The sequence below is a fragment of the Deltaproteobacteria bacterium genome (assembly GCA_009692615.1).
Lineage (GTDB): Bacteria > Desulfobacterota > Binatia > UBA9968 > UBA9968 > DP-20.
The window spans coordinates 1-44,677 of record SHYW01000034.1 but is presented as its reverse complement, the minus strand read 5'-3'; the positions used below and the strand labels follow the sequence as shown (position 1 = coordinate 44,677).

General features: G+C 56.8%; 47 protein-coding genes. 45 read left to right on the top strand and 2 right to left on the bottom strand.

Going from position 1 to position 44,677, the window contains the following annotated elements:
* Window positions 1-195 precede the first annotated feature (195 nt).
* From EXR70_10505 to EXR70_10285, 45 genes are all read left to right on the top strand, one after another.
* Entirely contained in the window at window positions 196-702 is a 507-nt protein-coding gene (locus tag EXR70_10505) for an Rrf2 family transcriptional regulator (protein ID MSP38910.1), read from the top strand.
* A gap of 17 nt (window positions 703-719) precedes the next feature.
* On the top strand, window positions 720-1,478 hold the full coding sequence (sufC, locus tag EXR70_10500; protein MSP38909.1) for a Fe-S cluster assembly ATPase SufC: 759 nt from the start codon (window positions 720-722) through the stop codon (window positions 1,476-1,478).
* A gap of 24 nt (window positions 1,479-1,502) precedes the next feature.
* Window positions 1,503-2,816: a Fe-S cluster assembly protein SufD gene (gene sufD / locus EXR70_10495; GenBank protein MSP38908.1), complete on the top strand. Its 1,314-nt coding sequence runs from the start codon at window positions 1,503-1,505 to the stop codon at window positions 2,814-2,816.
* Window positions 2,810-4,087: a cysteine desulfurase gene (locus EXR70_10490; GenBank protein MSP38907.1), complete on the top strand. Its 1,278-nt coding sequence runs from the start codon at window positions 2,810-2,812 to the stop codon at window positions 4,085-4,087. The genes sufD and EXR70_10490 overlap by 7 nt, the downstream gene beginning before the upstream one ends.
* On the top strand, window positions 4,087-4,539 hold the full coding sequence (locus EXR70_10485; protein ID MSP38906.1) for an SUF system NifU family Fe-S cluster assembly protein: 453 nt from the start codon (window positions 4,087-4,089) through the stop codon (window positions 4,537-4,539). Before EXR70_10490 ends, EXR70_10485 begins: the two co-directional genes overlap by 1 nt.
* Before the next feature lie 33 nt (window positions 4,540-4,572).
* Window positions 4,573-5,124, top strand: a complete 552-nt coding sequence (locus tag EXR70_10480; GenBank protein ID MSP38905.1) for a DUF59 domain-containing protein — start codon at window positions 4,573-4,575, stop codon at window positions 5,122-5,124.
* A gap of 4 nt (window positions 5,125-5,128) precedes the next feature.
* The gene (locus EXR70_10475) at window positions 5,129-5,449 is read left to right on the top strand and encodes an SUF system Fe-S cluster assembly protein (GenBank protein ID MSP38904.1); all 321 of its coding nucleotides are present in this window, start codon (window positions 5,129-5,131) and stop codon (window positions 5,447-5,449) included.
* Window positions 5,450-5,457: 8 nt separating this feature from the next.
* The gene (locus tag EXR70_10470; protein ID MSP38903.1) at window positions 5,458-5,898 is read left to right on the top strand and encodes a group 1 truncated hemoglobin; all 441 of its coding nucleotides are present in this window, start codon (window positions 5,458-5,460) and stop codon (window positions 5,896-5,898) included.
* A gap of 90 nt (window positions 5,899-5,988) precedes the next feature.
* Window positions 5,989-6,852: a methylenetetrahydrofolate reductase [NAD(P)H] gene (gene metF, locus EXR70_10465; GenBank protein ID MSP38902.1), complete on the top strand. Its 864-nt coding sequence runs from the start codon at window positions 5,989-5,991 to the stop codon at window positions 6,850-6,852.
* A gap of 67 nt (window positions 6,853-6,919) precedes the next feature.
* Window positions 6,920-8,425: a lysine--tRNA ligase gene (lysS, locus tag EXR70_10460; GenBank protein MSP38901.1), complete on the top strand. Its 1,506-nt coding sequence runs from the start codon at window positions 6,920-6,922 to the stop codon at window positions 8,423-8,425.
* 16 nt (window positions 8,426-8,441) lie between these two features.
* Window positions 8,442-9,689 (top strand): lipoprotein-releasing ABC transporter permease subunit, encoded by a 1,248-nt coding sequence (locus EXR70_10455; GenBank protein ID MSP38900.1) that lies wholly within the window; start codon window positions 8,442-8,444, stop codon window positions 9,687-9,689.
* Window positions 9,682-10,359, top strand: coding sequence for an ABC transporter ATP-binding protein (locus EXR70_10450; GenBank protein ID MSP38899.1), 678 nt, complete (start codon window positions 9,682-9,684; stop codon window positions 10,357-10,359). Before EXR70_10455 ends, EXR70_10450 begins: the two co-directional genes overlap by 8 nt.
* An 81-nt stretch (window positions 10,360-10,440) precedes the next feature.
* On the top strand, window positions 10,441-12,846 hold the full coding sequence (bamA, locus tag EXR70_10445; GenBank protein MSP38898.1) for an outer membrane protein assembly factor BamA: 2,406 nt from the start codon (window positions 10,441-10,443) through the stop codon (window positions 12,844-12,846).
* Between the two features lie 50 nt (window positions 12,847-12,896).
* Window positions 12,897-13,400: an OmpH family outer membrane protein gene (locus EXR70_10440; protein MSP38897.1), complete on the top strand. Its 504-nt coding sequence runs from the start codon at window positions 12,897-12,899 to the stop codon at window positions 13,398-13,400.
* Window positions 13,401-14,450, top strand: a complete 1,050-nt coding sequence (gene lpxD, locus EXR70_10435; protein ID MSP38896.1) for a UDP-3-O-(3-hydroxymyristoyl)glucosamine N-acyltransferase — start codon at window positions 13,401-13,403, stop codon at window positions 14,448-14,450. It begins immediately after the preceding gene.
* A 28-nt stretch (window positions 14,451-14,478) separates the two neighbouring features.
* Window positions 14,479-14,916 (top strand): 3-hydroxyacyl-ACP dehydratase FabZ, encoded by a 438-nt coding sequence (gene fabZ / locus EXR70_10430; protein MSP38895.1) that lies wholly within the window; start codon window positions 14,479-14,481, stop codon window positions 14,914-14,916.
* Window positions 14,917-14,928: 12 nt separating this feature from the next.
* Window positions 14,929-15,705, top strand: a complete 777-nt coding sequence (locus EXR70_10425) for an acyl-ACP--UDP-N-acetylglucosamine O-acyltransferase (GenBank protein MSP38894.1) — start codon at window positions 14,929-14,931, stop codon at window positions 15,703-15,705.
* A gap of 42 nt (window positions 15,706-15,747) precedes the next feature.
* Window positions 15,748-16,554 (top strand): LpxI family protein, encoded by an 807-nt coding sequence (locus EXR70_10420; protein ID MSP38893.1) that lies wholly within the window; start codon window positions 15,748-15,750, stop codon window positions 16,552-16,554.
* A 12-nt stretch (window positions 16,555-16,566) separates the two neighbouring features.
* Window positions 16,567-17,493 (top strand): Gfo/Idh/MocA family oxidoreductase, encoded by a 927-nt coding sequence (locus EXR70_10415; GenBank protein ID MSP38892.1) that lies wholly within the window; start codon window positions 16,567-16,569, stop codon window positions 17,491-17,493.
* 27 nt (window positions 17,494-17,520) lie between these two features.
* The gene (locus tag EXR70_10410; GenBank protein MSP38891.1) at window positions 17,521-18,654 is read left to right on the top strand and encodes a lipid-A-disaccharide synthase; all 1,134 of its coding nucleotides are present in this window, start codon (window positions 17,521-17,523) and stop codon (window positions 18,652-18,654) included.
* 11 nt (window positions 18,655-18,665) lie between these two features.
* Entirely contained in the window at window positions 18,666-19,931 is a 1,266-nt protein-coding gene (locus EXR70_10405) for a 3-deoxy-D-manno-octulosonic acid transferase (protein MSP38890.1), read from the top strand.
* The gene (lpxK, locus tag EXR70_10400) at window positions 19,928-21,004 is read left to right on the top strand and encodes a tetraacyldisaccharide 4'-kinase (GenBank protein ID MSP38889.1); all 1,077 of its coding nucleotides are present in this window, start codon (window positions 19,928-19,930) and stop codon (window positions 21,002-21,004) included. The genes EXR70_10405 and lpxK overlap by 4 nt, the downstream gene beginning before the upstream one ends.
* Complete coding sequence (locus EXR70_10395; GenBank protein MSP38888.1) at window positions 21,001-21,582, top strand: HAD family hydrolase; 582 nt, start codon at window positions 21,001-21,003, stop codon at window positions 21,580-21,582. The genes lpxK and EXR70_10395 overlap by 4 nt, the downstream gene beginning before the upstream one ends.
* Complete coding sequence (locus EXR70_10390; protein ID MSP38887.1) at window positions 21,576-22,520, top strand: NAD-dependent epimerase/dehydratase family protein; 945 nt, start codon at window positions 21,576-21,578, stop codon at window positions 22,518-22,520. The genes EXR70_10395 and EXR70_10390 overlap by 7 nt, the downstream gene beginning before the upstream one ends.
* A 26-nt stretch (window positions 22,521-22,546) precedes the next feature.
* Entirely contained in the window at window positions 22,547-23,407 is an 861-nt protein-coding gene (locus tag EXR70_10385) for a hypothetical protein (protein MSP38886.1), read from the top strand.
* A gap of 26 nt (window positions 23,408-23,433) precedes the next feature.
* Window positions 23,434-23,601 carry a Trm112 family protein gene (locus EXR70_10380; GenBank protein MSP38885.1) on the top strand — a complete coding sequence of 56 codons (168 nt, stop codon included), beginning with the start codon at window positions 23,434-23,436 and terminating at the stop codon, window positions 23,599-23,601.
* Window positions 23,523-24,707 (top strand): lipopolysaccharide heptosyltransferase II, encoded by a 1,185-nt coding sequence (gene waaF, locus EXR70_10375; GenBank protein ID MSP38884.1) that lies wholly within the window; start codon window positions 23,523-23,525, stop codon window positions 24,705-24,707. The genes EXR70_10380 and waaF overlap by 79 nt, the downstream gene beginning before the upstream one ends.
* The gene (locus EXR70_10370; GenBank protein ID MSP38883.1) at window positions 24,658-25,509 is read left to right on the top strand and encodes a hypothetical protein; all 852 of its coding nucleotides are present in this window, start codon (window positions 24,658-24,660) and stop codon (window positions 25,507-25,509) included. Before waaF ends, EXR70_10370 begins: the two co-directional genes overlap by 50 nt.
* Complete coding sequence (locus tag EXR70_10365; GenBank protein ID MSP38882.1) at window positions 25,490-26,551, top strand: glycosyltransferase family 9 protein; 1,062 nt, start codon at window positions 25,490-25,492, stop codon at window positions 26,549-26,551. Before EXR70_10370 ends, EXR70_10365 begins: the two co-directional genes overlap by 20 nt.
* The gene (locus EXR70_10360; protein ID MSP38881.1) at window positions 26,535-27,389 is read left to right on the top strand and encodes a hypothetical protein; all 855 of its coding nucleotides are present in this window, start codon (window positions 26,535-26,537) and stop codon (window positions 27,387-27,389) included. The genes EXR70_10365 and EXR70_10360 overlap by 17 nt, the downstream gene beginning before the upstream one ends.
* Window positions 27,308-28,144 (top strand): class I SAM-dependent methyltransferase, encoded by an 837-nt coding sequence (locus EXR70_10355; GenBank protein MSP38880.1) that lies wholly within the window; start codon window positions 27,308-27,310, stop codon window positions 28,142-28,144. Before EXR70_10360 ends, EXR70_10355 begins: the two co-directional genes overlap by 82 nt.
* Window positions 28,122-29,273, top strand: coding sequence for a glycosyltransferase family 1 protein (locus EXR70_10350; GenBank protein MSP38879.1), 1,152 nt, complete (start codon window positions 28,122-28,124; stop codon window positions 29,271-29,273). Before EXR70_10355 ends, EXR70_10350 begins: the two co-directional genes overlap by 23 nt.
* Complete coding sequence (locus tag EXR70_10345) at window positions 29,089-30,117, top strand: hypothetical protein (GenBank protein ID MSP38878.1); 1,029 nt, start codon at window positions 29,089-29,091, stop codon at window positions 30,115-30,117. The genes EXR70_10350 and EXR70_10345 overlap by 185 nt, the downstream gene beginning before the upstream one ends.
* On the top strand, window positions 30,114-31,649 hold the full coding sequence (locus tag EXR70_10340) for a hypothetical protein (protein ID MSP38877.1): 1,536 nt from the start codon (window positions 30,114-30,116) through the stop codon (window positions 31,647-31,649). Before EXR70_10345 ends, EXR70_10340 begins: the two co-directional genes overlap by 4 nt.
* A 42-nt stretch (window positions 31,650-31,691) precedes the next feature.
* Window positions 31,692-33,449, top strand: coding sequence for an ATP-binding cassette domain-containing protein (locus EXR70_10335; GenBank protein MSP38876.1), 1,758 nt, complete (start codon window positions 31,692-31,694; stop codon window positions 33,447-33,449).
* 4 nt (window positions 33,450-33,453) lie between these two features.
* Complete coding sequence (locus EXR70_10330) at window positions 33,454-34,335, top strand: glycosyltransferase family 2 protein (protein ID MSP38875.1); 882 nt, start codon at window positions 33,454-33,456, stop codon at window positions 34,333-34,335.
* Between the two features lie 26 nt (window positions 34,336-34,361).
* The gene (locus tag EXR70_10325; GenBank protein ID MSP38874.1) at window positions 34,362-35,282 is read left to right on the top strand and encodes a class I SAM-dependent methyltransferase; all 921 of its coding nucleotides are present in this window, start codon (window positions 34,362-34,364) and stop codon (window positions 35,280-35,282) included.
* A gap of 6 nt (window positions 35,283-35,288) precedes the next feature.
* Window positions 35,289-36,197, top strand: a complete 909-nt coding sequence (locus EXR70_10320) for a glycosyltransferase family 2 protein (protein ID MSP38873.1) — start codon at window positions 35,289-35,291, stop codon at window positions 36,195-36,197.
* Between the two features lie 24 nt (window positions 36,198-36,221).
* Window positions 36,222-37,124 carry a glycosyltransferase gene (locus EXR70_10315; protein MSP38872.1) on the top strand — a complete coding sequence of 301 codons (903 nt, stop codon included), beginning with the start codon at window positions 36,222-36,224 and terminating at the stop codon, window positions 37,122-37,124.
* A 20-nt stretch (window positions 37,125-37,144) separates the two neighbouring features.
* On the top strand, window positions 37,145-37,948 hold the full coding sequence (locus EXR70_10310) for a glycosyltransferase family 2 protein (protein MSP38871.1): 804 nt from the start codon (window positions 37,145-37,147) through the stop codon (window positions 37,946-37,948).
* On the top strand, window positions 37,929-39,050 hold the full coding sequence (locus EXR70_10305) for a glycosyltransferase family 1 protein (GenBank protein ID MSP38870.1): 1,122 nt from the start codon (window positions 37,929-37,931) through the stop codon (window positions 39,048-39,050). The genes EXR70_10310 and EXR70_10305 overlap by 20 nt, the downstream gene beginning before the upstream one ends.
* Window positions 39,047-40,036, top strand: a complete 990-nt coding sequence (gene rfaE1, locus EXR70_10300) for a D-glycero-beta-D-manno-heptose-7-phosphate kinase (protein ID MSP38869.1) — start codon at window positions 39,047-39,049, stop codon at window positions 40,034-40,036. Before EXR70_10305 ends, rfaE1 begins: the two co-directional genes overlap by 4 nt.
* Window positions 40,033-40,875 carry a YicC family protein gene (locus EXR70_10295; protein MSP38868.1) on the top strand — a complete coding sequence of 281 codons (843 nt, stop codon included), beginning with the start codon at window positions 40,033-40,035 and terminating at the stop codon, window positions 40,873-40,875. Before rfaE1 ends, EXR70_10295 begins: the two co-directional genes overlap by 4 nt.
* Window positions 40,872-41,519, top strand: coding sequence for a guanylate kinase (locus EXR70_10290; protein ID MSP38867.1), 648 nt, complete (start codon window positions 40,872-40,874; stop codon window positions 41,517-41,519). Before EXR70_10295 ends, EXR70_10290 begins: the two co-directional genes overlap by 4 nt.
* 7 nt (window positions 41,520-41,526) lie before the next feature.
* Window positions 41,527-43,740 (top strand): bifunctional (p)ppGpp synthetase/guanosine-3',5'-bis(diphosphate) 3'-pyrophosphohydrolase, encoded by a 2,214-nt coding sequence (locus EXR70_10285; GenBank protein ID MSP38866.1) that lies wholly within the window; start codon window positions 41,527-41,529, stop codon window positions 43,738-43,740.
* A gap of 55 nt (window positions 43,741-43,795) precedes the next feature.
* Here EXR70_10285 and rpmB read toward each other — a convergent pair whose 3' ends face one another.
* Together rpmB and rfaE2 are read right to left on the bottom strand one after the other, a co-directional pair.
* Window positions 43,796-43,987 carry a 50S ribosomal protein L28 gene (gene rpmB, locus EXR70_10280; protein ID MSP38865.1) on the bottom strand — a complete coding sequence of 64 codons (192 nt, stop codon included), beginning with the start codon at window positions 43,985-43,987 and terminating at the stop codon, window positions 43,796-43,798.
* Complete coding sequence (rfaE2, locus tag EXR70_10275) at window positions 43,980-44,459, bottom strand: D-glycero-beta-D-manno-heptose 1-phosphate adenylyltransferase (GenBank protein ID MSP38864.1); 480 nt, start codon at window positions 44,457-44,459, stop codon at window positions 43,980-43,982. Before rfaE2 ends, rpmB begins: the two co-directional genes overlap by 8 nt.
* Window positions 44,460-44,677: the final 218 nt, after the last annotated feature.

Below are 44,677 nucleotides of genomic sequence, written 5' to 3'. Positions count from 1 at the left end.
CGGCCTCAACCACGGTGATCTCGCTGCGATATACTCGTTGAATTACGTCTAGTCGTTTCTCGTCTTTCATTGTCAGGGTTGTCATCCTTCCACCCTGACATAATTACGTTGCCGTTAACCCCTGACATAATCACTTTGCTACAACATGACAGCGTCAGTTTGTTGACATTATAGACCTAACGAGTCTATATTTCTTTGGCTATGGCGAATATCAAACGGGGAAAGGCAAAAAGCGAGCGCAGCTCGTTGATGAATGTCGGCCGGCGCGTCGATTACGCGGTGCGGGCCTTGTCTTATCTTGCCGGCCAGGCGCCCGGGCGGGTGGTCAGCCGAACCGATATCGAGTGGAGCCAAGACATTCCTTCATTTTATCTCTCCAAGATCATGAAAGATCTGGTCGGCGGCGGCTTGGTGCAATCGCACATCGGTTCCAAGGGCGGATTTACCTTGGCCAAGCCGGCAAGCGCAATCTCGATCAAAGATGTTTACGAAACCGTCGAGCGGCCTTTGGTCTTGATGGAGTGTTTGGATACCGGCGCGGATTACTGTTCTTTCTGTGCGGTTTGTTCGCAGAAGTCGATTTGGGAAGAGGCGCAAGTCGTGCTGGGAAATTTTCTCGCCGGCGTGACCATCGCCAACATCGCCGATCGCCAGGGACTCAAGGAACGTTTAGTAAAGCTGCCGATGCAGCGTGTGGGATAGTTTGAAAGGATTTGTCGATGTTGGAAATTAGCGGCCTGCGCGCGAAAGTTGGCACTAAAGAAATTCTTCGCGGCATCGATCTCAAGATCGGCGCCGGCGAGGTGCACGCGATCATGGGTCCCAACGGTTCGGGTAAGAGCACGCTGGCGCATGTGCTGTCGGGCCGCGAGAACTATGAAGTCACCGGCGGTTCGGTAACCTATTTGGGTAAAGATCTACTCGCTATGGCGCCGGAAGTGCGCGCCCGCGAGGGCGTGTTTTTGGCGTTTCAATATCCGGTGGAAATTCCCGGCGTCAGCACGACCTATTTTCTCAAAGCGGCGCTCAACGCCGTGCGCAAACATCGCGGTCTGGAAGAACTCGACGCCATGGAGTTTCTTGTGCTGATTAAAGACAAAATGAAACTAGTAGAAATGGATCAGACGCTAACCAACCGGCCGCTCAATGAGGGCTTTTCCGGCGGCGAGAAGAAGCGTAACGAAATTTTGCAGATGGCGGTGCTCGATCCAATCTTGGCAGTGTTAGACGAGACCGATTCGGGACTGGACATCGACGCATTGCGCGTGGTTGCCAACGGCGTCAATGCGCTGCGCGGTAAGGACCGCGCCATGATCGTCATCACCCACTATCAGCGCTTGTTGGACTATATTGTGCCAGACTTCGTCCACGTGCTTTCCGATGGGCGCATCGTCAAATCGGGAACCAAAGAGCTGGCCCTCGAGCTTGAGAGCAGGGGCTACGATTGGCTCAAAGGCGACGGCGTCGCCGCTCATTAACGATTTCTCAAAAACTCACGGATCATGTTAGCGACCGACAACAAAGAGCGTTATCTCGCTGCCTTCAAGCAGTGGCCGGGGCAAACTGCGGCGCCGGCGTGGCTGCGCCAACTGCGTGAAGCCGGCATCGCTAGCTTCGACGCCTTGGGTTTTCCGACGACACGCCACGAAGATTGGAAATACACCAACGTCGATCCCATCGCGTCGCAAACATTCGTGCGCGCCAACGGCGAAGCGACGAGCTTGAGTGGCGTTGAGATCGTCACGCGCTCCATGGCCGAGGCGCAGGCTTCGCGCTTAGTTTTCGTCAATGGAATTTTCTCTCCCGAGTTTTCTCAAACGTCGGAATTGCCGCACGGGCTCACGATCAAAAGGCTTAGCGAAGTTATCGGACAGAATGAGCCAACAATACTATCGCAGCTCGGCCGCAATACCGATGCCCAGCGCCAGGCTTTTGTCGCTTTGAATACGGCTTTTTTCACAGATGGTGCGGTGATTTCTGTGGAGCCCGGTTGCCGCATCGAGCAGCCGATCTATCTCGTGTTCGTATCGACGGCGAAAAGCACGCCGGTGGTGTCCCACCCTCGCGCACTGATTATGATTGGCGCCGGTAGCGAAGCGCGGATTGTCGAGAGCTATGTCGGATTGGGTAGTGGCAATTATTTTTGTAACGCGGTGAGCGAATTGGTCGGTGATGCCGACGCGGTGATTGAGCATTATCGAATTCAGCAAGAGACCGATACTGGCTTTCACGTCGGTTCATTGGAAGCAAATTTAGCGCGCGGCTGCCAGCTCACGGCTCATGCTGTGAGTTTGAGCGGGGCGCTGGTACGTAACCACGTTCACGTCGTGCTCAACGGCGAGGGCGCCGAGTGCGTGCTCAACGGTTTGTATCTAGCCGACGGCAAGCAACATATCGATAACTTTACCGAGATCGAGCACGTCGAGCCGCGGGCGCGGAGTCTGGAACTTTACAAAGGTATCCTCGGCGGCAGCGCCCACGGGGTTTTCAACGGCAAGATCATCGTTCACAAAGACGCGCAGAAGTCCGACGCGCGCCAGACCAATAAGAACTTGCTTCTATCGCCAGATGCGGTGGTCAACACCAAGCCGCAGTTGGAAATTTACGCCGACGATGTGAAATGCAGCCATGGCTCAACCATCGGCCAGCTCGACGGCGACGCGCTATTTTATCTGCGCGCCCGCGGTTTAGGCCTCGACGAGGCCAAGAGTTTGCTCAGTTTCGCCTTTGCCAGTGACTTGGTGGGACGGATAAAAATTCCCTCCTTGCGTAAGTCCTTGGACGAATATCTGGTGGGCCGATTCGGGAGATGGTAGAGCTGTCGATGAAAGCGGTTTCCCAGAAAAACGATTCAATCATGCCGGTCAACGACTTCGATGTCGCGCGCATTCGCGCCGACTTTCCAATTCTTAGCCAGAAGGTCCATGGCAAGCCGTTGGTCTATTTCGACAACGGCGCGACCAGCCAGAAGCCGCAAGCGGTGATCGATGCGCTGGCGCGTTACTACAGCGCGGAGAATTCCAACATCCATCGCGGCGTGCACTCTTTGAGCGAACAGGCGACCGCGGCCTATGAAGGGGCGCGTGGCAAGGTTCACAACTTTCTCAACGCCCGGACCGATAAAGAAATCATCTTTGTGCGCGGCACCACCGAAGCGATCAACTTAGTCGCCCAAAGTTACGGCCGCAGCTTCTTGAAAACCGGCGATGAAATCATCGTCTCGGCGATGGAGCATCATTCCAACATTGTGCCGTGGCAAATGCTCTGCGAGCAAGTCGGCGCCAAGCTGCGAGTGATTCCGATCAACCATGACGGTGAGATCGTTATGGACGAGTATCGCCGGCTGCTAAACGAAAAAACCAAATTCGTCTCGATCACCCATGTATCGAACGCGCTGGGCACGGTCGTGCCGGTCAAAGAGATGGTCGCACTAGCCCACGAGCGCGGCGTGCCGGTGCTGCTCGATGGAGCGCAGGCGGTGCCGCATTTGAAAGTCGACGTGCAGGAGCTTGACTGCGACTTCTACGCCTTCTCCGGCCACAAGATGTTCGGTCCCACCGGCGTCGGGGTTTTGTACGGGCGCGCCGAGCTGCTGGAAAAAATGCCGCCTTATCAGGGCGGCGGTGATATGATCAGTTTGGTGACCTTCGAAAAGACTCATTACAATGTTTTGCCCTATAAGTTCGAAGCCGGAACGCCGCATATCGCCGGCGGCATCGGCTTGGGCGCCGCCATCGATTATATGGCCGCACTCGATTGGGATGCGGTCGCCGCCCATGAGCAGCGCTTGCTGGCCTACGCCACCGAGGCGGTTTCAAATATCGAAAGTCTTAGAATAATCGGCACGGCGAAAGAAAAAGCCGGCGTGTTGTCGTTTGTCTTGGGTCACGTCCATGCCCACGATGTCGGAACGATTCTCGACCAAGAAGGCGTCGCGGTGCGCGCCGGTCATCACTGCGCCATGCCGGTGATGCAGCGCTTCGGCGTGCCGGCGACCACTCGTGCCTCCTTTGCATTTTACAATACGATGGAAGAAATCGACGTGATGGTGCGGGCGATTCATCGCGTCATGAAAGTGTTCGGCTAATGTCAGACCTAGACGATCTATATCAAGAGGTCATTCTCGACCACAACAAAAGCCCGCGCAACTTTCGTGATATGGCCAACGCCAATCATAAAGCCGAGGGCTACAATCCGCTGTGCGGCGATCATGTCACGGTGTTCGTGCGCTTGGAAAACGACGTAATTCAAGACATCAGCTTTCAGGGCTCGGGCTGCGCGATCTCCAAGGCGTCGGCGTCGATGATGACGGCGGAACTAAAGGGCAAGAACGAAGCAGCGGCGCAAGCTTTGTTCAACAACGTGCACAAGATGCTCACCGGCGACGAGAGCGAGGGCCACGCCGCCGACAAGGTCGGCAAGCTGCAAATTCTTTCCGGTGTCTGCAAATTCCCAGCTCGGGTAAAATGCGCTAGTCTGGCTTGGCATACGGTGATCGCCGCGCTTAAGGGAGAAGCGCAGCCGGCAAGCACTGAGTGATGGCATCGTTAGGCGTGAAAGGAGCAGGGTGTCATGACCACTGAAAAACCGATTACATTGCGGCGCGATTGTAGCGCGATCATGATTCCTAGCGGCGAAACCGTGTCGCTTTTGGCCGGAAGCTCGGTGTGGCTGACACAAACCGTCGGTAGCGGCTACACGGTCATGACCGATCACGGCTATAGTGTGCGCATTGATGGGCGCGACGGTGATGCTCTCGGGTTGGCCAACATTGAGGATGCCAAGCCTTCTAGTTCCCAAGGCGCGCAGGGCTCAATTGAGGATCAGGTTTGGCAGCAGCTGCGCTCGTGCTTCGATCCCGAGATTCCCGTCAATATCGTCGAGCTCGGTTTGGTTTACGATTGCCATGTCGAAGCGCTGCCAGGCGGCGGTCATAAAGCGCAGGTCCATTTCACTTTAACCGCTCAGGGCTGCGGCATGGGGCAGTTTATCAAAGCAGACATTCGCAAGAAATTACTCGCGCTGGCGGAGATTCGCGAGGCGGAAGTTGAATTGGTCTGGGAGCCGGCGTGGAATCAAAGCATGATCGCGTCGAGCGCCAAGCAGCAGTTGGGGATCGAGTAAAATTATGGACAGCATCAACCAAACGATCATCGAAGCCCAAGCGATCGAGGCGCTACGCACGGTGTTCGATCCGGAGATTCCGGTGAACATTTACGAGATGGGTTTGATCTATGAGGTCAAGGTCAACGAAGCGGGTGCGGTGACGATTCAGCTCACGCTGACTTCGCCGAGCTGTCCAGCGGCGCAGTCGATTCCGGCGGAAGTCGAACAAAAGATTCGCGCCGTTGACGGTGTCACCGATGTGCAAATCGACCTGGTCTGGGAACCGCCTTGGGATCAGACCAAGATGTCCGAAGCGGCGCGCTTGCAGTTGGGCATGCTCTAAATCGAGTGATGGTTATGTCGACGGTCGAGCCGACACTTTTCGCGCGCCTGGGCGGCGAAGCCAAGCTCAGGGAAATCATCGGCGCATTTATCGATCAGGTCTTCGCCGACCGCATGATCGGGTTCTTTTTTCGCCACGCCGATCCCGCCCGCATCAAAGAATTAGAATATCAGCTTGCGGCGGAATTTCTCGGCGCCGAGGTTAAATACACCGGCAGGCCGCTGGGCGAGGCCCATGCGAGCCATCCGATCATGGGCGGCCACTTCGCCCGGCGCAAACAAATTTTTAAAGAGACGTTGGAGCGCTTCGGTGTCGCCGACGAGATCAAGTCGGCGTTGCTCAATCACACCGACGTGCTTAGAAATCAAATCACCCCGGAAAGTGGTTCGGGCTGCGATCCGCTGGCCGCCCGCCAACGAGTCCTACGCGGGCAGGAAAAGTCTCAGTAAAACTGCGATTATTTAGCGGATACGAATTGTTCATGGCGAAACCATGTGCTACTAATAGTGCTACGCCGACGGTAGTCATCTAGGATTAGTGTGAAATTAGTCGACCTCTATGCCCGGCCAGAGTTGACTCTTTCGGTCGAGTTCTTTCCTCCAAAGACAGACAAAGGCGAGGAGAACCTCTTTAGCGAGATCGAAATTCTCAAGAGGCTCAATCCCGGTTTTTGTTCTGTTACGTACGGGGCGGGCGGAAGCACGCGCGACAAGACGCTCGACCTGGTCGACACGATCCATAATGGCGGCGGCCTTGAGGTCATGTGCCACTTGACCGTGATAGGTCAGTCCAAGGACGAAGCCCGCGGGGTTCTGAGAAATCTCAAAGCGAAGGGCATCGAAAATATTCTCGCTCTCGGCGGCGATCCGCCCGCGGGCGTGGCCGATTGGCGGCCCCATCCGAACGGATTTCACTACGCGATTGAATTAGTCCGGGAGGCGCTGGCGATGGGCGGTTTTTCGGTGGCGGTGGCCGGTTTTCCCGAGGTGCATCCTCGGGCAGTTAGCCGGGAAGCGGATTTGCGCTTTCTCAAAGAAAAAGTCGCTGCCGGCGCGGCGGCGATCATTACTCAACTATTTTTCGACAATGACGATTTTTTTCGCTTCGCTGACGACTTGCGTAAGCTCGGCGTCACCGTGCCGATCGTGCCGGGCATCTTGCCGATTCTTTCGGCGACGCAAGTGCGCCGTTTCACTTCGCTTTGCGGTTCGAAAATTCCTCCGGCGCTGGAACAGCGCTTGTCGACGGTGGAGGCTGACGATGACGCGGCCATCGAAGTGGGCATCGAGTATGCGGCCCGCCAGTGTGAGGCTTTGATCCGTTACGGCGTCCGCGGTTTGCATTTCTACTCTCTCAACAAAGCCTATTCGGTGCAGGCGATCTGTAAGAATCTCGGACTCTAATTCATTTCGTTTATTAATTTCGGCGCTAGATAGCGAGCGCGCCATCGGTGGCTCGGATACGGAAATCATGGCGGACAACGAGCAAAATTTACTCGACGACAGCAGCGAGCAGGTGGAAGTGCGGCGGGAAAAATTGGCCAAGCTGCGCGACGGCGGCGCCAAGGTTTATCCCAACGACTTCAAGCCCGATCGTTCGCTCACCGAGGCGATCGCCCTGGGCGCGGAGGTCAGCGACGAGGATCTTCACGCGACGCCGCGTAATGTCTTGGTCGCGGGACGGATCATGGCGCTCCGGCGCATGGGCAAAGCGGCGTTTTTTCAGCTCCAGGACCGCCGCGCGAAATTGCAAGTTTATGTCCGTAAAGACCGCTTGAGCGACGAAGCCTTCGCGCTGTTCCAGACCTTGGACCTGGGCGACATCGTCGGCGTCAACGGCCATTTATTTCGCACCAAGACCAAGGAATTGACCGTCGAAGCCAGCGAGCTGCGTTTGCTGACCAAGTGTCTGCGGCCGCTGCCGGAAAAATGGCATGGCCTCGCCGACGTCGAAGCGCGCTACCGCCAACGCTATGTCGACTTGATGGTCAATCCCGAAGTGCGCGAAGTCTTCGAAAAGCGTTCGCGCATCGTCAAACTGCTGCGGCGATTTTTCGAAGACCGCGATTTTCTCGAAGTCGAAACGCCGATGATGCAGCCGATTCCCGGCGGCGCCGCGGCCAAGCCCTTCGTCACGCATCACAATACTCTCGACATGGAACTGTATCTGCGCGTCGCGCCGGAACTGTTCCTCAAGCGTTTGCTGGTCGGCGGCTTCGAGCGAGTTTTCGAGCTCAACCGTAGCTTTCGTAACGAAGGCATCTCGGTGCGCCACAATCCGGAATTTACCATGGTCGAGTTCTACCAAGCCTATGCGACCTTCGAGGATTTAATTCACCTCACCGAAGAGCTGTTCGTGAGTTTGGCCAAGGAAGTTGCCGGCTCATTGCAATTGCCCTACGGCGACCATGTGATCGATCTCACGCCGCCCTGGCAGCGCTTGACCATCGGTGAAGCGATCGTGCGGCACGGCGGCGCGTCCCAAACGGATGTCGAAAGCATTGAGGGTTTGCAGGCATTCGCCAAAAACCATCATTTGAAAGTCGACCTGGACGCGCCCTATGGAAAATTGTTGGTGGAAGTTTTTGAAGAAACCGCCGAAGCGAAGCTGATTCAGCCGACCTTCATGACCGGTTATCCCATCGAAGTTTCACCTTTAGCGCGTAAGAACGACGAGAATCCGGCGTTGGTGGATCGCTTCGAACTATTTATCGGCGGCCGCGAGTTGGCCAACGCTTTTTCCGAGCTCAACGATCCCGCCGATCAGCGCCAACGTTTTCTCGAACAAATGGCCGCTCGCGCCGCCGGCGACGAAGAGGCCAATCCCATCGACGACGATTACGTGCGCGCCCTCGAGTACGGCATGCCGCCGGCCGCCGGCCAAGGCATCGGCATCGATCGACTGGTAATGTTTTTGACCAACTCGCCGTCGATTCGCGACGTGATTTTCTTTCCGCTGATGCGCCCCCAGCGTTAGTAGTTTCTCGCTCTCAATGAAATACGAACTGTTTATCGCGTTGCGCTATCTGCGGGCGCGCCGGCGCGAGACATTTATATCGTTGATCACCGTGATCTCAGTGCTCGGCGTCATGCTCGCGGTGATGACCTTGAATGTGGTCATGTCGGTGATGAGCGGTTTCGAAGAAACGTTGCGCGACCGCTTGCTCGGTATCAACGCCCATATCGCATTGGTGCGCTCCGGTGAACCGATGCGCGATCATGAACGGCTGCTCGCCGAACTGGTCAAGGAGCCGGGGGTGGTGGCGGCTTCGCCGACTATTTACGGCCAGGTGATGGTCACCTCCGGCTCGCGAGTGTCCGGCGTGGTGGTGCGCGGCGTCGATCCCGATCGGGTCAACGGCGTGGTCAACCTGCAAAGTTTTTTGAAAGAGGGGAGCCTGGCCGCGCTCAAAACTCCGCATGCTCTCCAGGTTGAAGATCGCCGGGTGACGCTGCCGGGAATTATCTTAGGCGAACGCTTGGCCAATCAGTTAGGCGCGTTTACCGGTTCGCCGATTCAAGTGGTGTCGCCCTTGGGCAGTCCCACCGCGATCGGTGTGATCCCCAAAGTGCGCCGTTTCATCGTCGTCGGCATACTTAAGAGCGGCATGAGCGAAATCGATTCGACGCTGGTGTTCATGGCGCTCAGCGACGCGCAAAGCTTTTTCGAAATGGCCGGCGCGGTAAGCAACATCGAAATGCGCGTCAACGACGTCGACCATTCGCGCGCCATCGCCGAGCGTATTCAGCGCCGTCTCGGCTTTCCCTATTTCGCCGAGGACTGGACCCGGCTCTGGCCCAATCTTTTCTCGGCGCTGCAACTGGAAAAGACGGTTTATTTCTTGGTCTTGCTGCTGATGGTTTTGATCGGCGCCTTCAATATCGTGTCGACGCTTGTCATGGTGGTCATGGAAAAGAAAAAAGACATCGCCATCCTGCGCTCCATGGGCGCGTCCCAGCAAAGCATTCACAAAATATTCTTGCTCATGGGCTGCATGATCGGCGTCGTCGGCACGGTATTCGGGGTCGTGCTCGGTTTGTTGGTGTGCGCTTTGATTTCCCAATACCAGTTCAAGCTTCCCGACGGCGTCTTTCTCATCTCCACGGTGCCGGTGCGTATTTATCTAAGCAATTTTGCTCTTGTGACCTCGGCGTCGTTTTTCGTCTGTTTGCTCGCCAGCATCTATCCGGCGCGCCAGGCGGCCAAGCTCGATCCGGTGGAAGTGTTGCGCTATGAGTAACAGCCTGCTGTCGGTGCGCGATCTGCGCAAATCGTTCCACGAGGGCGGCAGCGAGATTCACGTGCTGCGCGGCGTTAATTTAGAACTGGCCGAAGGCGAGCGCTTGGCCATCGTCGGCGCTTCCGGGGTCGGCAAAAGCACGCTGCTGCATATCCTCGGCACCCTCGACCGGCCGACCAGCGGAACGATTCTGTTTCAAGACCAAGAGCTGCCGATGGCTGACGAAGCCGCGCTTTGCCAGTTTCGCAATCGCCAGATCGGTTTCATCTTTCAGTTTCATTATCTCTTGCCGGATTTTACCGCCCTCGACAATGTCATGTTCCCAGCGCTGATTCAGGGCATGGGCGTGACCCAAGCCAAGGGCGAAGCGGAGCGCTTATTAGAATTGGTCGGACTCAAGGAGCGCATGAGTCATCGGCCCGGTAAACTTTCCGGTGGCGAGCAACAGCGCGTCGCGGTCGCCCGGGCGGTAATCTTGAAACCTAAAGTGGTGCTCGCCGACGAGCCCACCGGTTCCTTGGACATGCGCATCGGCCAGGAAGTGCAAGATTTACTTTTTCGTCTCAACGAAGAGCATAAAATCGCTTTGGTGGTGGCTACACACAACCGCGAGTTCGCCGATAAGATTGGCCGGCGCGCCGAGCTGCGCGCCGGTGAAATTTTTGGCTAGTTGTGATACCTTTACAAAAGTTTGCCATCTTGTTAGATTTTTACAAAGTTGAGCCACGTGACCGGTAAATTCCAAGCGCCGATGGCAATCATTTCAATTATTCGCTCGCTGCCCAAAACTATTAGCTTGATGCTAATTCTGACCCTGTGTATCGGTGCTCCGCGACCGCTCCAGAGCCAAGAAAAAGTTCGCCTCAAGGAAGTCAAAATCACCGGCAACCTTCGGGTCGAAGACGACGGCATTCGGCTGCATTTAAAAAGCCGGGCCGGCGAGAGTTTCGATCCGCTGATCGTCGAACAAGACGTCAAGGCGATTTTTCGCATGGGGTTTTTCGACGACGTCAACGCCGAGCTTTCGCCGGACGGGATACTCACCTACGCGATCAAAGAGAAACCCTACATTCGCGAGGTAAAAATCCAAGGCTCTGCGCAAGTTAGTAAAGACAAAATCGAAACCGCGCTGGGCGTCGGCGCGCGGACGATTTTAGACCGGACCAAAGTCGCCGAAGGCGTCGAGAAGGTTAGAAAACTCTACACCGAACAGGGCTACGTCAATGCCGCCATCGATCATTCGGTCGCCGTCGAATCGTCCAACCAGGCGGTGGTCACCTTCGATATCATCGAAGGCAATCGACTGTTGATCAAAAAAATCGCCTTCGAAGGCAACAAGGCTTTTGGCGATGGCGACTTGAAGGGGCTCTTGGCGACTAAGGAAGAATGGATTTTTTCTTTCATCACCAACCGCGGCGTGCTTGATCGCGACATGCTGACCAACGATGTGGCGATTCTTTCCAGTCATTACAACGACAACGGCTATGTCGAGCATAAAGTCGACGATCCCGTGATTGTGCGCGGCCGCGACGGTTTGGAAGTGATCTTTCGCATATTCGAAGGGCCGCAGTATCGGGTCGGCAAAGTCGAGATCGGCGGCGAGCTGATTCAAGACGACCAGCAGATGCTAAAATCGGTCAAGCTCACCACCGGACAAATCTTTCGCGGCAGCCGTTTGCGCGACGATATCACCACCTTGAGCGATATGTATTTAAATAAGGGCTTTGCCTTCGTCCAGGTGGATCCGGTGACGAAAATCGATCAAGTTAGCAAAAATGTTGATGTGGCCTTGGTTATCTCAAAGGGCCCCCCCGTTTATTTCAACCGCGTGCTGGTGACGGGAAATACTAAGACCCGCGACACGGTGGTGCGGCGCGAACTGCTGGCCAACGAGCAGGAACTGTATTCTGGCAACAAGGTTACCCAGAGCCGCAACGCTTTGCAGCGTACCGGCTATTTTGAAGACGCCCAGATCACCACCCAAAAAACCGATCAAGCCGATACGTTGGATTTATTGGTCGACGTCAAGGAAGGGCCCACCGGAACCTTTCAAATCGGCGGCGGTTACAGCAGCGGCGACGGATTCCTCGCCAAGGTCAACATCACCGAGAAAAACATCGCTGGCCGCGGCCAGGGAGTGAGCGGCAATTTTAGCATCGGTTCGCGTCGGCAGGATTTCATTTTGAGCGTCAACGACCCTTATTTTTTAGATAGCAAAAATGCCGTGAGTCTGGAGGCTTTCAACACCCGTCGCTCGTTCAACGATTTCAGCGAACGCAAGATCGGGTTTGGCGTAAATAATAGTTACCCGCTCAAGGAATTGGATCTGCCGTATTTCGGCCGGGTAAAAAAACAGTTGGGCTCGGATGAAGTCGATGACGGCACGCCGACGGCGTGGGATTTCATGCGCGGCGGCGTGGGCTACGATTTGACCCATGAAAATATCGGCGGCGTCAAAGAAACCGCGCCGGATTCGATCCGCGCGGAAAAGGGCAAGTCGCTGACCAGCAGCGTGACTCCTGGGCTTACCTATGACAGCCGGGATCATTTTTTTAGTCCCACGGAAGGTACCAAATCGGCGCTCTCAGTGAAGACCGCGGGCTTAGGCGGCGATGCGCGCTTCTTGAAAACCGACCTGAGTGGCCGTTGGCATTATCCCTTGCTCAAAGATCCCAATTGGGGCGGTAATTATGTCTTAGCACTGGGCGGCACCTTGGGCTATGGTATCGGTTTCGCGGAACGCCAAAATGGCAAGAAGGACTTGCCGCTGTTCGAACGTTACTTTCTCGGCGGCATCAATTCCGTGCGCGGATTTACCGAGCGCAGTTTGGGGCCGCGGGTACCATCCGGTTGCGACCCAACCACCGGCGCCTGTACCGGCACCAACGTCATCGGCGGCGATCGCGCCGCGGTGGCCAATGCCGAAGTGCTGTTTCCGATCATGGAGCAGTATGGCGTGCGCGGTCTGGCATTTTTCGACATGGGCAATGCCTTTGGCAGCGAGGGCATTAAGTTCGGCGATTTTCGCCGCTCGGTTGGCACAGGCGTGCGCTGGATGTCGCCGTTCGGTCCCTTGCGCGTAGAGCTTGGCTTCCCCTTGAACAAGCAGCATGGCGACGACACTTCGGTGCTCGGGTTTACCATCGGCGCGCAATAATTCGACCCACAGTCATTGCATTTCAATATATCCGATACCTGGAGGTTTACATGAAAGTTTGGCTCGTCATTATCATGCTGGCCCTGCCGCCTTCGTTTGGGCAGGCGCAAACGGTGAGAATCGGTTTCATCGATGTTCAGCGGGTGATCGCGGAGTCCAACGCCGGCAAGCGCGCTAAGGAACGTTTTCAAGTGCAGATCAAAAAAATTGAAGCCGACTTGCTCAAGGAACGGCAAGATCTCGAACGGCTCAAGGCCGATATCGAGAAGAAGGCCCCGCTGCTCAAGGAAGGAGAGCGGCGCAATCTTGAGGCCGATTTTCAAAAACGTTCGGTCAATTTGCAACGCTCCATGGGCGACTATCAGGAAGAGCTGCGCCAAAAAGAAGGCACCATGATGGCGGAGCTGATAAAGGAGTTGGAAGGCGTCGTGGCCGAATATGGCAAGTCGGAAAAATTTACCGTGATCTTGGAACGTTCGCAGATTCTCTACAGCGATCAGGGCACCGACGTTACCGCCAAAGTCATCGAAAGCTACAATCGGGTAAAAAAATAAGTGGCCTCTGATAAATCGTTGGCCGAGCTCGCCGCCCTTGTGGATGGCAAGGTCGTCGGCGACGGCTCTGTGCGGGTTCACAAGGTCGCCGCCTTGGATCAGGCTGGCCCCGGTGAAATCAGTTTTCTTACCAATCCGCGCTATCAAAAACATTTGTCCCAGTGCCGTGCCAGCGCAGTGATCGTCGGACTCGGCGTCGCTAGCGCCGGCGGTCAGGGCGCGAATAATTTCATCGAATGCCGCGATCCCTATGTCGGTTTCGCGAAAATTCTCCAGCTGCTGTCGCCGGCGCCGCAGTTCACCGCGGCGATCAGCAAGCAAGCCGCTATCGATCCATCCGCAGAGGTAGCGTCATCGGCGACGATTTTTGCCTTCGCGTTTGTCGGACCGAAGGCGCGCATCGGCGCGCGATCGGTGCTGATGCCGGGAGTTTTTGTCGGCGCCGAGGCGCAGATCGGCGCCGATTGTGTGCTTCAGCCAAATGTTGTCGTGCGGGAGCAGTGCCGTTTGGGCGATCGGGTTGTGTTGCACGCTGGAACCGTGATCGGCAGCGATGGATTCGGTTACGCCGGCAGCGGCGCGGCGCGAGTGAAGATTCCCCAAGTGGGCATCGTCGTGGTTGAAGACGATGTCGAGATTGGCGCCAACTCCACAGTGGACCGCGCGGTGCTCGGTCAGACCGTGATCGGCAAGGGCACCAAGATCGATAACCTGGTGCAGATCGCCCACAACGTCGTGATTGGCGAACACTCGGTGATCGCGGCGCAGGCCGGCATCTCCGGCAGCTCGCGGCTCGGCAAAAACGTCACGCTGGCGGGACAAGTCGGCGTCGTCAATCACATTCAGATCGGTGACGGCGCGACCATCGGCCCGCAGTCCGGCGTCGGTCAATCGGTAGCGCCCAATGTCGTGCTTTCCAGCGGCCTGAGCGCCGCGCCGCATCAAGTCTGGTTGAAAGTGATGGTTCTGCTGCCGCAGCTACCCAAACTGTGGAGCCAAGTGCGCGCCTTGGAAAAACAGGTGGCGCGCTTGGTCAATGGCACGAAATAAGGAGGCGCGTTAAGCCCGCGAGAAGCCCATGATGGACGCTAGAGAGATACTCAAGTTCTTACCGCACCGTTATCCGTTCCTGTTGGTCGACAGGATTATCGAGATCGAAGGCGACAACAAGATCGTCGGTATCAAAAACGTTTCTTTCAACGAGAATTTTTTCCAAGGCCACTTTCCCAACAAACCGGTGATGCCCGGTGTGCTGATTTGCGAAGCGATGGCCCAGGTCGGCGCGATCTTCGCGCATAACGCCCAGGGCGGCATGGCGGATAATAAAGTTTTCGTGCTCACGGGTCTCGACCGGGTGAAGTTCAAACGGCCCGTGGAGCCCGGCGATCAGCTGCGCATCGAGTTGACCTGCGTCAAACGGCGCGGGCCGTATTGGAAGATGGCTGGGGTCGCGTCGGTGGACGGCAAAGTAGCGGCCCAAGCGCAAATCTCCGCCATGGAAATCGAAATGTCTTGAGCGCTCGTATTCATGAATACCATTCATCACACTGCGATAATCGACGCGGCTGCTGAGTTAGCCGGCGGGGTCGAGGTCGGTCCCTATGCTGTGATCGGCGCCGGCGTGAAGATCGATAAGGGCTGTAAGATTCATGCGCATGCCGTGATCCAGGGACGGACGAGCTTAGGCGAAGGCACCGTCGTTTATCCTTTCGCCAGCGTCGGCTCGGCGCCGCAGGATTTGAAATTCAGAGGCGAACCGAGCGAATTGATCGTCGGTAAGCGCAACACCATTCGCGAGTATGTTTCGCTCAATCCCGGTACCACCGGCGGCGGTATGATCACCCGGGTCGGCGATCAAAATTTACTGATGATGCACTGCCACATTGCCCACGATTGCATCGTCGGCGATCGTAACGTGATCGCCAACGGCGCGACTCTCGGCGGCCATGTGGTGGTGGAGGACTTCGTAATCGTTGGGGGTCTGGTTGGCATTCATCAGTTCGTGCGCATTGGTAATAGCGCGATCTTGGGCGCTGGCTCCATGGTCTCCAAAGACGTGCCGCCCTATTGCAACGCCACCGGCGACCGCGCCCGACTCCATGGTCTCAACACCGAAGGGCTCAAGCGGCGCGGTTTCGATAAATCCATCATCGCGGCGATCCGTAAAGCCTATCGCATCGCCTTTCAATCCAAGCTCAAGACCGATGTAGCGTTGGCGCGGATTCGTCGGGAAGTTCCCAGCAGCGCCGAGATCGAAAAATTTATTTCATTCATTGCCAATTCCCAGCGCGGCATCTGCCGTTAATTTGTTTGCCGCATACCAGTCGATTTCTGAAATTCATCGCGTGTGAAAAAGCTCGGCCTCATCGCCGGTAACGGCAAGTTTCCGCTGCTCTTTGCCGCCGAAGCGAAGCGTGCCGGATATACCGTGATCGCCGCGGCCCATCGCGGCGAATGCGACGAGGCGATCGCTACGCTTGTCGATGAGATTACTTGGATCTATGTCGGCGAGTTGGGAAAAATCATCCGGGTATTTCAGCGCGCCGGGGTGACTCAAGCCGTAATGGCCGGCGGTATTCGCAAAGTTAAACTGCTTGGCAATTTTCGACCGGACCTGCGCGGTGCGCGCTTTCTCGCCAAGCTGCGCAGCCGGGACGACGATAAATTATTGCGCGGTATTGCCGACGAATTAGCGGCGGATGGCATTGAAATTCTTCCATCGACCCTTTGTTTGCCGGAAATTTTATGCGCTGCGGGCACGTTGACGCAACGCGAACCGAGCACCAAGGAATGGGACGATATTAAAATCGGCTTCAGCAGCGCCAAGGAGATCGGCAGGCTGGGCATCGGCCAGACGGTGGTGGTGAAGAACCGCGTGGTGGTGGCGGTTGAAGCGGTGGAAGGTACCGATGCTGCGATTGAGCGCGGCGGCGCTTTGGCAAAAAAAGGTTGCGTCGTGGTCAAGGTCAGTAAGCCGGGCCAGGATCTGCGCTTCGACGTGCCGGCGGTGGGTGTCGATACGGTGGCGCGCTTGCACGCCGCCGGCGCCACGGCGATGGCCCTGGAAGCCGGCAAAACTATTTTATTGGAAAAAGAAAGCCTGCTGCGCCAGGCGGATCAGTTAGGCATCGCCATCGTCGGCGTTAGCAGTTAAGCGATTTTACCTATGGCTGAAAAGATTCGCGTCGGCGTCATCGGCGTCGGTTACTTGGGCAAGTTCCACGCCGAAAAATACGCCGCATCGGCCAAAGCGCAGCTGGTCGCCGTGGTCGACAGCGACAAAGATCGAGCCCACGAGATCGGCGCCGCGGTGGGCGTCGAAGCTTTAAGCGATTATCGCGCGCTGTTCGGCCGCGTCCAATGCGTCAGCATCGCCGTGCCGACATGCTTTCATTATCAAGTGGCGCGCGATTGCATCGACGCCGGCATCGACTTACTGGTCGAGAAACCGTTGACCGCCGACATCGACGAGGCGCGCGAGTTGGTTGACGCGGCGCAGCGGAAAAACTTGATCCTGCAAGTCGGCCACCTCGAACGGTTCAATCCGGCGATTCGCCAGCTCGAAGGCGTGGTCAAAGATCCGAAGTTTGTCGAATGCCATCGCCTGGCGCCGTTCATCGAGCGCGGCACCGATGTCAACGTCGTTCTCGATTTAATGATCCACGACATCGATGTCATCGCCAGTTTGGTCCGTTCGCCGGTGGTGCGGGTGGAGGCGGTGGGCGTGCCGGTGCTCACCGACAAGCCCGACATCGCCAATGCGCGCATCAACTTCGCCAACGGCTGCATCGCCAACGTCACCGCCAGCCGAGTGTCGCTCAAGCGCGAACGCAAAGTGCGCTTCTTTCAGTCCGACGCCTACATCTCCATCGATTACGATCAACGCCGGGTGCAGATTTATCACAAGCCGCCGCCCGGCGCCGGTTGGCTCGATATTCGCGCCGAGAATATTGAAATCAAAGATGGCGACGCCTTGGCCGACGAGATCGATTCGTTTCTCGATTGCGTCGGCGCGCGCACAGTGCCTTTGGTTGGCGGCTTCGAAGCGCTCACCGCGCTCGAAATCGCTTCGATGATCAGCCGCCAACTGTAATGCTTTCGATCCCTACGAGTTGTAAATTTGGCCCGTGAAATCATGCTGGTGGTGGGCGAGGCTTCGGGCGACGCCCATGGCGCGCGCTTGGTCGAAGCGCTGCATCGCCGCGATGGCACGATCAAAGTGTTCGGCGTCGCCGGTGAGCAGCTGCAAGCCACTCGGTTCGAAGCGCTGTTCAGCGTCGCCCGGCTCACCGGCATGGGACTCGTCGAACTCGCCGGTAATCTTGGCAATATTTTGCGCGCCTATCGTTTGCTCAAGCAGGCGTTGAAAAAACGGCGGCCGAACTTATTAGTCTTGATCGACTTTCCCGAATTCAATCTCCGCCTAGCGCGCTTGGCAAAGTCGTTGCGCATTCCCGTGCTTTACTACATCAGTCCGCAAATCTGGGCCTGGCGCCAAGGTCGGGTCAAGCAGATCGCGAAATGGGTCGATCACATGGCCGTGGTGTTTCCCTTCGAGGTCGATTTTTACGCGCGCCATCAAGTTAAGGTGAGCTTCGTCGGCCATCCGTTGTTAGAAACTGTCCGAGCGCGCCAGGATCGCGGCACGGTTTTGCGCCGCCTCGGTTTAGATCCGGCCAAGCTAACGATCGGCCTGTTGCCCGGCAGCCGCCACGGCGAGGTGAGCAAGCATTTGTCGATCATGCGCGACGCCGCGCTGTTGTTACGCCAACAGCGCGGCGTGCAGTTTTTCTGCGTGCGGGCCAACACCATCGAGGCCTCAGCTATTGAAGCGCTGCTGCAAAACAGTACGCTAAAGATTCCCATCGTCGATCAAGAACGCTACGAAGCGATAAACGCCGCAGATTTGATTTGGACCGCGTCGGGCACGGCGACGCTGGAGGTCGCCCTGCTCGGTCGGCCGATGATTGTCGTCTATCGTATGTCGCCGTTGACCTACTGGCTCGGCCGGCGGCTCGTCCAGGTCGAACATGTGGCGATGGCGAACTTGTTGGCGGGCGAAAGATTGGTGCCCGAGCTGCTTCAGGATGAGGTCAATCCCGCGCGCCTCGTCAGCGAAACCATAAAGCTGCTCGACGATCACAAACTGCGGCTCGATATTAGCGAAAAGTTATCCAAGCTGCGCGAACGTTTGGGCACGCCCGGCGCGGCCGATCGCGTCGCCGATATCGCGCTCTCAATGATGACGGCCTAAGGGAACTACGGGTGTGGTATTTTATCTACAATGTTTTGTTCACCCTGGGCTTTATGCTCGCGTTGCCGGTTTTGCCAATTCTATTCTGCTGGGGACCGCGTTATCGCGACGGCTTGGGGCAGCGGCTGGGATTTTATCCAGAAAATGTTTTGTCTAGATTACACGGCCAGCGGCCAATCTGGATTCACGCCGCTTCGGTGGGCGAAGTACGCTCCGCCGAAGCGTTGATTGACGCGCTCAAGTCCAGCGCGGCGGCGCGGCCGGTTCTGGTTTCGACGTTTACCGCCACCGGCAATCGTTTGGCTCGGCAAATGGCTGGCGTGGACGCGGTGATATTTTTCCCCATCGATCTATTATGGCTGGCGCGTCGAGCGATCGCTAAATTCAACCCGTCACTGCTGCTGATCGTCGAAACTGAAATCTGGCCCAATTTTTTGCGCCAAACCTATCGGCGCGGTGTGCCGACGGTGTTGCTCAGCGGCCGCTTGTCAGTCAAGGCGGCATCCCGTTACCGGCTCTGCCCAAAGTTTTTTCACCGCGTGCTCGACTGCTTTAGCGCTTTCGGCATGCAGACCAGCGAAGATGGCGGGCGGATTATCGACCTCGGTGCGGCAAAAAATAAAGTTTCCGTGGTGGGCAGTTTGAAATACGGCGCGCCGCGACCTTCAGCTACGATGGAAAATCTCGCCGCCGCGCTCAACGGCAGACAGCTCTGGGTCGCCGGTAGCACCCATGCCGGCGAAGAGGAAATACTACTTGAAGCGCTACGGTTAATCCGCGCGAAGTTCCCGACCCTGTCGCTGGTGTTGGCGCCGCGCCACCCTGAGCGTTTTAACGAAGTCGAGAAGTTGCTCAAGAATAGTTCTGTCGATTTTCAGAGAAGGAGCCAAGTGCAAGCGCCGCACTGGTTCGCCAAAGATGTTCTGTTGCTCGATAGTGTCGGCGAATTGGTCGAATTCTTTGCCGCGGCGGATGTCGCTTTCGTCGGCGGCAGTTTGGTTGCGGCGGGCGGCCACAATATTTTGGAACCGGCGCGCTTTGGCAAACCGATCTTGTTCGGGCCGCATATGGAAAACTCACTCGGTCTGGCCCAAGAGATGATCCGTCAAGAGGCGGCGCTCGAAGTCCACGATGCTCAAGCGCTTGCCGTCGCGGTGAGCGATCTGCTGACCGATGCGCACAAGCGCCAAGCCATGGGCCGGCGCGCCGCGACCATCGCCGCGGCGGATAACCAGCCATTGGCCGCGAATCTGCGGTTGGCGCAAAGTTATCTATGAATGAGCTGACCATTCGCGCCGCCTGGGAGCGCAAAGGCGTCAAAGGTAAGTTGCTGTGGCTTTTGTTAGTTCCGGCGTCATTGCTCTACCGTGTCGGCGTTCAGTTACGTAATTTTTGTTTTGCCCATCGCTTGCTGGGTTCGGTGCGCTTACCGCGGCCGGTGGTTAGCGTCGGCAATCTTACGGTCGGTGGGACGGGAAAGACGCCGACCTGTTTATGGTTGTCCCATGAATTGAACCGGCGGGGATTGACGGTCGGCATTCTCAGCCGCGGTTATCGGCGCGGCGAGAAAAAGCCGCTGATTATGCGCGTCGACGACAACAATGTCGCCAGCTTGGAGCAAGCCGGCGACGAGCCGTTTATGATGGCGCGTATTTACGGGCAAACCGTGGGCGTCGGCGCGGATCGGATAGAAAGCGCCACGGAAATGCTGCGCGGCCATGACGACATTGACGTATTTGTTCTGGACGACGGCTTTCAACACCGCCGGGTGCGTCGGGATGTCGACTTGTTGCTGCTCGGACAAGACGCCAGCGGTTCGCTGTTGCCGGCGGGACCGTTTCGCGAGCCCAAGAGCAATTTGCGCCGTGCCGATTTTCTGCTCGCCACCGGCGGCAACGGCTCTTGGAATTCGGCAATTCCTAAAGAATTGGCTGGCGCCGCATTCAAGGCGTCGCTGCGCGGCGTGTCGTTGATCGGTTTTAGCCGCGAGGGTTCGCGGCAGTTTCCCTTGACGCTGCTCTATCGCAGTAAAATTCTCACGGTCACCGGCATTGCCGATCCGCGCGGCCTCTATAGCCAGATCCACGAATGGGAAGGGGAGATCGTCGAGACTTTGGAATTTCCCGATCATCATTCCTATACGGCGCGTGATTGGCAGCAGATCAGCCGCATGGGGCGCTTGGTCGATTTGATCATTACCACCGAGAAGGATATTCTTAAATTAACGCCGTTCCCGTTCGCGAGAGACAAATTGTTGGCGTTGCGGGTGGCGCTGGAAGTGGAAAACGGCGACGCTCTGGTCGACGGTATTGTCGAGAAAATAAATGCCGCGCGGGTGTCCGAGCGATGAACGCGGCGGTCTTTCTCGATCGCGACGGCACTCTGATCCGCGAGGTCAATTATTTATGTACCGTCGAGCAAATCGAAATTCTTCCCGGCGTCTGCCTCGGCCTCAGCCTTTTGCGCGAGGGTGGTTTTAAACGGGTCATGGTAACCAATCAATCGGTCATTGCCCGCGGCGGTTTGAGCGAAGCGGGTTTGCAGGAAATTCACGCCGTATTGACGGCGAAGCTGGGCGCCGAGGGCGCGACGTTGGATGGCATTTATTACTGTCCGCATCATCCAACCGAAGGCATCGGGGAATATCGGATCGCGTGCGACTGCCGCAAACCCAATCGTGGCCTGATCGAACGCGCCGCCAAGGATTTGCAACTCGATGTCGCACGCTCCTATGTCGTCGGCGATCAAATGACCGATGTGGAACTGGCGCAGCGGGTTGGCGCGGTGGCGATTTTGATCGGCCGCGACGATGATGCGGTGGCCACGGCACGAGCCTTAAACATTCCCGTCGTCGACGATTTGTTGCAAGCGGCGCACTGGATTATCGCCCACGCGGAAAATTCTCAATCAGGAGCGGGATTATCGTGAAAACCTTGGTCACCGGCGCCGCCGGATTTATCGCTTCCCATCTGGTGCAAAAACTGTTGGCCGGTGGGCATCAAGTGGTCGGTGTCGATAATTTTCTCGATAACTATCCGCGTCGGTTCAAGGACAGCAACTTGGCGTTATACGCCGGCGAGAAAAACTTTAGGTTTGTTTCAGGCGACTTGCTGCACTTGGATTTGAAAGCGCTTCTAGACGGTGTCGATCAGGTTTTTCACTTAGCCGGACAGCCCGGCGTGCGCTCGAGCTGGGGTAAAGAGTTCAACCGTTACACCGAGAACAACATCATGGCGACTCAGCTTTTGCTCGAAGCCGCCAAGGAGACTAAACCGCACAAGTTCGTCTACGCGTCGACGTCGTCGGTTTACGGCGACACCGATGACTTGCCCATGCGTGAAGACGGCGGTACCCGGCCGGTGTCGCCCTACGGCGCGACCAAGCTGGCCGCCGAACATCTTTGCCATCTCTATTGCATAGCCTTCGGCGTGCCGACGGTGGCGCTGCGCTTTTTTACCGTCTACGGGCCGCGCCAACGGCCGGACATGTTTTTTCACATCTTCATGCGCGCGCTTTTGCGCGATGAGGAAGTGCCGCTTTACGACGACGGCGAACAGACCCGCGATTTTACTTTTTGCACGGATATCGTCGACGGTTTGCTTGGCGCGGCGGCCTACGGTGGGCAGGGGGAAGTTTTCAATCTCGGTGGCGGCTCGCAAGTGTCGTTGCTCCACGCCATCGCTTTGGCCGAGAAAGTTTCCGGGCGCAAGGCCAAGCTCAAACGCTTCGACGGCCAAAAGGGCGACGTGCGCCACACCGCTGCGCGCCTCGATTTGGCGCGCAGCAAACTTGGCTACGCTCCCAAGATTGGACTTGAGGCGGGATTGGCCGCCGAATGGCAATGGATCTGTTCGCTCAAGGATTAATCGCGCATTTACAGACGAGGTGGATCATGGTCGAATATAGCGAAGAAGATGTCGGCAATATTATTTCCCTCGAACATGTCAACGTGCAGATCGCCGATCAAGCGTTGGCGACGTTGTTCTACGTCGTCGGCCTCGGCGGTACGCGGGATCCCTATCTCAACGTCGGCTTGAACAACATGTGGGTGAACCTTGGCGAGCAGCAGTTTCATCTCCCGACTCGCACACCGCAGGTGATCGACGGCTACATCGGTCTGGTCGTGCCAGATCTCGGCGCCCTGGAAAAACGCTTGGAGAGCGTCGCCGCGTCATTGGCGGCCACCCAGTTCGCCTTGGCGCGCGAGGGTGAGCAATTGCTGGTGACCTGCCCTTGGGGTAATCGCTATCGCTGCCACGCTAGCCAGCCCGGTTTCGGTGATATGACGATCGGCGTGCCCTACGTCGAGTTTCTGGTTCCGAGCGGCACCGCGGCGGCGATCCTCAGATTTTATCAAAACGCCTTCGGCGCGCCGGTGGCGATGGAGACCGATAGCCAAGGGGAATTTGGCCGGGTCAAGATCGGCCGTCATCAGTCGCTGCTGTTTCGCGACACGAAGAAAAACTTGGCGCCCTATGACGGACATCATGTGGCGGTCTATGTGGCGAATTTTTCCGGACCGTACAATTATCTCAAAAGCCGTGGGCTGATATCCGAAGAGGCGCGCAATCATCAGTTTCGTTTCAAAAATATCGTCGATCCGCAAAACGACCGTCCGGCATTTGTGTTGGAACACGAAGTGCGCAGCCTGCGCCATCCGATGTATCATCGGCCTTTCGTCAATCGCGACGCGGCGCAGTCCCAGCGCGACTACCGGCGCGGCTGGGATGCTTTGACGCCGTATCAGCGCTAAGCGAATTTCTACGAGGAGATTAAACTATGGCTATCAGCAAGGAACTTTTGGATATCCTCGCCTGTCCGAAATGCAAGGGCGATATCCATCTCAATCAAAATAGCGACGGGTTGGTGTGCGACGCTTGCCGGCTCAGCTATCCAATCAAAGACGATATTCCAGTCATGCTGATCGACGAGGCGGTGCGTTTATAGCTTCATTGCCTGCGGCGAACTGGGAAAACGTTTTGGTTTTGCAGACCAGTTTTCTCGGTGACACGGTTTTGACTTTGCCGTTGATCGGCGAACTGCGGCGCCGCTTCGCAGTGGGGAAGCTGACACTACTCTGCCAGCCGGCGAGCCGCGAACTGTTGCAGGATCATCCGGCCATCGATGCGATCATCGTCGACGATAAAAAAAAGCTCCATCGCGGCTTTGTCGGTTTACGCCGCCAAGCCGCGGCACTTGCCGGGCATCAATTCACAATTGCCCTGACACCGCACAAATCTTGGCGTAGTGCGTTGATGCTTAGCTTGGCGAGAATTCCTCTCCGCATCGGCTTTCAACAAAGCCGTGGGTCGTGGCTGTTTCATCGCACCGTCAATCGCGACCCCACGCGGCACGATGTCGAGCGCAATCTGTCGCTGCTTGAAGCTTTCGATATTGCGCCCGAAGAATGCCAGCGAGAAATTTCTTTGCCAGTGAGTGCCGCGCTGCAAGCGACGGTGGATGAAAAACTCGCCGCTCTTGGTTTAGATCTCAACCATCCGATTGTCGGTATCCATCCCGGTTCGGTGTGGCCGACCAAGCGCTGGTCGGCTGCCGGCTTTGCTCAATTGATTTCCGATCTGCGTCGCAATGCTGACTGCCAGGTGGCGCTCTTCGGCGGCGCCGAGGATGCGGCTGTTGTCGGCGATGTGCTGAATCGCTGCGGCCAAGGTGCCGTCAATCTCGCCGGACAGATCAGCTTGCGCGAATTGCCGGCAGCGATCGCTCGCTGTCGGGTGTTCGTTACCAATGACAGCGGCCCGATGCATATCGCGGTGGCCGAGCGCGTGGCGACGGTGGCGCTGTTTTGCGCTACGACACCGGCGTTGGGTTTCTATCCGTATAGCGGCATGGCAACGGTGTTGCAGAAAGATTTAAATTGCCGTCCGTGCACGACCCACGGCGGCAGCCGCTGTCCGTTGGGACACCAAGCGTGTAGTGAACTCATTCAACCCGCAAGTGTTTTGAGCGGGGTGGAGAAATTTATTCACGCTGATTTTTCCTATGGCCCGGCGCCGCTCACTTCGTTTCAACCGGAATTCATCTCCGTTTAGTCCGCTGCCAATTCCTAACTCGTATCAAATGTTGTCGGACCAGTTGACTTGGGGCGCGGTGCCAGAGGGTTTTGTCCGATGGAGCGATGGCAAAGGCGGGCGCATGATTGTGCGCCGTGGGCGCGAGCGGCAGATCAAGATCGATAGTTGCTTTGCCGAGGATGGTCGAAGCGAGCCGTCAGAATATCAAGGACGTAGCCATCTACGCCGAATTCATTTGCCAGACCGGGCCAACGCGCTGGTGCGCCGATGCCAGCACGGCGGCCTGCTTCGCGGTTTGACCGGGCAATGGTATTTCACTTGGCCGCCGCGGCCCTTTCGCGAATTGGTGGTCACCGAAGAACTGCGCCGCCGCGGCGTGCCCACCGTGGAGGTGCTTGCCGCTTGTGTCATTCGCAGTGCCGGTCCATTCTATCGCGGCTGTTTGGTGACCCGTGAATTGGTGGACAGCGAAGACTTATGGTCGGCGCTGCAAAGCGGCCTGGTGGCGCGGCTTGGCTTGGAGACGACACTGCGAGCGGTGGCGGCGAGCGTCCGCGCCATGCATCGCGAAGGCGTATTTCACAGCGATCTCAATCTCAAAAATATTTTGCTGCGGCCGGAAAAAAACCGCGTGGCGAGTTATCTCATCGACTTCGACAAGGCTAAATTATCTCTCGGCCAGCTGCCCACCGAGTTGGCGGCCAGAAATCTCGACCGGCTGCTGCGCTCGACGCGCAAACTCGATCCTACCGGAAACTATTTGTCTGCAGCCGCGTGGGAAGAGTTCGTAAGCTACTATTATGACCGCGATGCCGGCTAACTTTGCGCCGAAAAAGATTCTCCTGGTGCTGCACGGCTCCATCGGCGATGTCACGCGGGCATTGCCGTTGGCCGGACTGCTACGGCGAGGATTTCCCCACGCAACCTTGGCCTGGTCGGTGGAACCGGCGGCGGCGCCGCTGCTTGAGGGCAATCCATTCATCAATGAGATCATTGTCTTCGATCACCGTCATTGGTGGAAAACTTTCGCGCCGTTTTTGGCAACGATACACGCGAATAAATTCGACCTCATACTCGATCTTCAGCGTCATCTAAAAAGCGGCATCATCAGCTGGGCGAGCGGCGCGCCGGTGCGCCTCGGTTTTCATCGGGCCGATAGCAAAGAGGGTAATTGGTTTTTCAATAATCGTTACATCGAAGCGTACGGCGACGAAATACCTAAATTAGACCACTATCTGAAATTCGTCGAATATCTTGGCATCTCCGCGGCGCCCCTCGGATGGTCGTTTAATTTATCTGCGGCGGAACGGGCCGGCGCTGCTAAGTATTTAGACCGCGTGAAAGGCGGTTACGCCGGTTTGTTCGTCGGCAGCCGCTGGCAGAGCAAGCAATGGTTTCCCAAACAAATCGCCGATTGCGCGAAAAGTTTGCAACGGGATTTTGCTCTGAATGTCGTCTTACTCGGTGGGTCGGAAGATCGCGAACTGGCGCGCCGGACGATGGCCGGCGAAGGACGGATAATCGACCTCGTCGGTCGCACTAGTTTGCGCGAAGCGATCGCGATCATCGAAGGCGCTAAAGTTGCCGTCGGCCCTGACACCGGATTGATGCATATCGCCGCGGCGCTGGGAACGCCGGTGATTTCTCTGTGGGGCGCCACCGAACCGCGCCGCACCGGGCCCTACGGCTTTGGCGATCTGGCGATTCGCGGTGAAGCGCCTTGCTCACCCTGTTATCGAAAAACTTGTCCCATCGGCCGGGTCTGTATGCAATCGATTTCGACGGCGATGATCGCTAAAAAACTCGCCATCGTGCTCGGCCCGCAAAGCGCCTCTCGTGTTAGTCATGGCTACGTTGTTTGAGTATCGCAGCATCGCCGTTGAGGAATGGCGTTTGCTGGCGTTGAGCGCCCAATGGAACGACGACGTGCAACGCCAGGTGCTCGACATCGTTAAAGCGCAAAGTCCGGCGCACCATCCGCAGACCGTTGAGCTTCGCTTTACCGATGGCGTGCACGAAAAAGAGTTCTTCGTCAAAATTTTTCATCGCAGCGGCGCGCTCAAAGCTTTCAAAGATCAAATGCGGCGCAGTCAGGCGTTCAATAGTTGGCACCAAGGGTTGCTTTTAGCTGGGGCGGGGTTCAAGGCGCCGCTGGCGGTCGCCTTGGGAGCGCAAGCCGGCTGGCGCGTTGCCCGGCGCGAGTTCGTCGTCAGCGAGAAAATTAGCGGTGTCGCGCTGCCCGAGTATATACGCGGCGAGTTTTGCCGCGCTGAAGGGTTGCGGTCCAAGCGGGAGCATATTCAACGCTTGGCCAGGTTGATTCGCCGTTTTCACGCCGCCGGTTTTGTCCATGGCGATCTGTTGGCCGGAAATATTTTTATTTCTCACGGCGAGTTCTATTTCATGGACAACGACCGCACGCGCCAATATCGCACCTGGTCCTGGCAAACGCTTTGGAAGCGTAATTTGATTCAACTCAACCGTCAGCCGCTGCCGGGCATTACTCTGCAAGACCGTTTACGCTTCCTGCGTGCTTATCTCAACGTGACGCGCTTGTCGGCGCCGAATAAGCGCTTCGCCCGTTGGCTCGAAGGGCGCACGCGCCAGCGGCGCAAGGAATGCGACGGCGCCGATCCGTCGATAAGTTTTCGCCAATTGATGCGTTGGTCTCCAGCCATCGACGGTGCGAGAGAGCGTTAGCAGCGGCGATGCCCAACACGACGATTTTCGATTCGGTGTCGGCGGCCTGGTCGGCGGAGCCGGCGGCGGCCAAACGAGTTTTAGACTTGAGCTCCGGCGGCGGAGATACCTCGCGCATGCTGGCGCAGCTCGGTTATCGGGTCACCGCAACAGACTATGGACCGCCGCCGATCATGACGGGAGTCGACCGGGTGGCGGGCGTCGATCTCAATTCTTTTCTACCGTTTCGCTCGGCGACCTTCGATGCGGTCAATTTAGTTGAAGTCATCGAGCATATCGAAAATCAGCCGCAGCTGATCCGCGAAATCGCCCGGGTGCTCAAACCGAGCGGCGTCGTGTTGATCAGCACACCCAACGTGCTCAATGTCATGTCGCGGGTGCGTTTTCTGTTCACCGGGTTTCTCCGCGGCCGGGTGCGTCCGGCTCATTACACGAGCAAGCCGGGCCAGGCGCCGAATATTTATTTGCTACATTTCTACGAGCTTTACTATTTACTGTTCCACTACGGTTTCGAAGTGACCGAACTGCGCCGCACCCGGGTCAAGTTCGCGGCGCGTTTCTTTACAATTTTGTTTTGGCCCTTCATGTGGCTGTTTAGCTGGGTGGCGGTGATCCGCGCCGAGAAAGATCCGCGCCAGCGCGCTTACAATTGGCAGATCCTCGGCTATCTCTTCGATCCGGCGCTGTTGCTGTCCGATAATATCATTGTCAAAGCCAAACGTATGAGCGCCGGTGAAGATCGCCCTGGCGCATAAACGGCTCGATCTCAAGGGCGGCACCGAGCGAGATCTCTTCAAGACTGCCGAAGGGTTGCGCGATCATGGCCATGATGTCCATTTGTTTTGCGCCGAATACGGCGTCGCTCCGCCCGCGGGCGTCACCGCCCATCGGGTATCGGTGCTCGGCATCGGGCGCACGGCGCGGCTCTGGAGTTTTGCCCGGCGCGCGCCCAGGCTCATCGAACAGAGCGGCTGCGATGTCGTGATCGGCTTCGGCCGCTTGATCGAGCAAGATATTTTGCGCTGCGGCGGTGGAACCCATCGCGGTTTTCTCGCGCGGCTTGGCTCGGAAGGTAGCGCCGCGCGTCGGTTGTGGCAGAAAGTGAGTCTCTATCATCGAACGCTCTTGGCCTTGGAACGGCGTCAGTATGCCGCGCCGCGATTGCAAGCGATCATCGCGGTGTCGACCGAAGTGAAGTGCGACATCTTGGAAAATTATCCAGTGGCCGACGAAAGAATCGCGGTGCTTTACAACGGCGTCGATCTAGAGCGCTTTCATCCGGCCAAGCGTCGGCAATACGGCGCCGAGGTGCGCGCGCGCTGGCAGATTCCCGCCGACGCGCCGCTGGTTTTGTTCGTCGGCAGTGGTTTTCGTCGTAAAGGTTTGGATCGCCTGCTGGCCCTATGGTCATTGCCTGAGTTTGGTAAAATTTACTTGTTGGTCGTCGGTAGCGATGCGCGGCTCGCTAGCTATCAAGCCCGTGCCGAGGGTATTGCGCCGAGAAGAATTATCTTTGCCGGACGTCAGGATGATATTGAAAAATATTTCGCCGCCGCCGATGTGGTTGCGTTGCCGGCGTTGCAGGAAGCTTTTGGCAATGTCGTGCTTGAGGCTTTGGCGTCCGGTTTGCCGGTGTTGGTAAGTCGCGACGTCGGCGCCGCCGAAGTTCTGACTAGAACTTTGTCCGGCAGCGTTGTCGATGACTTGGACGATTCGGTGGAATTCTCGGGCAAACTCTTGGCCCTTCTGCACCGAGTGGGCGACCCGGCGCTCGGCCATGCGGCGCGAAAAATTGCCGAAGACTATTCCTGGCAGCGCCATTTCGACCGGCTCGATGAGTTACTTCAGCAAGTTAGCGGGCGGGCGCCGGCGCGTGTATCCTGAATTTGTCTTGATCGAGCGCGGCGATGGCGCGTTGTGGGTGGATTCCAGTCGCATGGAACCGGCATTTCTCGATCGCTTAGCGGATGCCGATAAGTTGTTCACCGACGCCAGTTGTGTGATCGTCAAGGACCAACGCAAAATAAAAGTTGGACGGGTCAATGTGACCCTCGCGGGGCGGCCGCGATCGATTTACGTCAAACGCTATAATGCCTTTTCCTTGCGCTACAAATTGCTGTCTCGTTTCACTCAATCGGGTGCGTTTCGCGCGCTTCAAGGCGCGGCGATCTTGCGTGCCGGACAAATCTCAACGGCAACCCCGGTGGCCGCGGTGGAGCATCGCAGCGCGGGTACTTTATCCAAGAGTTTTTATCTTAGCGCAGAGATTCACGGCGGCAAAACCGCCGATGCGTATTGGTGCGCTGAGCTGGCAGGTTTGTCTGGTGCCGCGGGGTTTAATTCGCGTCGGCGTTTTCTAGCGAGATTGGCCGCGCTCTTTGCTTCGCTGCACGGCCAGCAGATTTACCACAACGATCTTAAGGACGCTAATATTTTGGTGGTGGGTGCAGCGAAGGTGAGTGACTTGCAGCTGTTTCTTCTCGATCTCGAAGGGGTCCGGCGTTATCGCTGCTTGAGCTTGCAACGCAAAGTCAAGAATCTTGTTCAACTCAATCGCACGTTGGGGCGTTATTTACGCCCGTCGGCAAAGCTGTCATTTTTGAAAATTTATCTAGGTAATGATTTTAATATCCGGCAATCGCGGCGCCAATGGATTCACAGTATCGTCACGGCAACGCAACGACTCGATGAAGTGAAAGCACGCCGCGGCGTGATGCCATTGTCATGACCGACGAGATCCTCACGTCTAGGCAAGCGCGCCGTTGGCTTCTTGGCGCGGTGTCGCTGGCCGCCGCGGTGCGCGGTTATTTGCTCTGGCAATATTACTGTATCAGCCTTGACGGTGTGCTTTACATTCGCGCGGCGCAGGATTTTTTTCGCGGCGACGTTGCCGCGGGGTTAAAGTCGGTCTATCCGCCCGGTTATCCCGTACTGATAGCCTTGGTTTATCCGGTGATTGGCAACTGGGAATTGGCGGGGCAGTTGATTTCGTTAATTCTTGGGATAGCGATCTTGTTACCGCTGTACGGCTTGTTCCGTGGCGCCTTCGATGATGCCAGGATTTCCTTGGCCGTGTGCTATTTAGCCGCCGTCAGCCCGTTCTTGGCGCTCTACTCGGTTCACGTGCGGAGCGAAGTTGCCTATCTGTTTCTCGCCGCGCTGGCGCTCTATCTGTTTTTGACCGGCAGCCAATGGCGATCGCGGACAAGGTTTTTTTGTGGCGGCATGGCCGCCGGTTACGCTTTTTTGTATCGCCCCGAAGCGCTAGGATTCTTGGTGATCGTTCCTGCGGTGGGATTGCTTCAGTGGTTCCGTCAACGGGAGAGTGGACTTTCATGGCTCAGCCGGTCTAGTGCCTTATTGTTCGCCGGCTTTTTGCTTTTCGCGCTGCCGTATATCGTTTATCTGAGCATCGATACCGGACGGTTCGGCGCGGTCAGCCGCAAAGCCGGTGTGACCCTGGGTCTCAACCTACAGAAAGCTGGTATTTTGGACGACGCCGATCTAGCTCAGTTCGGCTCGGCGGAATCGGTGATATTTTCCGACTACATCCGCCAGCATCCCTGGCGCTACGCGAAAAAAGTTGCCTCGGATGTTTTTCCCGCCATCGGAGTGTTCTTCGCAGCTTTGCATTATTCTTATGTGCCATTTTTATTGGTGGGGCTATACCTCGTTGGGCGCGAAAAATTTCTCGACCGGCGTGACTTGCTGCTTTTAGCGTTTGCGGCTGCCCATGTCTTTGGCTTCGCGCTGATCTTGGTCAAGCGGCGCTATGCTTTGCAGGCGGTGCCGATTTCCCTAGCTTGGGTTGCCATTGGCGGGGTTTGGGTATGGAATGAATTGCATGCGCGTTTATCGGCGCCGCGCGCGCGCATGATCGGCGTCGCTCTGTTGGCGGTTTTTGTTGCGGGGACTTTGCCCAAGACGCTGCAGGCGGTATCGCGGGAAAAAGCCTTTGTCCGTGAAACCGGTTGGTATCTCAAATCATTGGACCGAATCGGCGGCCTGCGCGTTGCGGTGCTCGATGAACGGGTGACGTTTTACGCCGGAAGCCAAACCGTGAGATTGACCGATGTCGAAGCCGCCAACGTCGGCGCTTATCTACGCGAGCAAAAATCCGATTATCTCGCCGTCGAAGCGAAATCTTTGACCAAGGCTTTTCCTGAACTGGCGAAGCAGCCGGGAAAGTTCGGCCTAGTGTTGGAGAAAACTTTCACCGGTAGCCGCAAGGACCGGATGTTGTTATTCAAGGTGACCTAAAGCGGCGATCGCAAGGTCCGGCTCAATGAAAGAGTTCTTGCCATGAAAATCTATCTTCGATTATTAAAATTCCTCCAGCCTTATATTTGGCCTTATTTGATTTTAGCGGCGCTCTGCATGTTGGGCTACAGTGCCAGCAGCGGCGCGTTGCCGTTTCTGACCAAGGGAATCTTTGACGATGTCTTCGCCAGTAAAGACGCAAACGTGCTTGGCTATTTGCCCTTCGTGATCGTCGGTATCTTTCTTTTTCGCGGTTTGGTTTCCTTGGGCCAAGATAACTTGATGGCCTACATCAGCGGGCGGGTGGTGACCGACATTCGCAACAAACTTTCCGCCCATACATTGTCGCTCTCTCTGTCGTTTTTTCAGCGCCACCAGACCGGCGCCTTGATGTCGCGCATGACCGGCGATGTCGGCGTCGCCGCCGGTTCCATGACCGACGCGGTGGTATCGGTGATTCGCGAGTCGACCCAATTGATCGCTCTGGTGAGCGCGGCGTTCTACATGGACACCCGTTTGGCGTTGATCTCTTTCTTGGTCTTTCCCGCGTCGGTGTTGCCGGTGCTGCGCTTGGGTAAAAAAATCCGTAAGTATACCCGCCGCAGTCAGGAGAAGGTCGGACTGCTGCTCAGTCTTTTACAAGAAACGATTCAAGGCAATCGTATCGTCAAAGCCTTCGGTATGGAAAGTTACGAGCAAGACCGCTTCGTCAAGGAAAGCGAGCGCTTGTTCAAGATCGGCATCCGTACCACTCGCATTCGCTCGGTGGTGGGACCGATAATGGAGTTGTTCTCGGCCTTCGCTATCGGTGGAGTGGTTTGGTACGGCGGCGCCAGCGTCATCGCCGGCACCCGCACTCAGGGACAGTTCATGGCGTTTCTCACCGCCATGTTCATGATGTATCAGCCGTTCAAAAAACTCGCCAACACCAACGGCACGATTCTCACCGGCATCGCCGCCGGCGAGCGGGTCTTCGAGATTCTCGACACCGACACCGACGTGCGGGAAAAGTTGGACGCGCGCAGCGCGGTACCGTTTTCTAAGCAGGTTGAATTTCACGACGCCAGCTTCGGTTACGGCCACAAAATGGTTTTGAAAAATATCGATCTCACGATCAATGCCGGCAACATGATCGCGTTGGTCGGCATGAGCGGCGTCGGCAAAAGCACTCTCGCCGACCTGATCCCGCGCTTCTACGATGTCTTGTCCGGAAAGATTACCCTTGACGGCGTCGATATCCGGGACTTGACGTTGGAGTCCTTGCGCGCGCAGATCGGCGTGGTGACGCAGAATACTTTTCTGTTCAACGATTCGGTGAAGAACAACATTGCTTACGGCGACCGTTCGAAAGACATGGACCATATCATCGCCGCCGCCCATGCCGCCCATGCCCATGATTTTATCACCGCGCTCCCCCAAGGATACGACACGGTGATCGGCGAACTCGGACTCAAACTGTCGGGCGGCGAGCGGCAGAGATTGTCGATCGCCCGGGCATTGCTCAAAGATCCGCCGATCTTGATTCTCGATGAAGCGACCTCGGCGTTGGATTCGGAATCGGAGAAGTTGGTGCAAGATGCTCTTGAACGGCTGATGGTTGGGCGCACCAGTTTGGTGATCGCGCATCGGCTGTCGACTATCCGCAAAGCCGATCGGATCGTGGTTCTGGTCGACGGCATGATCGTCGAACAGGGAACCCACGACGAGTTGCTGGCGCAGAAAGCCGAATACAACAAGCTCTACACCCTTCAGTTCACCGACCAGAGCGACGAATTGGAACAAGAGAAGGTGCTGCAATAGCGAGATGCCGCGCGTTTCCGTCATCATTCCGGCCTATAACAATGCCGCGCTGTTAGGCGAGACCCTCGATAGCGTGGTCCGCCAGAGTTTTAGGGACTTCGAGTTGATTGTCGTCGACGATGGTTCGACGGACGACACCGCGGCGATAGTCCAACGGGACTATCCTCATTTGAAATTTGTCCGCCAGGCCAATGGCGGTCCAGCCTCGGCGCGCAATGCCGGCGTCAAATTATCCCAAGGAGAATTCATCGCTTTCTGCGATCATGATGACTTGTGGCATCCTGAGCATGTGCAAACGCTCGTCGGCGAATTCTCAACTTATCCAAACGCTGCATTGGTCTTCGACAATGGCGAATATTTCGGTGTCGGGGTCGATCCGCATAAGCTACACTTGGCGAACGGTGTCTGCGCGGGTTTGCGTGATAAGCCGGTGAGTGCCAAGACGCTGCTGTGGGACTATCCCATCGCATCCATGTCGGTCACGATGGTGCGCAAGGATATTTTCGATCGGCTCGGCGGTCTCAGTGAAGATGTTGGCGCCCTCGACGACTTACATTTTTATCTCCGCCTGGCGGCGCATCATGAAGTGCGATTCGTTGATTATCTTGGCTGCAAAAAACGCCTGACCGGTCAAAACCTTTCGCAGTTGATCAACATCAAGGAAACCAACGTCGGTTATCTGGAGGAGCTTTGGCGCAATCATCCGGAAGTTGTCCGCGCCATCGGCGCGTCGAGTTTTCGCCTGCGCCTTGCCAGGAAGTACTTTAAGCTCGGCCGCTATTATAAAGATAGCGGCGACCGCGCGCTTTCCAAACAGATGTTTGGCAAAGCTTTCCGGACCAACTTTTTGAACCTGCGTTATTTTTGGCACGGGTTGTTAGGTTAATCGTGAGCGCACCAAGCCCGCTGGCTATGAGTGAGTCGGTCCCTGATCTTCGCTCGCGTTATTGGGCGCCGGTGGAACGTAATACGACGCTGACCGCGGAGTTGGCGCTGATCGGGGCGGATAAGAAGGTTCTTGAAATAGGCCCCGGCAGCGGCCACATGACCGAAGCGTTGGTGCGGCAGAACTGCGTGGTCACCTGCGTTGAAGTGAGCCGTGATTTGAACTCTATGGCCGGCGCTTTTTGCCATCAGATGATCGTCGGCGATATCGAGCTGCTGTGTCAGGAAGAAGGGTTCCCCGGCGAGAAGTTCGACGTGATTTTGTTTGGCGACGTGTTGGAACATTTAAGAGATCCCGCCGCGGTTCTAGGCAAATTACGGGACCATTTAACAGCGACAGGATACTTGGTGGCTTCGGTACCCAATGTCGCCCATGCCAGCGTGCGTTTGGCGTTGTTCAATGGCGAGTTCAATTACAATGAGGAAGGGCTATTGGATCGCACCCATTTAAAATTTTTTACAATCGATAGCCTGAATGCGTTGCTTCGTTCGGCTGGATTTAGCATCGTCGAGTTGCGACGCACTCGGGCGGGTGTATTCAACACCGAGGTGAAGCTGTCGATAGAAAAAATTTCCGCCGGACTGCTGCGTCGCTTGATGCGCGATGCCGAGGCGACGACTTACCAATTTATTTTTTCGGCTCAGCCGATCGCGGACGATGGCGGCAGTTCGAGGCCAGGGGAAGCTGCGGCGTTTATTGACAACGGCTGGTCGGCGCGTAAAGGCAAAACGCGCTTGGCGAAATCGATGGCGCGGAGGGGCCGCACCTTGATTCAGCGAGGCGCGCCAGCGCAGAGCCGAGCTTGGTTATCCCGGAGCTTTCAGTTACAGCCGCGTATTCCGACTTTATTTTACTGGTTTTATTCTTTTATGCCGCGCTCGAAGTAAAGAATCATGTTGATTAGCGTGATCATTCCGACGCGAAACCGCTCGCAGAGTCTGGCTGCACTGCTGGAAAGTTTGAACGGCATCAAACTTGCGCCCGGGATCGCCGTCGAATTCATCGTCATCAACAATGCGTCCACGGACAATACGGCCGAGATGTTGAAGGCGCGCGCGGCAAAAAGCTCGCAAACTTCACTTCGCGTGTTCGAGGAGGCGGCGCCCGGCAAATCCCGGGCGCTCAATCGTGCGCTGACCGAAGCGCGCGGTGATTTGCTGATGATTATCGATGATGACGTGATCGTCGATCCGAATTGTATCGCCAAGCATATCGAAGCACACGAGCAAACCGATTTCGCGGCGATCCAAGGCCGGGTGTTGCCGGGTAAAGATCCCGATGGCCGTAGCGCCGATCCGCAGCGGCTGCGCGAGTACAACATTCCGATCATCGACCATGGCCACGACCGCAAGGCGATCCGCGGCGTGATCGGCACCAACATGTCCTTTAAGCGCGGCGTGCTCGAAACCATCGGCGGCTTCGACGAGCGCTTGGGGCCCGGTGCCGCGGGTTTTAGCGAGGACACGGAATTTTCTATCCGCATGCGGCAGGCGGGTTTCAAGATTGGCTACATTCCAGACGCCATCGGATACCACGAGCTCAATCCCAATCGTTACGGCCGCGCTTACAACCGCGACATGGAGTTTCGCAAGGGACTGAGTCGAAGTCTGTATCGGCGCGATTCTATCGCATTTAGCGTTTTGCCGAATTTGTTTGCCAACTGTTTGCGTTGGTTGTGCTATCGAGCCCTGGGCTTGACGCAGAAGGCTTATAAAACTGAGGGCCGCGTGCTTAAGTGTGCCGGCTATTTAGTCGGGAAGTATCGGGCGCGCGCCAATCGGCGCGCGGGGGCGGCGCAGTGAATTTTGCCGACATCTGGAGATTAAATGTGCCCAATGGACTTTAGCATCATCATTCCGACGGTGGGACGCTGCGATTCGCTGCGCCGATTATTGGCCAGCATCGCGACCCATTTTCATCAGAGCGGCGTCGAATATGAAGTGCTGGTGGCGAACAATGCGCCGGACGATAAGGCTGCGCGCGGCGTTGACGAGATCGTCGTCGGCTTTCAAAGCGATGGGCGTTTGCGGGTGATCCGCGTGGCGGCGCCGGGAAAGTGTAAGGCCGCTAATGCCGCGGTGAAGCAAGCGCGTGGGCAGGTGGTCGTATTTTTCGACGACGATGTCGAAGTGACGCCGGAGTGGTTGAAAGCGGCTGTCGAGTTTTTTCGCACCGATTCATTCGACGCGATGCAAGGACCGATTTGGGTGCCGCTGGAAATGCAGAACAACGACGCCTTCCGCCGCGCGCAGAAACGTTTTCGCACCATTCATTTCGTAAATTATCCGTCAACCACGAAAGAGATAAAATCTCTGACCGGCGCCAATATGGCGATTCGACGCGAAGTCTTTGACCGCGTCGGTTTATTCGACGAACGTCTCGGTCCCGGCCAGTCGGGTATGTCCGAGGACGTCGAGTTCGCTCAACGCATACTTGCCGCGGGCGGAAAAATCGGCTACCGGCACGACGCCGGGGTTTATCACGAAGTCGATTGGAGCCGGTTGAGCGAAGCTTATTTTCGCCTGCGCCATGAGCAGCAGGGGCGCAGCCGTCTGTTGTACAAGCGACAATCTCTCGCTTCGATTCTGCCGAACCTGCTGCGGTCGGCGATATCGTTCGGTTGGTATTCGCTCAAGGGGCATGAGCGGAAACAATATCGCGCCAAAGGGCGGGTCTTTCATTACCGGGCGATGCTGCTGGAAAAGTTTAAGCCATCGACCCAATCTTAATCGGGCCTCCCGCGAATTCCATGGTGAGTGAAAAACTCAACCCTCGGCCGAAAGTGTCGGCGATCGTGGTCTGCTTCAACGAGCAGGATCGTATCGCCGATTGTCTGGAAAGCTTGCGCTGGTGCGATGAGATCGTCGTGGTGGATTCCTTCAGCACGGACAGCACGCCGGAGATTTGCCGGCGTTATACCGAACGCTTTTTTCAACGCCCATGGGCCGGCTATCGCGAACAAAAGGCTTACGCTCATTCTCTCGCCACCGGCGATTGGGTCTTGTTGGTGGATGCCGACGAGCGCGTCACGCCCGAGCTGCGACGGGAGCTGATCGACGCGGTGGCGCGGGACGATGCTCAGTATGCCGCTTATGCCGTGCCGCGCTTGGTTTATTATCTCGGCCGCTGGTGGTGGCGCGGCGGTTGGTATCCCGATTACGATATCCGTTTGTTTCGCCGCGAGCGGGCGACCTGGGGCGGCAGCGATCCCCATGAAAAAATTATCGTCGACGGCAAGACCCGTCGTTTGCGAAATCATTTGCAGCATTTTTCCTATCGCAGCATCGACGATCATGTGCAGCGCATCAATCGCTTCACGTCGATATCGTCCGGCGAACTACGGAAAGAGGGCGCCCGTTGGCGCTTGAGCGATGCCTTGCTCAGGCCGGCGGTGCGATTTTTTCGCTCTTACATTCTTAAGCGTGGTTTCCTAGAAGGTTTCGGCGGATTTTACGTGGCGCTCACCGCGGCGGTTTACGTTTTTCTCAAGTATGCTAAGTTGTGGGAATTAGAATTAGAGGAGAAAAAGAAAATTGAGCGCGAGCGGCCATAAGCGCGCGCTCAAGATCCTGCACATCGATCCTGAGCGCAATTGGGGCGGCGGCGAAGCGCAAGTTTTGGGTTTACTCAAGTATCTCGCCGCCCAGGGTGGTCATCGCAACGAACTGGTCGGCCATCCCAATGGCAAGTTGTTCGCTGCCTGCGAAACCCTCGATGTTTCGCGCCACGGCGCGGTGATTCGTAACGATCTCGATCTCAGATGTATTCCCAAACTGCGCAGGCTGATTCGACTGGGCGGCTTCGACATCGTCCACTTTCATACCAAGCGTGCCCATGCCCTGGCACTTTGGTTACCGCGCGGGCCGCGCTACGTTGTCACGCGGCGCATGGACTATCCCGAGGCGCGCAATTGGTATACCCATTGTCTTTACAACAAACGGGTCGACGGCGTCGTAGCGATTTCCCAGAATATTGCCGAGTTGTTGATCGCGGCCGGCGTCAACCCGCAGAAAATTAGGACTATCACCAGTGGTATTGACGTCGACAAGTTTGCCCTTGGTCGAAGGACTATTCAACGAACTGCCGATGAAATAGTCGTTGGCAGCATGGGAGTTTTGGAGGAGCGCAAAGGTCATCGTTTCTTGCTCGAAGCGGCGGCGCAATTGAAAACTCGCGGGATGAATTTGCAATATCGGATTGCCGGAGATGGCGCCGAGCGGCAGAGCTTGGAACGGCTGGCGGCGGAACTCGGCATCGCCGATCAGGTTCGATTCGCTGGGTTTGTTACCGACACCGCGGCGTTTTTCGCGGCCATCGACCTGTTTGTCATGCCGTCGCTGTTCGAAGGTTTGGGTGTGGCGGTTTTGGAAGCGATGGCGGCGGGCAAGCCGGTCATCGCGACCCGTGTCGGCGGTTTGGTGGAGTCGGTGTTGGATGGTGTCACGGGTCTTTTAGTCGAGCCCAAAGATGCCAGTAGATTGGCCGACGCCATCGAGAGAATAGTCGGCGATCCCGAGTTAGCGCTGACATTGGGATGTAAAGGCGCGGAGCGCGCACGGCAGCATTACACTCTAGAACAAATGGCCCGACGCAATGAAGCTTACTATTATGAGCTGCTGGATGGCTCCGGTTCCGATCAAACTGAAACGCGATGAGTGAATCTCTTTTATCTATCGTCGAAAAGTTTTCCCGCACCCATTTACTGGTGATCGGCGACCTCATGCTCGATCGTTTCATCCGCGGTGAAGTCGAGCGCATCTCGCCGGAAGCGCCGGTACCGGTGCTGCGCGTGGCTTCGGAAGATTCTCGGCTCGGCGGCGCGGCCAACGTGATTCATAACGTGCGCTCTTTGGGCGGGCGGGTTGCCGCATGCGGCATCGTCGGCCGGGACAACGCGGGCAAGCGCATCGTTGCCGCGTTGCACGATGTCAACGCGTCCACATCGGGCGTGGTCGTCGATGCCAATTATCATACGATTCAAAAGACCCGGGTCATCGCCAGTCCGCACCAGCAGCAAATCGTCCGCCTCGACCGCGAAAGCCGCCAGGCGGTGGCGCCGGCGACGCTGCGCAAGCTGCGCGAGCGGATCGTCGCGCGGCTCGACGATTTCGATGCCGTGGTGCTTTCCGATTATGGCAAGGGCGTGATTCATAACGAGTTGCTCGATGCCATCGCGGTGCGGGCGAAGGCGAAGAAAATAATTTGCGTGATCGATCCGAAAAAAGAAAATTACCAACACTATCGGTTCGCGACGTTGGTGACGCCGAACAAGAGCGAAGCCAGCGAAGCGTCGGCAATCGCCATCGACGACCAAGCTTCTTTACTAACGGCCGGCGCCAAACTGGTGCGCAAGTGGCAAGCCCAGGCGGTGCTGATCACCCGCGGTGCCGATGGCATGAGTTTGTTTCGGCCGCGGGTGAAGGTCAAACATTTTCCCACCGCGCCGCGCGATGTGTTTGAAGTCACCGGAGCGGGGGACACGGTGGTGGCGGTGTGCGCGCTGGCGTTGGCCTCGGGCGCTAGCTACGAACAAGCGGCAGTGTTGGCCAATCTGGCGGCGGGCTTTGTCGGCGATGAAGTGGGTACGGTGGCGGTCCCGGCGGAAAATCTTAAACGGAGTATCATCAAGGAACGACTATGAAAAGCATGACCGGTTATGGCGAGGCTTCGCAGAACATCAAAGGCGCCAAGGTGACGGTGCAGATTCGCAGCGTCAACCATCGACATCTCGATTTGCAGGTGCGCGCGCCGCGGGAACTGTTGTCCGTTGAAGAAGAAATCCGCAAGGTGGTGCGCGAAAAGATTTCCCGCGGCCGCATCGATCTGTTCGTCAATCGTTACGCCGCCAAGGGCCAGAGCCGCAAGTTGGAAATGGACGAAGCTCTGGTCGGCCAGTACATCGCCGGAGTGAGCCAGCTCAAGAAAAAGTTCAAACTCGCTGGCGAAATCGGGGTGTCGCTGCTTTCGACGATTCCAGAATTATTTCAGCTGCGCGAAGTCGAGGTCAACGTTGCCGAGGAACGTTTGGCGGTGCTCAAGGCGCTTGGCGGCGCACTAAAAAAACTCGAACAATCCCGTGAGCGGGAGGGCGCCCATCTGCGCGCCGATATGGAATCGCAGATCGACGAGTTGCGTAAAGTCGCCGTGCAGATCGAAGCGCGGGCGGCGGAGAACGGGATTCGGCCGCAAAAAAACGCCGACGCGCATGACGATCGTAGTCTAGCGGAAAATTCCGGCGTGATGTTCAAAGGGGATATCAACGAAGAGATCGTCCGATTGAAGACCCACGTGGTCGCGCTGGCTAAAGTCGTGCGCGAGCGCGAACCGGTCGGCAAGCGCATTGACTTCATGCTTCAGGAAGTGAACCGCGAGCTCAACACCATTAGTTCGAAAGTCGCTTACATGCCGGTGACGCAACTGGTGCTCAAGGGCAAAGAGCGGGTCGAAAAAGTCCGCGAGCAAACTCAGAACGTCGAATGAAAGCGCCTGCTCGTCCGCTTGCCCACCGGCAAGGGATTATTTTTATTCTCTCGGCGCCGTCCGGCGCCGGCAAAACTACGCTTTATAACGGTCTGCGTCAGATCTATCCGGAAATCAGCCTGTCGGTTTCATGCACCACGCGGGCGCCGCGCCGCGGTGAGATTCGCGGCCGGGATTATCGCTTCATTAGCGAGCGTCAATTCGACGGGCTTAAAAGGCGCGGCGAATTCGCGGAATCGGCGCAGGTGCATGACTATTTTTACGGCACGCCGAAAAAGCCTTTGGATCAAGCGGTCAAGGCGGGGCGGGATATTTTACTCGACATCGACGTCCAAGGCGCACGAGAGATCAAGCGGCGCTATCCCGACGCCGTGGCGGTATTCGTCTTGCCGCCATCCATGGCCGAGTTAAAGCGGCGCCTGTCGGCGCGCGGCACCGATGACAAGAAAATCATTCAGCGCCGCCTCGCCAACGCCCGGGGTGAAATCGGCGAGCTGATCAAGTATGATTATTACGTCGTCAATCGACAAGTCGGCGAGGCGGTCAAGACCTTGAGCGCCATCGTCGTTGCCGAGCGGGCGCGTACCTCGCGGTCGCGAAACTGGCGGCTTGCGCCGCTACGCGGCAGTCCTGAAGCTGGATAAGAGAACCATGAAGGACAGTAAAATCACCGATCTGGTTGATAAGGTCCAAGCCTACTATCCGGGTGCGGATGTCCAGCTGATTCATTCGGCCTACGAGTTCAGTGCCAAGGTGCATCAGGGCCAGATGCGCCTTTCCGGCGAACCCTATTTAAACCATCCCATGGCGGTGGCGGGCATCATCGCCGAGTTGAAGCTCGACGTCCCCAGTGTGGTAGGTGCTTTGCTGCACGACACGGTGGAAGACACGCTGGCGACGCTGGACGAGATCAAAAGCTTGTTCGGCAAGGAAGTCGCCGCTCTGGTCGACGGCGTGACCAAGTTGGGCCGTCCGAGTTTTACCAGCCACGAAGAAAAGCAGGCGGAGAATTTCCGTAAAATGCTTCTCGCCATGGGCAAGGATGTGCGGGTGATTCTCATCAAGTTGGCCGACCGAGTGCACAACATGCGCACCCTCGACCACCTGCCGCGCTATAAGCAAATCATCACGGCGCAAGAGACGTTAGATATTTACGCGCCGCTGTCGCACCGGCTTGGCATCGCCTGGATCAAGACCGAGCTCGAGGATCTTGCCCTCAAACATTTGCATCCGGAAATTTACTATCAGCTCAAACGCAACGTCGCCAAGAAAAACATCGACCGGAAAAAATATATCGACGAGGTCAGCACGATCATTACCAAGAAGCTCGAAGGCGAGGGCATCGAAGCCGAGGTGAGCGGCCGGCCGAAGCATTTCTACAGCATTTATCAAAAGATGGAGAGCCAGGATCTGCTCTACGATCAGATCTACGACCTGGTCGGTTTTCGCATTCTCGTCGACACGGCGCGGGAATGTTACGAGACCCTCGGCGTGGTGCACGAACAATGGCGCCCGGTGCCGGGACGGTTTAAAGATTACATCGCGCTGCCCAAACCCAATATGTATCAGTCGCTGCACACCAGCGTGATCGGACCCTACGGCGAGCGCATCGAGATTCAAATCCGCAGCCACGACATGCATCGGGTCGCCGAGGAAGGCATCGCCGCCCATTGGCGTTACAAAGACGGCGAAGACTTTCAGATCGGCGACTTTAGCCGCTTCGCCTGGCTGCGCCAACTTTTGGAATGGCAGGAGAATCTCAACGACCCGCAGGAGTTTTTGCATAGCCTCAAGGAAGATCTGTTTTCGACATCCATGTACGTTTTCACGCCCAAGGGCGATCTGCTGAATTTCTCCAAGGGCGCCACGGTGATCGATTTCGCCTATCGGATTCACAGCGAGGTCGGCCAGCGCTGTTCCGGCGCGCGCATCAATGGCCAGGTGGTTTCGCTGCGTTACATCCTGCGCAGCGGCGATACGGTGGAAATTATTACCACGGCGCAGCAAACGCCGGCGCGGGATTGGCTCAAGTGGGTCAAGACGCCGCGCGCCAAATCGAAAATCCGCAACTGGCTCAAAGCCCAACAGCGCGAACGGAGCGTGCTCCTCGGCCGGGAAATGCTCGAAAGCGATTTGCATCATTACCAACTCGATTGCGCGAGTCTGCGCGCTGATGGCAAATTCGATGGCTTACTGAAAGATCTTGGCGTTAAGGATGAAGAGGCGTTGTTCGCGGCGCTGGGTTACGGCCGGCTGACGACGCGCAATGTCTTGGCGATACTGTTGCCCGCCGATAAGCTCGAAGCCACGGTGTCGAAGAAAGCCGATGGCTCGCTGCAATCGTTGTTTCGCTTAGTTTCAAAGCAACAGCGCGGTCTAGGGATTCGCGTTAAGGGAGTTGACGACGTGCTGGTGCGTTTAGCCCTGTGCTGCCATCCGCTGCCCGGCGAACAGATAGTCGGCTTTATCACCCGCGGCCGCGGCGTGACGGTGCACACGGTGGGTTGTCCGACGGTTCTGGAGAGCGATCCCCATCGCAAGATCGAAGTGCATTGGGAAGTAAATATTCAGGCACCGAGGCCGGTGAAGATCGAAGTGAGCTGTATCGATAAACCGGGATTGCTGGCGGCGATCAGCGCGGCGATCACCAGCGCCGAGGCGAACATCGTGCGGGCGCAGATCCGCACCTTCTCAGCCCATCGCGCGGTCAATACTTTCGAGGTAATGATTAAGAACTCTGAACACCTCAAAGAGGTGTTGCTGAACATTTCCAAAGTGAAGGGCGTCTACAAAGCGGTGCGCGGCCGTGGCCGCTCGGGGATCAAAGTGGAAGCGGATCAGGCGCCCAAAGAGGAGCTGCACTGAGACTTCGCGCCGGTGAGCGACCGCAAGGTCTTCAGCGCCAACTCAGCACGGCGCGTTACGCAACTTTTTTTACCCGGCCGGAATGAATGCAGTCGGTGCAGACCAAGAGCCGTTTGATCTGGCCGTCGAAGTTGCCGTGCACGCGCTGCAAATTCGGCTTCCACGAGCGTTTAGTTTTATTGTTGGCGTGACTAACCTTGAGTCCGGTTGAACGTCCTTTACCGCAGATCCGACAAATTCTAGCCATTTTCCTTGAGTATCCTTTCGATTATTCCGCTAGTTGAAAATCCCTTTAAGTAGGGGATGAGTTCCACTCGTCCGCCGGCCTGCTCGATCACATCCGCGCCGATCACTTTATCGGCGCTCCAGTCCCCGCCTTTTGCCAACACCTTGGGCTTGATCGCAACGATTAACTTATAGGGATTGGGTTCGTCGAACAGAACGACGTAGTCTACCATCTCCATTGCGCCGATCAACTCAATGCGGTCGATTTGCGATAAAATCGGGCGCCGCGGGCCTTTGATCGCTTTGACCGATCGATCGCTATTGAGCGCGACGATCAATAAATCGCCCAGCGCGCGCGCTTCCCTTAACGTGTGCACATGGCCGCGATGCAAAATATCGAAGCAGCCGTTGGTGAAGACCACCGACTTACCGTCACGACGGGCTTGGGCCGCGATGGTGGACAGTTCTTCAAGACTTTTGAGTTTTGCCGACACCTTGTTGGGGTACCATGATAGATCGTTGTTTTCAATTAAAACTCCGCGCCAACTTTGAAAATTTCATTGTCTGTCGTGGCAACGTCAATATGTCATGTTAACAGCAACGCGATTATGTCAGGGTAGTGCGTTGGGTTGAGGTCGTAAGTTAGAAACCTGGCCATAGCGGAACCCCACCTTGTTGGAGTTGGTTCGATATAGGCCAAGTGTGTGCGTCG

Coding starts and splice junctions, on each gene's coding strand:
- sufC (MSP38909.1), top strand. CDS start 720: ATGTTGGAAATTAGCGGCCTGCGCGCGAAAGTTGGCACTAAAGAAATT.
- sufD (MSP38908.1), top strand. CDS start 1,503: ATGTTAGCGACCGACAACAAAGAGCGTTATCTCGCTGCCTTCAAGCAG.
- EXR70_10490 (MSP38907.1), top strand. CDS start 2,810: ATGGTAGAGCTGTCGATGAAAGCGGTTTCCCAGAAAAACGATTCAATC.
- EXR70_10485 (MSP38906.1), top strand. CDS start 4,087: ATGTCAGACCTAGACGATCTATATCAAGAGGTCATTCTCGACCACAAC.
- EXR70_10480 (MSP38905.1), top strand. CDS start 4,573: ATGACCACTGAAAAACCGATTACATTGCGGCGCGATTGTAGCGCGATC.
- EXR70_10475 (MSP38904.1), top strand. CDS start 5,129: ATGGACAGCATCAACCAAACGATCATCGAAGCCCAAGCGATCGAGGCG.
- EXR70_10470 (MSP38903.1), top strand. CDS start 5,458: ATGGTTATGTCGACGGTCGAGCCGACACTTTTCGCGCGCCTGGGCGGC.
- lysS (MSP38901.1), top strand. CDS start 6,920: ATGGCGGACAACGAGCAAAATTTACTCGACGACAGCAGCGAGCAGGTG.
- EXR70_10455 (MSP38900.1), top strand. CDS start 8,442: ATGAAATACGAACTGTTTATCGCGTTGCGCTATCTGCGGGCGCGCCGG.
- EXR70_10450 (MSP38899.1), top strand. CDS start 9,682: ATGAGTAACAGCCTGCTGTCGGTGCGCGATCTGCGCAAATCGTTCCAC.
- bamA (MSP38898.1), top strand. CDS start 10,441: ATGGCAATCATTTCAATTATTCGCTCGCTGCCCAAAACTATTAGCTTG.
- EXR70_10440 (MSP38897.1), top strand. CDS start 12,897: ATGAAAGTTTGGCTCGTCATTATCATGCTGGCCCTGCCGCCTTCGTTT.
- fabZ (MSP38895.1), top strand. CDS start 14,479: ATGATGGACGCTAGAGAGATACTCAAGTTCTTACCGCACCGTTATCCG.
- EXR70_10425 (MSP38894.1), top strand. CDS start 14,929: ATGAATACCATTCATCACACTGCGATAATCGACGCGGCTGCTGAGTTA.
- EXR70_10415 (MSP38892.1), top strand. CDS start 16,567: ATGGCTGAAAAGATTCGCGTCGGCGTCATCGGCGTCGGTTACTTGGGC.
- lpxK (MSP38889.1), top strand. CDS start 19,928: ATGAATGAGCTGACCATTCGCGCCGCCTGGGAGCGCAAAGGCGTCAAA.
- EXR70_10395 (MSP38888.1), top strand. CDS start 21,001: ATGAACGCGGCGGTCTTTCTCGATCGCGACGGCACTCTGATCCGCGAG.
- EXR70_10385 (MSP38886.1), top strand. CDS start 22,547: ATGGTCGAATATAGCGAAGAAGATGTCGGCAATATTATTTCCCTCGAA.
- EXR70_10380 (MSP38885.1), top strand. CDS start 23,434: ATGGCTATCAGCAAGGAACTTTTGGATATCCTCGCCTGTCCGAAATGC.
- EXR70_10370 (MSP38883.1), top strand. CDS start 24,658: ATGGCCCGGCGCCGCTCACTTCGTTTCAACCGGAATTCATCTCCGTTT.
- EXR70_10365 (MSP38882.1), top strand. CDS start 25,490: ATGACCGCGATGCCGGCTAACTTTGCGCCGAAAAAGATTCTCCTGGTG.
- EXR70_10360 (MSP38881.1), top strand. CDS start 26,535: ATGGCTACGTTGTTTGAGTATCGCAGCATCGCCGTTGAGGAATGGCGT.
- EXR70_10355 (MSP38880.1), top strand. CDS start 27,308: ATGCGACGGCGCCGATCCGTCGATAAGTTTTCGCCAATTGATGCGTTG.
- EXR70_10345 (MSP38878.1), top strand. CDS start 29,089: ATGACTTGGACGATTCGGTGGAATTCTCGGGCAAACTCTTGGCCCTTC.
- EXR70_10340 (MSP38877.1), top strand. CDS start 30,114: ATGACCGACGAGATCCTCACGTCTAGGCAAGCGCGCCGTTGGCTTCTT.
- EXR70_10335 (MSP38876.1), top strand. CDS start 31,692: ATGAAAATCTATCTTCGATTATTAAAATTCCTCCAGCCTTATATTTGG.
- EXR70_10330 (MSP38875.1), top strand. CDS start 33,454: ATGCCGCGCGTTTCCGTCATCATTCCGGCCTATAACAATGCCGCGCTG.
- EXR70_10325 (MSP38874.1), top strand. CDS start 34,362: ATGAGTGAGTCGGTCCCTGATCTTCGCTCGCGTTATTGGGCGCCGGTG.
- EXR70_10320 (MSP38873.1), top strand. CDS start 35,289: ATGTTGATTAGCGTGATCATTCCGACGCGAAACCGCTCGCAGAGTCTG.
- EXR70_10315 (MSP38872.1), top strand. CDS start 36,222: ATGTGCCCAATGGACTTTAGCATCATCATTCCGACGGTGGGACGCTGC.
- EXR70_10310 (MSP38871.1), top strand. CDS start 37,145: ATGGTGAGTGAAAAACTCAACCCTCGGCCGAAAGTGTCGGCGATCGTG.
- rfaE1 (MSP38869.1), top strand. CDS start 39,047: ATGAGTGAATCTCTTTTATCTATCGTCGAAAAGTTTTCCCGCACCCAT.
- EXR70_10295 (MSP38868.1), top strand. CDS start 40,033: ATGAAAAGCATGACCGGTTATGGCGAGGCTTCGCAGAACATCAAAGGC.
- EXR70_10290 (MSP38867.1), top strand. CDS start 40,872: ATGAAAGCGCCTGCTCGTCCGCTTGCCCACCGGCAAGGGATTATTTTT.
- EXR70_10285 (MSP38866.1), top strand. CDS start 41,527: ATGAAGGACAGTAAAATCACCGATCTGGTTGATAAGGTCCAAGCCTAC.
- rpmB (MSP38865.1), bottom strand. CDS start 43,987: ATGGCTAGAATTTGTCGGATCTGCGGTAAAGGACGTTCAACCGGACTC.